The sequence below is a fragment of the Streptomyces sp. NPDC008139 genome (assembly GCF_042957025.1).
Taxonomy (GTDB): Bacteria; Actinomycetota; Actinomycetes; order Streptomycetales; family Streptomycetaceae; genus Actinacidiphila.
On sequence record NZ_JBIBHM010000008.1, the window covers coordinates 57,672 to 113,511 of the forward strand.

At 72.9% G+C, this 55,840-nt stretch carries 50 protein-coding genes and 1 pseudogene (2 of these 51 only partly in view); 26 read left to right on the forward strand and 25 right to left on the reverse strand.

The window, feature by feature from the left end:
- From ACFZBB_RS18130 to ACFZBB_RS18140, 3 genes are all read left to right on the forward strand, one after another.
- Nucleotides 1-836, forward strand: partial view of a glycosyltransferase gene (locus ACFZBB_RS18130; RefSeq protein ID WP_391123371.1) — the 3' portion only. The gene continues 283 nt to the left of window position 1, outside the view; the window shows 836 of its 1,119 coding nt (coding positions 284-1,119); its start codon lies beyond the left edge, outside the window; the stop codon is at nt 834-836.
- Nucleotides 836-2,203 carry a polysialyltransferase family glycosyltransferase gene (locus tag ACFZBB_RS18135; protein WP_391123374.1) on the forward strand — a complete coding sequence of 456 codons (1,368 nt, stop codon included), beginning with the start codon at nt 836-838 and terminating at the stop codon, nt 2,201-2,203. The genes ACFZBB_RS18130 and ACFZBB_RS18135 overlap by 1 nt, the downstream gene beginning before the upstream one ends.
- Before the next feature lie 115 nt (nt 2,204-2,318).
- The gene (locus ACFZBB_RS18140; protein ID WP_355336880.1) at nt 2,319-2,483 is read left to right on the forward strand and encodes an SCO1431 family membrane protein; all 165 of its coding nucleotides are present in this window, start codon (nt 2,319-2,321) and stop codon (nt 2,481-2,483) included.
- 48 nt (nt 2,484-2,531) lie between these two features.
- Here the strand turns inward: ACFZBB_RS18140 and ACFZBB_RS18145 are convergent, their stop codons facing one another.
- On the reverse strand, nt 2,532-4,112 hold the full coding sequence (locus tag ACFZBB_RS18145; protein ID WP_391123376.1) for a methylmalonyl-CoA mutase family protein: 1,581 nt from the start codon (nt 4,110-4,112) through the stop codon (nt 2,532-2,534).
- A 188-nt stretch (nt 4,113-4,300) separates the two neighbouring features.
- Between ACFZBB_RS18145 and ACFZBB_RS18150 the strand changes: the two genes are divergently transcribed.
- On the forward strand, nt 4,301-5,224 hold the full coding sequence (locus ACFZBB_RS18150; RefSeq protein ID WP_391123380.1) for a L,D-transpeptidase family protein: 924 nt from the start codon (nt 4,301-4,303) through the stop codon (nt 5,222-5,224).
- A 272-nt stretch (nt 5,225-5,496) separates the two neighbouring features.
- On the opposite strand, the gene ACFZBB_RS18155 is transcribed toward ACFZBB_RS18150, so the two are convergent.
- Nucleotides 5,497-6,093 carry a sigma-70 family RNA polymerase sigma factor gene (locus tag ACFZBB_RS18155; RefSeq protein ID WP_391123383.1) on the reverse strand — a complete coding sequence of 199 codons (597 nt, stop codon included), beginning with the start codon at nt 6,091-6,093 and terminating at the stop codon, nt 5,497-5,499.
- 209 nt (nt 6,094-6,302) lie between these two features.
- On the opposite strand from ACFZBB_RS18155, the gene ACFZBB_RS18160 reads away from it, so the two are divergent.
- From ACFZBB_RS18160 to ACFZBB_RS18185, 6 genes are all read left to right on the forward strand, one after another.
- Nucleotides 6,303-7,103 carry a DUF4253 domain-containing protein gene (locus ACFZBB_RS18160; RefSeq protein ID WP_391123386.1) on the forward strand — a complete coding sequence of 267 codons (801 nt, stop codon included), beginning with the start codon at nt 6,303-6,305 and terminating at the stop codon, nt 7,101-7,103.
- Nucleotides 7,104-7,286: 183 nt separating this feature from the next.
- Nucleotides 7,287-7,970, forward strand: a complete 684-nt coding sequence (locus ACFZBB_RS18165; protein WP_391123389.1) for a 2-oxo-4-hydroxy-4-carboxy-5-ureidoimidazoline decarboxylase — start codon at nt 7,287-7,289, stop codon at nt 7,968-7,970.
- A gap of 58 nt (nt 7,971-8,028) precedes the next feature.
- Nucleotides 8,029-8,409 carry a succinate dehydrogenase, cytochrome b556 subunit gene (gene sdhC / locus ACFZBB_RS18170; RefSeq protein ID WP_188279402.1) on the forward strand — a complete coding sequence of 127 codons (381 nt, stop codon included), beginning with the start codon at nt 8,029-8,031 and terminating at the stop codon, nt 8,407-8,409.
- A 6-nt stretch (nt 8,410-8,415) separates the two neighbouring features.
- Nucleotides 8,416-8,898 (forward strand): succinate dehydrogenase hydrophobic membrane anchor subunit, encoded by a 483-nt coding sequence (locus ACFZBB_RS18175; RefSeq protein WP_391123392.1) that lies wholly within the window; start codon nt 8,416-8,418, stop codon nt 8,896-8,898.
- Between the two features lie 85 nt (nt 8,899-8,983).
- Nucleotides 8,984-10,738 (forward strand): succinate dehydrogenase flavoprotein subunit, encoded by a 1,755-nt coding sequence (gene sdhA, locus ACFZBB_RS18180; RefSeq protein WP_391123395.1) that lies wholly within the window; start codon nt 8,984-8,986, stop codon nt 10,736-10,738.
- Nucleotides 10,738-11,511: a succinate dehydrogenase iron-sulfur subunit gene (locus ACFZBB_RS18185; protein ID WP_355336872.1), complete on the forward strand. Its 774-nt coding sequence runs from the start codon at nt 10,738-10,740 to the stop codon at nt 11,509-11,511. The genes sdhA and ACFZBB_RS18185 overlap by 1 nt, the downstream gene beginning before the upstream one ends.
- 115 nt (nt 11,512-11,626) lie before the next feature.
- On the opposite strand, the gene ACFZBB_RS18190 is transcribed toward ACFZBB_RS18185, so the two are convergent.
- The 3 genes from ACFZBB_RS18190 to ACFZBB_RS18200 all read right to left on the reverse strand — a co-directional run bounded on the left by ACFZBB_RS18190 (nt 11,627) and on the right by ACFZBB_RS18200 (nt 15,186).
- The gene (locus ACFZBB_RS18190; protein ID WP_391123398.1) at nt 11,627-12,469 is read right to left on the reverse strand and encodes a carboxymuconolactone decarboxylase family protein; all 843 of its coding nucleotides are present in this window, start codon (nt 12,467-12,469) and stop codon (nt 11,627-11,629) included.
- A 378-nt stretch (nt 12,470-12,847) separates the two neighbouring features.
- Entirely contained in the window at nt 12,848-14,455 is a 1,608-nt protein-coding gene (locus tag ACFZBB_RS18195) for an ATP-binding protein (RefSeq protein ID WP_391123401.1), read from the reverse strand.
- Entirely contained in the window at nt 14,452-15,186 is a 735-nt protein-coding gene (locus ACFZBB_RS18200; protein WP_391123404.1) for a response regulator, read from the reverse strand. Before ACFZBB_RS18200 ends, ACFZBB_RS18195 begins: the two co-directional genes overlap by 4 nt.
- Before the next feature lie 254 nt (nt 15,187-15,440).
- On the opposite strand from ACFZBB_RS18200, the gene ACFZBB_RS18205 reads away from it, so the two are divergent.
- The 4 genes from ACFZBB_RS18205 to ACFZBB_RS18220 all read left to right on the forward strand — a co-directional run bounded on the left by ACFZBB_RS18205 (nt 15,441) and on the right by ACFZBB_RS18220 (nt 20,292).
- Nucleotides 15,441-18,119, forward strand: coding sequence for an MMPL family transporter (locus ACFZBB_RS18205; RefSeq protein WP_391123407.1), 2,679 nt, complete (start codon nt 15,441-15,443; stop codon nt 18,117-18,119).
- A gap of 176 nt (nt 18,120-18,295) precedes the next feature.
- Nucleotides 18,296-18,715: a hypothetical protein gene (locus ACFZBB_RS18210; RefSeq protein WP_391123410.1), complete on the forward strand. Its 420-nt coding sequence runs from the start codon at nt 18,296-18,298 to the stop codon at nt 18,713-18,715.
- 1 nt (nt 18,716) lies between these two features.
- Nucleotides 18,717-19,448 (forward strand): DCC1-like thiol-disulfide oxidoreductase family protein, encoded by a 732-nt coding sequence (locus ACFZBB_RS18215; RefSeq protein WP_391123413.1) that lies wholly within the window; start codon nt 18,717-18,719, stop codon nt 19,446-19,448.
- A 10-nt stretch (nt 19,449-19,458) separates the two neighbouring features.
- Entirely contained in the window at nt 19,459-20,292 is an 834-nt protein-coding gene (locus ACFZBB_RS18220; protein ID WP_391123416.1) for a TetR family transcriptional regulator, read from the forward strand.
- Here ACFZBB_RS18220 and ACFZBB_RS18225 read toward each other — a convergent pair.
- Entirely contained in the window at nt 20,243-20,581 is a 339-nt protein-coding gene (locus ACFZBB_RS18225) for an SCO4848 family membrane protein (RefSeq protein WP_391123419.1), read from the reverse strand. The two genes, ACFZBB_RS18220 and ACFZBB_RS18225, sit on opposite strands and share 50 nt — an antisense overlap.
- 146 nt (nt 20,582-20,727) lie before the next feature.
- Between ACFZBB_RS18225 and ACFZBB_RS18230 the strand changes: the two genes are divergently transcribed.
- The gene (locus ACFZBB_RS18230) at nt 20,728-22,116 is read left to right on the forward strand and encodes a D-alanyl-D-alanine carboxypeptidase family protein (protein ID WP_391123946.1); all 1,389 of its coding nucleotides are present in this window, start codon (nt 20,728-20,730) and stop codon (nt 22,114-22,116) included.
- A 211-nt stretch (nt 22,117-22,327) separates the two neighbouring features.
- On the opposite strand, the pseudogene ACFZBB_RS18235 reads toward ACFZBB_RS18230, so the two are convergent.
- The 4 genes and pseudogenes from ACFZBB_RS18235 to ACFZBB_RS18250 form a co-directional block, all read right to left on the reverse strand.
- A pseudogene (locus tag ACFZBB_RS18235) lies at nt 22,328-23,104 on the reverse strand (YihY/virulence factor BrkB family protein); the annotation flags it as partial.
- A gap of 10 nt (nt 23,105-23,114) precedes the next feature.
- Nucleotides 23,115-23,555: a GtrA family protein gene (locus ACFZBB_RS18240; protein ID WP_391123421.1), complete on the reverse strand. Its 441-nt coding sequence runs from the start codon at nt 23,553-23,555 to the stop codon at nt 23,115-23,117.
- Complete coding sequence (locus ACFZBB_RS18245) at nt 23,552-24,625, reverse strand: decaprenyl-phosphate phosphoribosyltransferase (RefSeq protein WP_391123423.1); 1,074 nt, start codon at nt 24,623-24,625, stop codon at nt 23,552-23,554. Before ACFZBB_RS18245 ends, ACFZBB_RS18240 begins: the two co-directional genes overlap by 4 nt.
- Nucleotides 24,622-25,167, reverse strand: a complete 546-nt coding sequence (locus tag ACFZBB_RS18250) for a phosphatase PAP2 family protein (RefSeq protein ID WP_391123425.1) — start codon at nt 25,165-25,167, stop codon at nt 24,622-24,624. The genes ACFZBB_RS18245 and ACFZBB_RS18250 overlap by 4 nt, the downstream gene beginning before the upstream one ends.
- Nucleotides 25,168-25,391: 224 nt before the next feature.
- Here ACFZBB_RS18250 and ACFZBB_RS18255 point away from each other — a divergent pair, with 224 nt between their 5' ends.
- From ACFZBB_RS18255 to ACFZBB_RS18265, 3 genes are all read left to right on the forward strand, one after another.
- Nucleotides 25,392-26,888, forward strand: coding sequence for an FAD-binding protein (locus ACFZBB_RS18255; protein ID WP_391123427.1), 1,497 nt, complete (start codon nt 25,392-25,394; stop codon nt 26,886-26,888).
- A gap of 26 nt (nt 26,889-26,914) precedes the next feature.
- Nucleotides 26,915-27,670 (forward strand): decaprenylphospho-beta-D-erythro-pentofuranosid-2-ulose 2-reductase, encoded by a 756-nt coding sequence (locus tag ACFZBB_RS18260; RefSeq protein WP_391123429.1) that lies wholly within the window; start codon nt 26,915-26,917, stop codon nt 27,668-27,670.
- Nucleotides 27,671-27,763: 93 nt separating this feature from the next.
- Nucleotides 27,764-28,516, forward strand: a complete 753-nt coding sequence (locus tag ACFZBB_RS18265) for a hypothetical protein (RefSeq protein WP_391123431.1) — start codon at nt 27,764-27,766, stop codon at nt 28,514-28,516.
- Nucleotides 28,517-28,532: 16 nt separating this feature from the next.
- Here ACFZBB_RS18265 and ACFZBB_RS18270 read toward each other — a convergent pair whose 3' ends face one another.
- The gene (locus ACFZBB_RS18270; protein ID WP_391123948.1) at nt 28,533-29,417 is read right to left on the reverse strand and encodes a hypothetical protein; all 885 of its coding nucleotides are present in this window, start codon (nt 29,415-29,417) and stop codon (nt 28,533-28,535) included.
- Between the two features lie 378 nt (nt 29,418-29,795).
- The gene (gene rocD / locus ACFZBB_RS18275; protein WP_391123433.1) at nt 29,796-31,040 is read right to left on the reverse strand and encodes an ornithine--oxo-acid transaminase; all 1,245 of its coding nucleotides are present in this window, start codon (nt 31,038-31,040) and stop codon (nt 29,796-29,798) included.
- A 164-nt stretch (nt 31,041-31,204) separates the two neighbouring features.
- Here rocD and trpS point away from each other — a divergent pair, with 164 nt between their 5' ends.
- The 4 genes from trpS (at nt 31,205) to hemC (ending at nt 34,821) form a co-directional block, all read left to right on the forward strand.
- A complete protein-coding gene (gene trpS / locus ACFZBB_RS18280) occupies nt 31,205-32,218 on the forward strand; it encodes a tryptophan--tRNA ligase (protein WP_391123435.1) in 1,014 nt (337 codons plus the stop codon).
- 135 nt (nt 32,219-32,353) lie between these two features.
- Complete coding sequence (locus ACFZBB_RS18285; RefSeq protein ID WP_391123437.1) at nt 32,354-32,935, forward strand: 2'-5' RNA ligase family protein; 582 nt, start codon at nt 32,354-32,356, stop codon at nt 32,933-32,935.
- Nucleotides 32,936-33,106: 171 nt separating this feature from the next.
- Nucleotides 33,107-33,736 (forward strand): LUD domain-containing protein, encoded by a 630-nt coding sequence (locus ACFZBB_RS18290; RefSeq protein WP_391123440.1) that lies wholly within the window; start codon nt 33,107-33,109, stop codon nt 33,734-33,736.
- Nucleotides 33,737-33,882: 146 nt separating this feature from the next.
- Complete coding sequence (gene hemC / locus ACFZBB_RS18295; RefSeq protein ID WP_391123950.1) at nt 33,883-34,821, forward strand: hydroxymethylbilane synthase; 939 nt, start codon at nt 33,883-33,885, stop codon at nt 34,819-34,821.
- Nucleotides 34,822-35,022: 201 nt separating this feature from the next.
- Here the strand turns inward: hemC and ACFZBB_RS18300 are convergent, their stop codons facing one another.
- Nucleotides 35,023-35,505: a carboxymuconolactone decarboxylase family protein gene (locus ACFZBB_RS18300; RefSeq protein WP_391123442.1), complete on the reverse strand. Its 483-nt coding sequence runs from the start codon at nt 35,503-35,505 to the stop codon at nt 35,023-35,025.
- A 49-nt stretch (nt 35,506-35,554) separates the two neighbouring features.
- Between ACFZBB_RS18300 and ACFZBB_RS18305 the strand changes: the two genes are divergently transcribed.
- Nucleotides 35,555-37,021: an aminotransferase class I/II-fold pyridoxal phosphate-dependent enzyme gene (locus ACFZBB_RS18305; protein ID WP_391123444.1), complete on the forward strand. Its 1,467-nt coding sequence runs from the start codon at nt 35,555-35,557 to the stop codon at nt 37,019-37,021.
- A gap of 27 nt (nt 37,022-37,048) precedes the next feature.
- Here ACFZBB_RS18305 and ACFZBB_RS18310 read toward each other — a convergent pair whose 3' ends face one another.
- From ACFZBB_RS18310 to ACFZBB_RS18330, 5 genes are all read right to left on the reverse strand, one after another.
- Nucleotides 37,049-37,528, reverse strand: coding sequence for a GNAT family N-acetyltransferase (locus ACFZBB_RS18310; protein WP_391123446.1), 480 nt, complete (start codon nt 37,526-37,528; stop codon nt 37,049-37,051).
- A 62-nt stretch (nt 37,529-37,590) separates the two neighbouring features.
- Nucleotides 37,591-38,580 carry a malate dehydrogenase gene (locus ACFZBB_RS18315; RefSeq protein ID WP_391123448.1) on the reverse strand — a complete coding sequence of 330 codons (990 nt, stop codon included), beginning with the start codon at nt 38,578-38,580 and terminating at the stop codon, nt 37,591-37,593.
- A 242-nt stretch (nt 38,581-38,822) separates the two neighbouring features.
- Entirely contained in the window at nt 38,823-39,692 is an 870-nt protein-coding gene (locus ACFZBB_RS18320; protein WP_391123450.1) for a helix-turn-helix domain-containing protein, read from the reverse strand.
- A 597-nt stretch (nt 39,693-40,289) separates the two neighbouring features.
- The gene (locus ACFZBB_RS18325; protein WP_391123452.1) at nt 40,290-40,880 is read right to left on the reverse strand and encodes a DUF3017 domain-containing protein; all 591 of its coding nucleotides are present in this window, start codon (nt 40,878-40,880) and stop codon (nt 40,290-40,292) included.
- Nucleotides 40,870-41,733: a bifunctional methylenetetrahydrofolate dehydrogenase/methenyltetrahydrofolate cyclohydrolase gene (locus tag ACFZBB_RS18330; protein ID WP_391123454.1), complete on the reverse strand. Its 864-nt coding sequence runs from the start codon at nt 41,731-41,733 to the stop codon at nt 40,870-40,872. Before ACFZBB_RS18330 ends, ACFZBB_RS18325 begins: the two co-directional genes overlap by 11 nt.
- 356 nt (nt 41,734-42,089) lie before the next feature.
- Here ACFZBB_RS18330 and ACFZBB_RS18335 point away from each other — a divergent pair, with 356 nt between their 5' ends.
- Nucleotides 42,090-42,833 carry an RDD family protein gene (locus ACFZBB_RS18335; RefSeq protein ID WP_391123457.1) on the forward strand — a complete coding sequence of 248 codons (744 nt, stop codon included), beginning with the start codon at nt 42,090-42,092 and terminating at the stop codon, nt 42,831-42,833.
- Nucleotides 42,834-43,015: 182 nt separating this feature from the next.
- On the opposite strand, the gene purH is transcribed toward ACFZBB_RS18335, so the two are convergent.
- Together purH and purN are read right to left on the reverse strand one after the other, a co-directional pair.
- Entirely contained in the window at nt 43,016-44,566 is a 1,551-nt protein-coding gene (purH, locus tag ACFZBB_RS18340; RefSeq protein WP_391123460.1) for a bifunctional phosphoribosylaminoimidazolecarboxamide formyltransferase/IMP cyclohydrolase, read from the reverse strand.
- Nucleotides 44,553-45,194 carry a phosphoribosylglycinamide formyltransferase gene (gene purN / locus ACFZBB_RS18345; protein ID WP_391123463.1) on the reverse strand — a complete coding sequence of 214 codons (642 nt, stop codon included), beginning with the start codon at nt 45,192-45,194 and terminating at the stop codon, nt 44,553-44,555. Before purN ends, purH begins: the two co-directional genes overlap by 14 nt.
- Nucleotides 45,195-45,478: 284 nt before the next feature.
- Between purN and ACFZBB_RS18350 the strand changes: the two genes are divergently transcribed.
- Nucleotides 45,479-46,294: a hypothetical protein gene (locus ACFZBB_RS18350; RefSeq protein ID WP_391123466.1), complete on the forward strand. Its 816-nt coding sequence runs from the start codon at nt 45,479-45,481 to the stop codon at nt 46,292-46,294.
- Nucleotides 46,295-46,539: 245 nt separating this feature from the next.
- On the opposite strand, the gene ACFZBB_RS18355 is transcribed toward ACFZBB_RS18350, so the two are convergent.
- Nucleotides 46,540-48,090, reverse strand: a complete 1,551-nt coding sequence (locus ACFZBB_RS18355; protein WP_391123469.1) for a DUF6350 family protein — start codon at nt 48,088-48,090, stop codon at nt 46,540-46,542.
- A gap of 164 nt (nt 48,091-48,254) precedes the next feature.
- On the opposite strand from ACFZBB_RS18355, the gene ACFZBB_RS18360 reads away from it, so the two are divergent.
- Nucleotides 48,255-49,553 carry a hypothetical protein gene (locus ACFZBB_RS18360; RefSeq protein ID WP_391123472.1) on the forward strand — a complete coding sequence of 433 codons (1,299 nt, stop codon included), beginning with the start codon at nt 48,255-48,257 and terminating at the stop codon, nt 49,551-49,553.
- Nucleotides 49,554-49,708: 155 nt separating this feature from the next.
- Here the strand turns inward: ACFZBB_RS18360 and sucD are convergent, their stop codons facing one another.
- The 4 genes from sucD to ACFZBB_RS18380 form a co-directional block, all read right to left on the reverse strand.
- The gene (gene sucD / locus ACFZBB_RS18365) at nt 49,709-50,593 is read right to left on the reverse strand and encodes a succinate--CoA ligase subunit alpha (RefSeq protein ID WP_355336840.1); all 885 of its coding nucleotides are present in this window, start codon (nt 50,591-50,593) and stop codon (nt 49,709-49,711) included.
- A 21-nt stretch (nt 50,594-50,614) separates the two neighbouring features.
- On the reverse strand, nt 50,615-51,787 hold the full coding sequence (gene sucC / locus ACFZBB_RS18370; protein ID WP_355336839.1) for an ADP-forming succinate--CoA ligase subunit beta: 1,173 nt from the start codon (nt 51,785-51,787) through the stop codon (nt 50,615-50,617).
- Nucleotides 51,788-52,088: 301 nt separating this feature from the next.
- Complete coding sequence (locus tag ACFZBB_RS18375; RefSeq protein ID WP_391123475.1) at nt 52,089-53,237, reverse strand: VWA domain-containing protein; 1,149 nt, start codon at nt 53,235-53,237, stop codon at nt 52,089-52,091.
- On the reverse strand, nt 53,230-55,840 hold the 3' portion of the coding sequence (locus ACFZBB_RS18380) for a DUF5682 family protein (protein WP_391123953.1). It continues 275 nt past the right edge of the window; the window shows 2,611 of its 2,886 coding nt (coding positions 276-2,886); the start codon falls outside the window, past its right edge; it ends in the stop codon at nt 53,230-53,232. The genes ACFZBB_RS18375 and ACFZBB_RS18380 overlap by 8 nt, the downstream gene beginning before the upstream one ends.

The window sequence follows — 55,840 nt, forward strand, 5'->3', positions numbered from 1 at the left end:
CCCCGGGCTATCTGCCGCAACTGGTGCGGGCGATGGAGGAGTTGGACGTCGACTTCATCCGTACCGACCACGTGCAGTGCACCGGCAGCACCCGCAACATCATCCGGGCGCCGTACGGCCGCCGCGGTCAGCGGCTCGACCCGCGCGCGACGATCCTGCCCGCCGACCGCCCGACGCTGGTCGACTACCCGTACTCCTGGGCGGGCGCCTACCACCGGCGGATCGTGGACGAGGGGCTGCTGCACTTCCCCGAGCACCTGCGCACCGCCGAGGACCGGCCGTGGATCTGGCGGCTGCACCGCGAGGCGAAGTCCTGCGCGGTGCTCGGCCTGCTGGGCGTCTACTACCGGCGCGGCGTGGCCAGTTCGCTCACCCAGATCGGTGACATCCGGCAGCTCGACTTCGTCCGCTCCTTCGACCAGGTCATCGCGGAGATCACCGCGGACCGGGACGCGGAGCTGTACCTGCCCAAGGCGGTCCGCACCTACTGCGCGATCATCGCCCACCACCTCGACAACATCGACCGCTTCGAGCCCGTGCTGGCCCGCAAGCTCAAGGCGATCAGCGCCGCCGCGCTGAACCGGCTGCCGCACGACGTGCTCACCGACGCGCTGGACTCGATGGACCTGGAGCGCAGTGTGAAGATCCGCCGCCTGCGCTGGCGGGTGCCGGTAAGGACCGACGGCCTGGACGCCGATCCTTACCCGGAGCTGTCGCCCGCCGCACGGCGCACCGCGGCCTCCGCCTCCCCGGCCGCCGGAGCGGGGGCGGGCGCCGCGAAGCCCGAGGACGACGACGATCCGGACGCCACGGACAACGGATCGGCGGTCGCGTGATGGCACGTACCACTCAGCTCTTCATGGCCTCCACGCTGTACGGCGCCGCCACGCTGGCCGCCGGCCTGGACTCCGGGTCGTTCCCGCCCGCCGACCGCCGCATCCTGGTGGTCAGCAACAACGCGTCGGTGCCCGAGACCAATCCGGGGCTCGACCGGGCCCCCGGCTTCGAGGTGCTGCGCGACCGCTTCGACCGCGTCGTGTCGTGGAACGAGACGATCACCCCGCTGCACCCGGGCGGCTGGGTCCCGCGCCCGGACGACGTGCCGCTGTGGGAGCGGCATCTGCGGATGCTGTGGAGCCTGGGCGACGACGCGGTGGAGCTGATCGTCGAGTCCCTCCAGGTCGCGCCCGCGCTCTCCTTCGTGCAGGTCTTCACCGGCGCCCCGATCAGCGTGTACGCGGACGGCCTGATGTCGTACGGCCCGACCCGCAACAAGCTGGGGCTGCTGGTCGACACCCGGATCGACCGGCTCTACCACCTGGACCTGGTGCCGGGGCTGCGCCCGCTGCTGCTCTCCGAGCACGGCGTGGAGCCGCAGGTGGTCCCGACCGAGGGCTTCACCAAGGTGCTCTCCGAGGTCGCGGAGGCCTCCGCCGACCTCGCCGAGGAGCATCTGGCGGACGTGCCGGAGGGCGCGGCGCTGCTGCTGGGCCAGTACCTGTCGGCGCTCGGCATCCTCTCCGTGGCCGAGGAGGAGGAGCTGCACCTGTCGATGGTGCGCGGCGCCGCCGCCCTCGGGCACCGCGAGATCGTCTTCAAGCCGCACCCCACCGCCCCCGCGCACTGGACGGAGCCGCTGCGCGCCGAGGCCGAGCGGCTGGGCGCGACGCTGACGGTGCTCAACACGCCGGTGCTGGCCGAGGTGGTCTACCAGCGGGCCCGCCCCGCGCTGGTCGTCGGCTGCTTCTCCACCGCGCTGCTGACCGCGTCGGCGCTGTACGGCATCCCGGTGGCCCGTACCGGTACCAAGCTGCTGCTGGAGCGCCTGTCGCCGTACCAGAACAGCAACCGGGTGCCCGTGACGATCGTGCACGCGCTGCTGCCGGACCTGGCGGACGCCTCGGCCGTACGGTCCTGGTCCTCGCCGTCGCCCGAGCGGGTGGCGGCGGAGCTGACGCCGCTGCTGCACGCGGTGGGCTTCTGCATGCAGCCGAAGGCGTACCCGAAGCTGCGGGCCGGGGCCGAGGCGTATCTGACGGGTCATCTGAGCGCGGCGACCTGGCCGTACTTCAAGCGGCGGCGGCTGACCTCGCTCGGGCTGCCGGGCGCGGTACCGGCCCGGCTGGCGTTCGTGCCGCGCAATCGGACGGTCCGCAGGGTGGCCCGCAGGGCGCGCGCCCTGAAGAAGGCGACCATGGGGTGACATCCCTCACGATCGCCGCCGGTGGGGCATTCGCCCCTTTACCGGCGGCGTCGGACGGCGCATCGTGGAGGACTTCCGGGGGCCGCACCGGCCTGAGGGGCCGTACACCCACACGATGAGGACCGACACCGTGAGCGACTTCGCCGCACCCCGCCCGCACACCGAGCCCGGCACCGGCACGGGCGGGCCCAAGGACCGCAAGCACCTCATGGAGCAGGTGCTGGGCTGGACGCTCACCGTGCTGGTGGCGATGCTGATCACGCAGATCCACCTGCTCTGACGGCGTTCCCGGGGCCCGCGTGACGGTGTCAGCGGGCCCGGTCGCGGATCAGAAGGCGTCCGTGGGGACGTACGTGCCCCAGATCTCCCGCAGCGCGTTGCAGACCTCCCCGACGGTGGCGCGGGCCCGCAGCGCCTCCTTCATCGGGTAGAGGACGTTGTCGGTGCCCTGCGCGGCCTTTTGCAGGGCCGCCAGCGCCGCGTCCACGGCGTCCTGGTCGCGGCCCGCGCGCAGGGCGGCCAGCCGGGCGGCCTGCTGGGCCTCGATGGCCGGGTCGACGCGCAGCGGCTCGTACGGCTCCTCCTCGTCGAGCTGGTAGCGGTTCACGCCGACCACCACGCGCTCGCCGGAGTCCGTCTGGAGCGCGATCCGGTACGCGCTGCGCTCGATCTCCGACTTCTGGAAGCCGTTCTCGATCGCCGCGACCGCGCCGCCGAGGTCCTCGACCTTCGCCATCAGCGCCAGCGCGGCGGCCTCGACGTCGTCGGTCAGCTTCTCCACCACGTACGACCCGGCGAAGGGGTCGACGGTCGCGGTCACGTCCGTCTCGTACGCCAGCACCTGCTGGGTGCGCAGCGCGAGCCGGGCGGATTTGTCGGTGGGCAGCGCGATGGCCTCGTCGAAGGAGTTGGTGTGCAGCGACTGGGTGCCGCCGAGCACCGCCGCCAGGCCCTGGACGGCCACCCGTACGAGATTGACCTCGGGCTGCTGCGCGGTGAGCTGCACACCGGCGGTCTGGGTGTGGAAGCGCAGCATCAGCGACTTCGGGTTCTTCGCCCCGAACTCCTCACGCATCACCCGCGCCCAGATGCGCCGCGCGGCCCGGAATTTCGCGACCTCTTCCAGGATCGTGGTGCGGGCGACGAAGAAGAACGACAGGCGCGGTGCGAAATCGTCCACGTCCATCCCGGCGGCGACGGCGGTGCGCACGTACTCGATGCCGTCGGCGAGGGTGAACGCGATCTCCTGCGCGGGCGAGGCACCGGCCTCCGCCATGTGATAGCCGGAGATCGAGATGGTGTTCCACTTCGGGATCTCGGTCCGGCAGTATCCGAAGATGTCCGAGATCAGCCGCAGGGACGGCTTGGGCGGGAAGATGTACGTGCCCCGCGCGATGTACTCCTTCAGCACGTCGTTCTGCACCGTGCCGGTCAGCGCGGACGCCTCGATGCCCTGTTCCTCGGCGACGAGCTGGTACATCAGCAGCAGGAGCGCGGCGGGCGCGTTGATCGTCATCGACGTCGACACGCGGTCCAGCGGGATGCCGTCGAAGAGGACCTTCATGTCCTCGACCGAGTCGATCGCCACGCCGACCTTGCCGACCTCACCGTGCGCGATCACCGCGTCGGAGTCGTGGCCCATCTGGGTGGGCAGGTCGAAGGCGACCGACAGGCCCATCGTGCCGTTGGCGATCAGGCCCTTGTAGCGGGTGTTGGACTCCGCCGCCGTGCCGAAGCCCGCGTACTGCCGCATCGTCCAGGGACGGCCGGTGTACATCGACGGGTACACACCGCGGGTGAACGGGAACTTGCCCGGCTCCCCCAGCTCGGCCGCGGGATCCCAGCCCTCCAACACGCCCGGCCCGTAAACGGGCTCGATCGGCAGTCCCGACTCCGACTCGCGTGTCATCTTCACGCCTCCGTGTGCTGCTGAATGGCTGTGTGGCTGGCGTAACGGACTGTAGCGGCGGCCCTGCGTGCGGTGCACCGCGGCGGCCTGGGACCTTCCTCACAGTCTTCCCCGCGGTTCGCGCAACCGCACGGCCGGGAATCGATGTCTAGGGAAGAACAGGAAGCACGAGCGGGGGGACGCAGGGGATGAGGACGATGACGGGGACGGGCAGCAGGTCGCCGCTGGCGGTGGCCGCGGCGGTCGTGACGGCGGCGCTCTCGACGGCCGTGCTGGTGGGCTGCGGACCGCAGGACACCGGTGCCTCGGGCAAGGACAAGCCGCCGGCCACCTCGGCGGCGCCGTCGCCGACCGCGACGACCGCGCAGCCGTCGTCGGAACCACCGGCCACCACCGCGCCGCCGACGACGTCGGCCGCGCCCACCACGACCGCACCGGCGTCGCCGACGGCTCCGGCCACGACCGCGCCGCCCGTCGTCCCCGCCGTGATCGCCACCGGCTCGACCAGCGCCAAGGTCCGCGAGCTCCAGGCCAGGCTCGCCCAGCTCCACCTCTTCAGCCAGTCCCCCACCGGCTACTACGGCACCGTCACCCAGCACTCGGTGAGCGACTTCCAGGAGCGGCACGGCCTGGCCATCACCGGGCGCGTCACCCAGGACACCTGGACGAAGCTGCGCTCGCTGACCCACGCCCCGACCCACAAGGAGCTGTACCCGGTCGCGCCGCCCAAGCCCGCGGGCAAGCTCGACCCGCGCTGCATGACCGGCCGCGCCATGTGCGTGAGCAAGACCACTCGCACGCTGTCGTGGGTGGTCGACGGCAAGGTCAGGGCCACGATGGACGTCCGCTTCGGGTCGCAGTACACCCCGACCCGCGAGGGGCTCTTCCACGTCACCTTCAAGAGCCGCGACCACGTCTCGACGCTCTACAACACGGCGATGCCGTACGCGATGTTCTTCAGCGGCGGGCAGGCCGTGCACTACTCCTCGGACTTCGCGGCCCGCGGCTACGCGGGTGCCTCGCACGGCTGTGTGAACGTACGGGACAAGGCGGCGGTCTCCGCGCTGTTCGACCAGGTCAAGGTGGGTGACAAGGTCGTCGTGTACTGGTGACGCGGGCGGAGCCGATCCTTGTGGTGACGGGCGCGGCCGGGCAGGGGGAATGCGCCCGGCCGCGCCCTTCGCACGGACCCCGATACGGGGAGAACCGGGGTCCGCAGGGCCGATGACCAGTCGGTCCACTTCCTAAAGCGCACCGGCACGCGGAAGTGTCACCTGGCCGCACCCGCCCCGGCCGTCCCATGATTCGTCGGAGGTGTCGGCGGCCGGGGCCGCGGGTCCCGGAAGCGCCCCGCGAGGTGCCGTACAGGGCCCCGCGGGTCGCGTCACAGGGCCTTGGAGGTCGAGAAGGTCACGCCGACGTGGTCGGCGTCGGCGCGCGGGTCGTCGTCGTGTTCGAGGAGTTCGGCCAGGCGGCGCAGGCCGCGGTGGGTGGCCATCCGGACGGACCCGGCGCGCTTGCCGAGGACGCGGGCGGCGCTGGTGGAGTCCAGGCCCATGACGACGCGGAGCAGGACGGCCTCGGCCTGCTCGCGCGGCAGGGCCGCTATCGCGGCCAGGGCGCGGTCGGTGGCGACGGCGTCCAGGGCCTCGCCCGCGGTGTCGGCCCGGTCGGGGAGCTGGACGAGTTCGTCGACCCCCGCGCCGGAGACGGGCCGCCGGGCGCGGGCACGGATGTGGTCGAGCGCGCGGTTGCGGGCTATTCGCGCGGCCCAGCCGCGTACCGAGTCGCCCGCGCCGCGGAAGTTGGGGAGGTCGCGGGCGATCTGCAGCCAGGTCTCGGAGGCGACGTCCTCGGCGTCCACCGGTCCGACCAGGCTGCGGACGTATTGCAGCAACTGCGGTTGCACAGCGCGGTACACGACGCGGAACGCGGCTTCGTCCCCGCGCTGCGCCCCGGCTACCGCGGTCTCCAGGTCCACCTCTGGCCCCACCCCCTCGAACACTCGCCCCATCCTGCCTCATGTGGGAGCGCTGACACTTTTGAACCATGGGAGCGGTGACACTTTTGAACGGGGATACGCCGTACAAGACGGCGGCCGGGGACGCTCCTGTGGGGGGAGGCGGCCCCCGGCCGTCGTCAACTTCCCCCACGCAGTCCCCTCATGAACGGTCGTTGAGGAGTCCTCCGATGTCATTGGACCGCCTCATCGACGGGCTCCCGGGCGGACTGCCGCCGGGACGGCTGGTCCCCGGCTCCGCGCCGGGACTGTGGCTGAGCGACGAACCCGTGGTCGCACCGGGCCGGTTGTGGGCCCGCTACCAGGCGCAGCAGGAGGAGACCGGCTGGCTGCCGGTGCTGATGGCGTGGCCGTGTGCGAACGGCTTCGGGCACCGCGCGGCCGAGATCGACGCGGTGGACGCGGAGGCGTCGCTGCGCGAGTCGTGGGGGACGTACCAGGAGGCGCGGTCGCTGCTCCCGCCGCACCCGGCGATCGACGAGGTGTGGCCGGACGACGCGGCGGCGCTGCTGGCGGCCGATCCGGGGCCGCCCTTCACCGCCTTTCCCGGGCTCGCCGCCGCCTCGCCGCCGCATCCCGGCCCTTCGCCCGACGCGGTGGCGCGCGCGGCCGTCGGGCAGATGCTGCACTACTTCACGACCCGTTTCATCGCGCACATCGCGCTGGTCCGCGCCGAACGCACCGCCGACATCCCGGCGCTGGCGGGCTGGGAGACCGAGGCGCCCGCGCTGGAGCTGTCGGCGCTGCTGCGTACGTGGGAGGACCGGTTCGGGGCGCGGGTGATCGGCTTCGAGGGCTCGTCGGTGTTCGTGTCGGTGGCCTCGCCGCCGCTGGCCTCCGCGCACGCCGGGCACGTCGCGCTCGAACATGTGCTGACCGGGGCGTCGAATCTGAACGACGGGACGTTTCCGTTCCCCGACTACGCCGAGGCGCTGCGCGGGGAGCGGCTGTGGTCGTTCTGGTGGGACTGACCGGCGCCCGGCCGGGGCGGGCCAACGGGGGTCGCGTCAACGGAGGTCGCGCCGCCTCACGTACGAGTGAAGTTCAAGGTCCCGTCGGACATGTTCGAACCGGCTGCCCCTAAAGTGGGAGCACTCCCCCTGCCGTACCTTCCCGAGCCGAAGCCGTACCGAATCCGCACCTGTCGTACCGCCGTGCCGATTCCGTACCCCCGGTCCACCCGATCCAGGAGCCCAGCGCTGTCCAGCGACACCCCGCCCGAGGGGCTGTATCTGCTCAACCGGGCCCCCTCCCTGGTCGCGGAGGCGGCGCTGCGCACCTGCTGCGGCAGCCACCGCTGGGCCCGCCGGGTGGCCGCGCACCGGCCGTATCCGACGGTCGAGGCGCTGCTCGCCGCGGCCGACGAGGCGGCGTACGACCTGACGTCGGGCGATCTCGCCGAGGCGCTGGCGGGCGAGACCACCACCGCGCTGCCCGACCGCGGCGGCCTGACCGTGCACACCGCGCTGCGGGCCGCGAACGCCGCGTACGAGGCGAAGTTCGGTCACGCCTTCGTGATCGCGCTGACCGATCTGGACGACCCCGACGACCCGGCCGCCGCCCTCGACCTGACGCTGGCGAGCCTGCGCCAGCGCCTGGGGCACGACGAGGACGAGGAGTCGGTGGTGACGGCCGAGCAGCTGCGCCGGATCTGCCGCGCGCGGCTGCTGCGACTCGCGGACACCGGTGGGCATCTGGCCGAGTCCGGCCCGCGAAAGACCCCCGCCGGTTCACCCGACCGTGCGGGATCGATCACACCTGGCCTACCCCGCGGTCCGGAGCCGACATCGCGTCGCTACGATGGCCGGGGCCGGTGGACCGTACCCGGCCGGGCGTGACCGACTAGCTGGAAACGACAGCCGGCACCCCTCGCCCCGCTCCCGGAGGGTTTTTTCCGTGCCGGCTGGAACGCTGTACCGCGGCCGGGAAGGCATGTGGTCCTGGGTGGCTCATCGAGTCACCGGTGTCCTCATCTTCTTCTTCCTGTTCGTCCATGTCCTCGACACCGCCCTGGTGCGGGTCTCCCCCGAGGATTACGACAAGGTCGTCGCGACCTACAAGACCCCCATCGTCAGCCTGCTGGAGTACGGCCTCGTGGCCGCGATCCTCTTCCACGCGCTGAACGGCCTGCGGATCATCGCGGTCGACTACTGGACCAAGGGCCCGCGTTACCAGAAGCAGATGCTGTGGACGGTGCTCGGCCTGTGGGCTCTCCTGATGGTCGGCGCGATCTACCCCGTCCTCGGCCATGCCGCACGAGTCCTGTTCGGGAGCTGACCGCACATGTCCACCGAAATCACTCCCGCGGACGCGGTCGAGCTGACCGGCTCCAGCGTCACGTACAGCCCGGACCACCCGGCCCCGGTCATCGAGCCGCCGCGCGCCCGCACCAAGCGGACCCCGCGCAGCTCCCGCACCAACTTCGAGCTGTACGGCTGGCTGTTCATGCGGCTGTCCGGTGTGGTGCTGGTCGTCCTGGTCCTCGGCCACCTGCTGATCCAGCTCGTGCTCGACGGCGGTGTCACCAAGGTCGGCTTCGCGTTCGTCGCGGGCCGCTGGGCCTCGCCGTTCTGGCAGGGCTGGGACCTGGTGATGCTCTGGCTGGCCATGCTGCACGGCGGCAACGGCCTGCGGACCGTCATCAACGACTACGCCGAGCGGCCGAACACCCGCATCTGGCTGAAGACGCTGCTGTTCACCGCGACGGCGTTCACCATCGTGCTCGGTTCGCTGGTGATCTTCACCTTCGACCCGAACATCCGCTAACGCGGCCGACACGGCCATCACCGCCAAGCCGCGAAGCCGCTGACGCCAAGCGCTGAGCCAGGGCTGGAACAGGGAAGCGACCCCCATGCAGATCCACAAGTACGACACCGTCATCGTCGGCGCGGGCGGCGCCGGCATGCGCGCGGCCATCGAGGCCACCAAGCGCAGCCGCACCGCCGTTCTGACCAAGCTGTACCCGACCCGCTCCCACACCGGCGCCGCCCAGGGCGGCATGGCCGCCGCCCTCGCGAACGTCGAGGAGGACAACTGGGAGTGGCACACCTTCGACACGATCAAGGGCGGCGACTACCTGGTCGACCAGGACGCCGCCGAGATCCTGGCGAAGGAGGCCATCGACGCGGTCCTCGATCTGGAGAAGATGGGCCTGCCGTTCAACCGGACGCCCGAGGGCCGGATCGACCAGCGCCGCTTCGGCGGCCACACCCGTAACCACGGCGAGGCCGCGGTGCGCCGCGCCTGCTACGCCGCGGACCGCACCGGCCACATGATCCTCCAGACGCTGTACCAGAACTGCGTCAAGGAGGGCGTGGAGTTCTTCAACGAGTTCTACGTCCTGGACCAGCTCCTGGTCGAGGTCGACGGCGTCAAGCGCTCCGCGGGCGTGGTCGCGTACGAACTGGCCACCGGCGAGATCCACGTCTTCCAGGCGAAGGCCGTGATCTACGCGTCGGGCGGCACCGGCAAGTTCTTCAAGGTGACGTCGAACGCGCACACCCTGACCGGTGACGGCCAGGCCGCGGTGTACCGGCGCGGGCTGCCGCTGGAGGACATGGAGTTCTTCCAGTTCCACCCGACGGGCATCTGGCGGATGGGCATCCTGCTGACGGAGGGCGCCCGCGGTGAGGGCGGCATCCTCCGCAACAAGGACGGCGAGCGCTTCATGGAGAAGTACGCGCCGGTCATGAAGGACCTCGCCTCGCGTGACGTCGTCTCCCGCGCGATCTACACCGAGATCCGTGAGGGCCGCGGCTGCGGCCCCGAGGGCGACCACGTCTACCTCGACCTCACGCACCTGCCGCCGGAGCAGCTCGACGCGAAGCTGCCGGACATCACCGAGTTCGCGCGGACGTACCTGGGCATCGAGCCGTACACCGACCCGATCCCGATCCAGCCGACCGCGCACTACGCGATGGGCGGTATCCCGACCAACGTGCAGGGCGAGGTGCTGAGCGACAACAGCACCGTCGTGCCGGGCCTCTACGCGGCCGGTGAGGTCGCGTGCGTGTCGGTGCACGGCGCGAACCGGCTGGGCACCAACTCGCTGCTGGACATCAACGTCTTCGGCCGCCGTTCCGGCATCGCCGCCGCCGAGTACGCGCACGCGCACGACTACGCGCCGCTGCCCGACGACCCGGCGTCGCTGGTCGAGGCGCAGGTGGAGCGACTGCGCGCGTCCACCGGCACCGAGCGGGTCTCGGTGATCCGCACGGAGTTGCAGGAGTGCATGGACGCCAACGTGATGGTGTTCCGCACCGAGCAGACCATCAAGACGGCCGTCGAGAAGATCGGCGAGCTGCGCGAGCGCTATCTGAACGTGGCGATCCAGGACAAGGGCAAGCGGTTCAACACCGACCTGCTGGAGGCCGTCGAGCTGGGCAATCTGCTCGACCTGGCCGAGGTCATGGCGGTCTCCGCGCTCGCCCGCAAGGAGTCGCGCGGCGGTCACTACCGCGAGGACTACCCGAACCGCGACGACGTCAACTTCATGCGGCACACGATGGCCTACCGCGAGGTGGACGCGACCGGCGTCGAGTCGATCCGCCTCGACTACAAGCCGGTCGTGCAGACCCGCTACCAGCCGATGGAGCGTAAGTACTGATGAGCACCCCGACGCTCGACAAGCACTCGGCGGCCCTCGACGCCGCCGAGGTGACCGACGCACACCTGATCACGATCACGCTGCGGATCCGCCGGTTCAACCCGGAGGTCGCGGCGGACGCGGAGTGGGTCGACTACCAGTTGGCCATCGACCCGAAGGAGCGCGTCCTGGACGCGCTGCACAAGGTCAAGTGGGAGATCGACGGCTCGCTGACCTTCCGCCGCTCGTGCGCGCACGGCATCTGCGGGTCCGACGCCATGCGGATCAACGGCAAGAACCGGCTGGCGTGCAAGACGCTGATCAAGGACATCAACCCGGACAAGCCGATCACGGTCGAGGCGATCAAGGGCCTGACCGTGCTGAAGGACCTCGTGGTCGACATGGACCCGTTCTTCCAGGCGTACCGCGATGTGATGCCCTTCCTGATCACCAAGGGCAACGAGCCGACCCGTGAGCGCCTTCAGTCCGCCGAGGACCGTGAGCGCTTCGACGACACCACCAAGTGCATCCTGTGCGCCGCGTGCACGTCGTCCTGCCCGGTCTTCTGGAACGACGGCCAGTACTTCGGCCCCGCGGCCATCGTCAACGCCCACCGTTTCATCTTCGACTCCCGCGACGAGGCGGGTGAGCAGCGCCTGGAGATCCTGAACGACAAGGACGGCGTCTGGCGCTGCCGCACCACCTTCAACTGCACCGACGCGTGCCCGCGCGGCATCGAGGTGACGAAGGCGATCCAGGAGGTCAAGCGCGCCCTGATCACCCGCCGCTTCTGACCCCCGCGCCCCCAAGGGCCCGCCCCGACCGGCCACCTCCGGCCACGGGCGGGCCCTTTCGCGTGCCTGGACGCGGTCCCTTTCGCGGACCCCTTCGCGGACCCCTTCGCGTGGTCTAGCCCGCGGTCCCGGCCGCGTCGTGCTCGGTGAAGATCTCGCGGGCTGCCGTGACGCCGTTGAGGGCGGCGGGGAAACCGGCGTAGCCGGCCATTTGGGTGAGGGTTTCGACGACTTCGGTGCGGGTGCCGCCGAGGCGGAGGAAGGCGCGGATGTGGATGCGGAGTTGGGGGGCGGCGGTGCCGAGGGCGGTGCAGATGGCGATGGCGAGGAGTTCGCGGGTGACGAGGTCGAGGCCGGTGCGGCAGTAGATGTCGCCGAAGACGTGCTCGACGATGTAGCGGCCGAGGTCGGGGGCGATGTCGTCGAGGGTGGCCACGACGCGGACGCCGTCGGGGCCGTCGACCGTGCGCAGGGCGTCCAGGCCGCGTTCGTAACGGCCGCCGTCGACCGGTTCCTTGACCACGGGGTCGTCGTCGGCCGGGTGGTCCGCGAAGACCTCGCGGGCGGCGCCGAGGGCGTTGAGCGCGGCGGGGAAACCGGCGTAGACGGTGGTGTGGATGAAGGTCTCGACGATCTCGCGCCGGGTGCAGCCGACGTTGAGCGCTCCGGCGATGTGGAAGCGGAGCTGCGGGGCGGCGTTGCCGAGGGCGGCGAGCGCGGCGACGGTGGCGAGCTGCCGCTGCCGCGGGGTGAGGCCGGGGCGTGACCATATGTCGCCGTAGCCGAACTCGATGGTCATCCGGGCCAGGTCGGGGGCGATCTCCGCGACCGAGTCGAGCAGGGCCGGGCGCTCGTCGCCGGTGACCATGCGGAGGGCGGCCAGTCCGCGCTCGTAACGGTCGTCGGCAGGAGCGGATTCGGCGCGGTCGGTGGGGTCGGAGCCGTCTGCGTGGGTCATGACGACGACGCTAGGGGTTGGAGTCGACTCCAGCGCAAGTCCCACGCCAGCTCAGCCCGTGGAGTCGCAACCGCCGTCCCCGTTCCCCTCGGCCGCCAGCATCACCCGCCGCAGCAGGTCGGAGAGTGTGCGCCGTTCGGCCGGGGTCAACACGCCCAGCAGCCGGCGCTCCTCCTGGCCCTGGAACTCCAGCGCCCCGAGCCACGCCTGCCGCCCCGCCTCGGTGAGTTCGACGTCGACCCGGCGGCGATCGACGGCCGACGGCGTACGTATCCGCGCCGCTGTCTCCCCGTCACCTCAAGTGGTGCTTCGTTGTGGGGAGTTGGACGGCCGATGTCGCACAGGGGTTGTACGGGTTTCCGTTTGTCATAGGTTTGGTCAAGTAGCGGCGGGGACAGTGGACTTCGCACCGGTGACCACCGTCTCCTGGCCCCTCGCCGCGTCCGCCGCCGGGTCCTCGCCGACCGCCGTGCCCGCGCCCACCGTCGGCAGCGTCACGCAGACCGTGAGGCCGCGGCCGGGCGCCGTCTCCAGCGCGACCGTGCCGTGGTGCGCCTGGACGACGGCATGCACGATGGCCATGCCGAGGCCCGCGCCGCCGCTGTCGCGGGCGCGTCCTGCGTCGGCGCGGAAGAACCGGTCGAAGACTCGGGCCGCGTCCCGCTCGCTCATTCCGGGACCCGAATCGGTGATCCGCAAGAGCAGTTTCTCGCCACGCGCGGCGACTTCGACGCCGACCGGGGAGCGGGCCGGGGTGTGCACCCGCACATTGCTCAGCAGATTGCCCACGACCTGCCGCAACGCGGCCTCGTCGCCGAGGACTTCGGGCAGCGGTCCGCCGTCGCCGCGGCAGTCGGGCACCATCAGCGTCAGCGGCCGTTCCGGCTGCTGCGCGGCCAGGTCGGCGGCGGCGTCGCGGACCAGCCGGGACAGGTCGACGGCGCCGTGCGGCAGCGCGGGCCGGTCGTCGAGCCTGGCCAGCGCGAGGAGTTCGTCGACCAGACGGCTCATCCGCAGCGCCTCGGAGCTGACCCGGCTCAGCGCCCGCTCCTTCTCGTCGGCGTCGAGCATGCCCTTCTCGTAGAGCTGGAGATAGCCGCGCACCGACGCCAGCGGGGTGCGCAGTTCGTGCGAGGCGTCGGCCAGAAATCGACGCAACTGTGTGGTGGCGCGCTCGCTTTCGGTCACGGCGGTCTCGATCTGCTGGAGCATCGCGTTGAGCGCGCCGCTGAGCTGTTCGACCTCACTGGAGCCGTGCCGCGCGGTGCCGATCCGCCGCCCGAGGTCGCCCCCGGCGATGGCGGACGCGGTCTCCACCATGTCCTCCAGCGGGCTCAGCCGCCGCCTGGCCGCGGTCAGCGAGCCGGTGGCGAGCAGCGCGAGCAGCACCACGCCGACGACCGATTCGACGATCAGCAGATTGCCGATCGCGTGCTTGACGCCGCTGAGCCGTATGCCCTTGACCACGATGGTGCCGTCGGAGAGCCGGATCGCGACCACCCGGTACTCCATCGAGCCGGTCTTCACGGTCTTCGCGCCGCCGCTGCGGACCAGCCCCGCCGGGTCGGGGATCGCCTCGGCGAGCCGCCGCTGCTCGGAGCTGACCGGAATGGTGCCGTCCTGGCAGACGGCGGCGGGCTCGCCGTGCCGGTCGAGCATGACGAAGAGATCCTGCTGGAACGCCACCGCGATCGCCGAACTCCCCTGCCCGCCGCCCCCGTTCTGCCCACCCTGCCCGCTCTGCAGGAGGTCGGCGAGCTGGCAGAGCCGCCGCACCATGTCCGCGTCGATCGAGGTCTTGGCGAGCGAGGACTGCGAGCCCTTCAGCGAGTCGTCGATCTCGCCGACCAGCACCATGTACGTGGCGGCGATGCTCGCGCAGGCCGCGAGCAGCAGGCCGACCGCGAGAAAGGTCACGTTGGCGATCGTGAAGCGCCCGCGCAGCGAGTGCGGGCGGGGCCACAGGCCGCACTTGTTCACCTTCACACCGCTCCCCCGGCCGCGGCGGCGCCCGGTTCCGCCGCGCGCAGCCCGTATCCGATCCCCCGCCGGGTCTCGATCAGCGGCGGCCCGAGCCGGTCGAGCTTGCGCCGCAGATACGAGATGTACGTCTCGACGACCGTGGACGAGACGGCCGTGTCGTACTGCCAGACGTGCTGGAGCAGTTGCTCCTTGGTGACGATCCGCCCGGCGTTGCGCAGCAGGTGCCGCAGCAGGTTGTACTCGGTGGGCGTCAGCTCGACGGGCTGCCCGCACCTGCGGACGGAGTACGTGGCCTCGTCCATCTCCAGGTCGCCGTGGCGCAGGACGCGCCCGTCGGCGCCCTCGCGGCGCCGGGTGCGGCGCAGCACCGCGTGCACGCGGGCCACCACCTCGTCGACGCCGAACGGCTTGGTGATGTAGTCGTCGCCGCCGAGCGCGAGCCCGGCGACCACGTCGCGCGGGGCGTCCCGCGCGGTGACGAAGATGACGGCGAGGTCGTCGGCGTCGGTCTCGGCGGCGCGTTCCTGGCGCAGCGCGCGGCAGACCTCCCAGCCGCTGCCGTCCGGCAGCATCACGTCGAGCAGTACGAGGTCGGGCCGGTGTTCGCGCGCGGCGGCCAGCGCCTCGCGCCCGGTCGCGGCACTGTGCACCGTGAAGCCGTTGTATTTCAGGGTGATGCGCAGGATGTCCGCGATCCCCGGTTCGTCCTCCACGATGAGCACGGTGGCGTCCATGCCCACCAGTATCCGCACTCCCCCCGCGGCCCTGCCCCGGCCGGAACTTTGGAGTTCCTTGAGAGAAGCCGGATCGGCTTGGCGGTCGGAGCGACAGCCACGGAGGCTGAAGAGGCTCGTTGGTCAGTCCGCGAGTCCCGTCGGTCGGCGCGCGGGGCTCGTTGGTCAACTCGTCGGTCGTGAAACGCTCGTTGATGGGGGATGTGGTCGTGGCCGTTGTGGCTCGATGGTGTTTTCGGCACAAATGGCTGGTGATGTCGTTCTGGCTGGCGGCGCTGCTGTGCGTCGGCGCGGTGGGCAACGCGCTCGGCAGCGGCTACTCCAACGCGTTCTCGCTCAAGGGCACCGAGTCCACCAAGGTCCTGGACCTGATGGACCAGGTGGTGCCCGAGCGGTCCGGCGAGGCCGACACGGTGGTGTGGCACGTCGACTCGGGTACGGTGCGCGACGCTTCGGTACGGGCGCGGCTCGACCCGGCGCTGGCGGAGATCGCCAAGCAGAAGGACGTCGGGCAGGTCGTCAGCCCGTACGACCCGGCGGGCGCGGCGCAGATCAGCAAGGACGGCCGTACGGCGTACGCGACGGTGACGTACACCAAGCTCGGCGGTGACCTCTCCAACGACCAGGCGCAGAAGCTGATCGACACCGCGCACCACGCGGCGGCCAAGGGCCTGAGGGTCGAGGTCGGCGGCAACAAGCCCGCGCAGGCGGAGCAGCCGCTGCCGGGCCTCGCCGAGGGCGTCGGCATCGCGGCGGCGGCCGTGGTGCTGTTCCTGGCGCTGGGTTCGCTGTTCGGGATGCTGCTGCCGATCGTGACGGCGCTGTTCGGCATCGGCATCTCGTCGTCGGCGATCATCATCCTCAGCCACGGCATGGACGTGGCGGACTTCTCGCCGCAGCTCGCGACGCTGGTGGGTCTGGGCGTCGGCATCGACTACGCGCTGTTCATCGTGACCCGGCACCGCAAGGGGATCCTGCGCGGGAAGAGCCCCGAGGACGCGGCGGTCACCGCGCTCAACACCTCGGGCCGGGCCGTGCTGTTCGCGGGCGGCACGGTCTGCATCGCGCTGCTGGGCATGTTCACGCTGCGGCTGACCTTCCTCGACGGTGTGGCCGTCGCGGCGGCGCTGACCGTCGTCATCACGGTCGCCGCCGCGATGACGCTGCTGCCCGCGCTGCTCGGCCTGTTGGGCATGCGGGTGCTCAGCCGCAGGCAGCGCCGCGCGCTGGCGGCCGAGGGACCGCAGCCGGAGGTCGCGACGGGCGCGGCGGCGCGCTGGTCGTCGTTCCTCCAGCGGCACCCGCGCGTGCTCGCGGTGGCGGCGGTGGCCGTGATGGCCACCTTGGCGATCCCGGCGCTCGGCCTGCGCCTGGGCTCCTCCGACCAGGGCAACAACCCGACGACGACCACCACCCGCAAGGCGTACGACATGCTCGCGGACGGCTTCGGCCCCGGTTTCAACGGGCCGTTGACGATCCTCGCCGAGGTGCCGACCGGCGCGGACAGGACCGCGCTGAACGGCCTGGTCACGACGTTGAGGGACACCGACGGCATCGCGTACGCCGCCGCCCTGCCGATGAAACCGGGCGACAAGGTGGCGTTCATCCAGGCGGTGCCGACCACCTCGCCGCAGGACAAGGCGACCTCCGACCTGATCGACCACCTGCGCGACGACGTCGTCCCGGCCGCCGAGCGGGGCAGCACGATGCGGGCGTACGTCGGCGGCCAGACGGCGATCTTCGAGGACTTCGCGACGGTTCTGTTCAACAAGCTGCCGCTGTTCATCGGCGTGATCATCGTCCTGGGCTTCCTGCTCCTGCTGGTCGCCTTCCGCAGCCTGGTGGTGCCGCTGACGGCCGCCGCGATGAACCTGATCGCGGCGGCGGCCTCCTTCGGGGTGCTGGTGGCGTGCTTCCAGTGGGGCTGGGGCGGTTCGCTGGCCGGGCGCGAGGGGCCGATCGACGCCTTCCTGCCGGTCATCATGCTGTCGCTGCTCTTCGGCCTGTCGATGGACTACCAGGTCTTCCTGGTCAGCCGGATGCACGAGGAGTGGGTGCACACCAAGGACAACGCGCGGGCGGTACGGGTCGGGCTCGCCGAGACCAGCCGGGTGATCAACTCGGCGGCGGTCATCATGATCTGCGTCTTCGGCGCCTTCGTGCTCAGCGGCGAGCGGGTGCTGGCGATGTTCGGCATCGGCCTGGCGGGCGCGGTCGCGCTGGACGCGTTCATCCTGCGGACGGTGCTGGTGCCGTCGCTGATGCACATGTTCGGCACCTCCAACTGGTGGCTGCCCGCGTGGCTGGACAAGCGGCTGCCGCACCTGGCGGTGGAGCCGGCCGAGGACGACGCCCCTGCGGGAGGCGCGCCGACGGGCACGCTGATGGCCGCCGGGTCCGGTACGGACATCGTCTCCGGGCCCGCCGTACGCGGCCGGGTCACGGGCGCCGCCGGGCTGCCGGTGCCGCGCTCGGAGCTGACGCTGATCGCGGCGGACGGCCGTCAGGTGGGCCGCGCGGCGGCGGACGACGAGGGCGCCTTCCTGCTTCCGACGCCGCGCGCGGGTTCGTACGTCCTGGTCGCCAGCGCGCCGGGACACCACCCGCAGACGGCGAGCGTGCTGGCCTCCGACCGCCCGGTGGACTGTGATCTCCGCCTCACGGGGACGGGTGCGCTGACCGGTACGGTGCGGCGCGCGGACGGCCAGCCGGTCGAGGACGCGCGGGTCGTGCTGCACGACGCGGACGGCCACGAGGTGGCCGAGACGCGGACCGGCAAGGACGGCTCGTACGCCTTCGGCAATCTCTACTCCGGCCGGTACACCCTGCTGACCATGGGCTATCCACCCTTCCCCGCCACCGTCCGGGTCCCGGACGACGGCGGCGAGGGGGACGGTGACGTCGACCTGGAGCTGAGTTATTCGCAGGACTGACCGCGGCCGGGCGCCGCCGCTTCCCCGGCGGCGCCTGTCGTCAGGGCCCGGTTCCGAACCTTCGGAGCCGGGCCCTTCCGTATGCCCGGAGCACCGACCTTGAACATGTTCAAAACCGGGTCTAGAGTCGTCGCGTCGGTAGGTTTGAACACGTTCAAACAAGGGGTGGACCCGCTATGGACCTGACCGTCCTCGCGTATGTGATCTATCTGGCCGTCAGTATCGGCCTGACCGTCTGGGTGGCCCGCACCCTCAGCAGCAACGGCCGGATCTTCCTCGCCGACGTGCTGCACGGCGACGAGAAGCTCGCCGACGCCGTCAACCACCTCCTGGTGGTCGGCTTCTATCTGGTGAACCTCGGCTTCGTCGCCCTCTACCTGAAGTCGGCCGACGCCGTCGACAACGCGCGCGGCCTGTTCGAGGCGCTGTCGGTCAAGCTCGGCGTCGTGCTGCTGGTGCTCGGCGTGATGCACCTCGGCAACGTCTACGTGCTCAACAAGATCCGGCGGCGCGGGCTGATGGAGCGCGAGCAGTACCCGCCGGTGGACAGCGACGGCTGGACGAAGCCGAGCGGTCCGGCCCCGGCCGGGGTGTGACATGACGCGCCTCACGCAGAGCGCGGTGACCGCGCGGCCCGACCGGCCGACGACGGCGCGGCCCGTGGCGCGGGCGCCCCGCCCGCCCGTACGGCGGCTCACCGTGCTGTACGACCCCGCCTGCCGGCTGTGCGCCTTCGTACGGGACTGGCTCGTCCGGCAGCGGCAGCTCGTCAAGCTCGACATGGTGCCGGTCGGCTCGCCCGAGGCCATGCACCGCTTCCCCGGCCTCGACCACGCGGCGACCGGGCGCGAGATCACCGTCGTGGGCGACGCGGGCCAGCTCTACCGGGGCGACTCCGCCTGGGTGGTGTGCCTGTGGGCGCTCGCCGACCACCGCGCCTTCTCGCACACCCTGGCCACCCCGGCGGGCCGCAGGCTCGCCCGCGCGGCGGTGCTGACCGCGGCCAAGTACCGCGAGAGCAAGCGGCGTTCGGCCGCGGCCCCGACCTGGTTCCCCAAGCGCAACGCGGCGGGGGCGCCCGGCCCCGCGCCGGTCAGGTCCGTACCCGGCTGGACCTACGACAAGGCGACCGGCTGGACGCAGAGCGAATCCTTCCGGCACGAGCGGGAGGCCGGACCCGGCTGGTCGTACGACGGGAACGGCGGCTGGACGCAGAGCGGCCCGGGCACTCCGGCCGAGCCGCCGTCCGTACCGCCGGCCGCACCGTCGGCCGACCCGCCGCGCGGCCGGGGCGAGGACTGCGCCGACGGCTGTGCGGGCGACGGATAGGCTCACCCGGGTGGAGCACGTGACAGACCAGCCGGAGCCCGCGGCCACGGGTCCGGCGGCGGAGCCGGGCCCCGGCCTGGGCGAGGAACTGCCCGGCGGCCGGGCCCGGCCCAAGACCGGCAAGAGCGAGCAGACCCGCGCGGTGATCCTGGAGACCGCGATGCGGCTGTTCCGCGAGCGCGGCTACGACAAGACCACGATGCGCGCCATCGCCCAGGAGGCGGGGGTCTCGGTCGGGAACGCCTACTACTACTTCCAGTCCAAGGAATTCCTGATCCAGGGGTTCTACGACCGGATGACGCACGACCACGCGGCCGACGCCCGGGTGCGCATGCGCGGGGTGACGGACTTCGCGGAGCGCCTGGAGATCACGCTCGCGTCCTGGCTGGACACCGCGGCCGAATACCACGAATTCGCCGCCCAGTTCTTCCGCACGGCCGCCGACCCGGACAGCTCGCTCAGCCCGTTCTCGAACGAGTCGCACCCGGCCCGCGCCACCGCCGTCGAACTCTTCCGCGACGTGCTGTCCGGCTCCGACCTCGCCCCCAAGCTCGACACCGAACTCGCCGAGCTGCTCCCCGAACTGCTCTGGCTGCACCTCATGGTCGTCGTCCTCTACTGGGTCTTCGACCGCACCCCCGGCACCGCGCGGACCCGCGAGTTCGTGCATCGCTCCACACCCGTGGCGGCCCGCGTCATCGGCCTGTCCCGCTACCGGGTCTTCCGCCCCGTCGTCCGCGACGCCAAGTCCCTCATCCAGGACTTCATCCTCCCGACGATCGGGCGCACCGCGGTCACACCCTCGAGTCGGCCGACTCCTGATCAGCCGGGGCAGCCGGGCTAGTCGGGGCGGGCTCTTGCGCCGGGTCGGCCGGACCGGCCTCCGCCGCCTCGCGGCGCAGCGCCCGCAGGCTCCGCGCGCCGAGGGCCGCGATGGCGGTGCCGAGGAGGAAGGAGACGATCGCGAGCGTGAGGTGGATCCAGAAGTAGGCGGTGGGCGATCCGTGGTCGCCGTCGTGGAAGGCCAGACCGCTGGTGTCCTTCCACAAATTCTTGACAAAGGTGACCCAGACGATCCACGACCACACACCGAAAGCGACCAGGAACCAGGACACGCGCCGACTGAGCTTCATGCGTCCCAGTATGTGCGGGTCCCCCGGTAGGAGGGCCGACGGGGGTGGCCGGTTCCCTGCGCGGGACGTGCGGATCGTCACGGCGGACGGCCCGCACCCGGGGGCGCGGCGGCCAGGACAGGACATGTACGTTTCCTCGGGTGCCCATGCCTACGACCGCCGCGCGCCGCACCGCGCCGCACCGTTCCGCCCTGGCCGTTCTCGCCGTGTCCGCCGTCGCCGCGCTGCTCAGCGGCACCGTACTGACGGGGGCCGCGAGCGCGGCTCCGGCCGCCGACACCAAGCCCGCGCCGAGACCGCCCGAGCACATGTCCACGGTGGGCGGCGACCGGCTGGGCGTGCCGGGCACACAGGTGGACCTCGCGCCGGGCGCGCCCGCGCTGCCCGCGAGGCTGACGGCGAAGTCCTGGATCGTGGCGGACGCCAAGACCGGCGAGATCTACGCCGCGCACAACGCGCACTGGCGGCTCCCCCCGGCCAGCACCCTGAAGATGCTGTTCGCGGACACGGTGCTGCCGAAGTTCCCGAAGAACACCGTGCGCAAGGTGCTGCCGAGCGACCTCCAGGGCATGGGCGAGGGCAGCAGCCTCGTCGGCATCAAGGAGAATCTGGCCTACACCGTCCACGACCTGTGGCTCGGTGTCTTCCTGCGCTCGGGCAACGACGCGGTGCACGTGCTGTCCGCCATGAACGGCGGCGTCGCCAAGACCGTCGCCGACATGAACGCGCAGGCCAAGGAGTTGCAGGCGGCCGACACGCATGTGGTCACGCCCGACGGCTACGACGAGCGCGGGCAGGTCAGCAGCGCGTACGACCTCACGCTCTTCGCCCGCTCGGGGCTCCGGAACGCCGACTTCCGCGAGTACTGCTCGACGGTGAGCGCGCAGTTCCCCGGCGAGTGGAAGGTCGACAAGGACAAGAAGACCGGCAAGACGACCAAGAAGCGCGAGTCGTTCGGCATCCAGAACACCAACCGGCTGCTCAGCGGCGACTACGGCCTGTCCCGTTACCCCGGCATCGCGGGCGTCAAGAACGGCAACACCACCAACGCGGGCGCCACCTTCACCGGGGTCGCGCAGCGTGACGGCCGTACGCTGCTGGTCACCGTCATGACGCCGAAGGCCGAGCACGACCTGGTCTACCGCGAGGCCGCCTCGCTGCTGGACTGGGGCTTCAAGGCCGCCCCTACGGCCAAGCCGGTGGGCACGCTGGTCCCGCCGCTGAGCGAACTGCCGCCGCCGACCGCCACGACGAAGGCGCCCGAGGGCGACAAGGGACCGGCCACCGCCTCCGCCACGGCCGGTTCCTCCCACGACGGCCTGTGGACGGCGCTGGGCGTCGCCGCCGGTTCCCTGCTCGTCCTGGCCGTGGCGTTCATCGTGGTACGGAAGCTCCGCCCGCTGCCGTCCCCGGCCGGTGGGGGTCCTGACCATGGTCCTGAGCCTGATCGGGCTTCGGGTCCTGGCCCTGACTCCGGTCAGGCGTCCGGTCCGGCTTCCGGTCCCGACCGCCGCTCCCGGCGCCGGAAGGGCTGACCGACTCCGGGGCCCGCGTGGCCCCGTGGACCTCGATCACCTCGACGACCTCCACGGTCTCGACGGCTTCCACCGGTTCCTCGGCGGCGTCGCCGTCCCCACCGTCCTCGCCGTCCCCACCGTCCTTCTCGGGCGGCGGCGCGTGCCTGGGCGTCGCCGTCCACGCGGCGCAGTACAGCAGCAGCTTCGCCATGAAGTTGATCCAGAGCAGCAGGGCGACCGGCGTACCGAAGGCGCCGTACACGCTCTTGCCCGCGACGCCCTGGAGGTAGCCGCTGAGCAGCACCTTCAGCAGCTCGAAGCCGACCGCGCCGATGAACGCCGCCTGGACCACGGCGCGGCGCGGCGGTTCGACGCCCGGCAGCAGCGTCAGCAGGTAGGTCAGGATCAGGAAGTCGGCCAGGACGGCGATGCAGAAGCCGAGGACGGTCAGCAGCGCGCGGCCGGGGCCGTGGTCGGCGAGCCCGGCCTTGTGGACGGTCCAGTCGACGGCCGCGGTCGCGAAGCCGGAGGCGGCGAGCGAGAGCAGGGCCGCCGCGCCGAGGCCGAGCAGGATGCCGCCGTCGACCAGTTTGGCGACGACGGGGTTGCGCTCCTCGTCGTCCTTGTCCCAGACCGCGCGCAGGCAGTCGCGCAGCGAGCCGACCCAGCCGATACCGGTGAAGAGCAGCGCGGCACCGGCGATCCCGCCGATGGTCCCGGCGTTGGCGACCAGGCCGTTGATGTCGAGCTGGTCGGCGATGCCGGGGATCTGGTCGGAGATCTTGTGCTGGAGGGTGTCGAGCTGATGCTGTGACAGCAGCGCGGCGCCGATCGCCGCGACGACCGCGAGCAGCGGGAAGAGCGAGAGGAAGCTGGTGAAGGTCATCGCGGCGGCCAGCCGCGTCCAGTGGACGGTCTGGAGGTGCGCGAAGGCGCGCCAGCCGTGTGTCCGCATCGCCGCGGCGATGCGCGGGCCGATCCAGGGCAACCTTGTCAACCAGTCCATAACGCAGGGCCTACCCTCCCCGGGCCCGCGCAGTCCCGCGGAACACGAGGGTGCGGGTCCCCCAGAAGCGCAGCGCGGTCGCGAGAGCCATGCCGACTCCCGCGCCCGACACGACGTCGGCGCGCGCGCTGGCCAGCCCGAGCACGTAGTGCGATACGCCCAGACAGCCCAACTGCACAAGCGCTCCCGCCACGTTCACCGCGAAGAAGACCCCGTACTGCCGCGCCCTGCCGACCGCGGGGGTCCGGCCCCGGTAGGTCCCCAGCGCGTTCCCGAGATACGCCACCGTGCACCCGGCGAGGAACGACAGCGCCTTCGCCCCGATCGGCCCGAACCCGCCGGGGCCGCGCAGCCAGACGAACAGCCCGAGGTCGGCGGCGTACGCGGCGCCGCCCGCGAGGGCGAAGCCGAGGACTTCCGAGCTGAGGCCCCGAGGGAAGCGCGCCCTCACCGGTTGACCGCCGCCAGGACGTAGAGGACGACCCAGGCCAGGGCGATGACGACCAGGGCGCGGTCGCGCAGGACGACGTCCTCGGGGGCGCCGGCGGAGCCCGCGTCGGCGAAGACGGCGTAGCGGAGGACGGAGAGGATGAAGGGGATCATCGAGAGCTGCCGCCAGGGGAGCCAGCCGTTGGGCGAGGCGCCGGTCTCCATCGACCACAGGCAGTAGGCGAGTACGGCGCCGCCCGCCGCGAGCTGCCAGACGAAGCGCAGGTAGCCGGTGGTGTACGCGCCGAGGAGGGCGCGGGAGGCGCCGACCTCGGAGCTCTCCGAGTCCTCGGGCGGCACGGGGGCCGCCGCGGCGGTGGCGTCCGGCTGGGGTCCGACCGTCGGGGCCGCGGGGGCCGCCGCCGTGGCCCGTTCGGCGAGCCGCGACATCAGGACGAGTTCGGAGTAGCGCTTGGCGGCGACCATGAACAGCGCGCCGAAGCCCGAGGTGATCAGGAACCAGCGGGACAGGTCGATGCCGAGGGCGAGGCCGCCCGCCATGGCGCGCATCAGGAAGCCGGTGGTGACGATGACGAGGTCGACGACCAGCATGTGCTTGAGCCACACGCAGTAGGCGAGCTGCATGACCACGTATCCGGCGAGCAGCCCGGCCGTGTCCGGGTTGCAGAGCACCCCGGCCGCCGCGGGCGCGAGGACCGCGAGGGCGCCGCCCGCGGCGTACGCGACCGGCACCGGGACCTGTCCGCAGGCCACCGGGCGGCGGCACTTGACGGGGTGGGCGCGGTCGGCGTCGGCGTCGCGGGCGTCGTTGATCAGATAGACGGCGGCGGAGCAGCCGGTGAAGAGCACGAAGACGACGGCGAGCTGGAGTACGGCGTGCGCGGACAGCAGGTGCCCGGCGGCCAGCGGCGCGGCCAGCACGAGGACGTTCTTGACCCACTGCCGGGGCCGGGCGGTCCGCACCAGACCGGCGGGCAGGCCCCGTACGGAGACCGGGGGCGAGAAGCGTCCGGCCGAGGGGACGGCGGTCGCCGGTACGTCGTCGATGAGCGCGGCGGCGCGTTCCGTCATGACGGCCGCCCTCCGCGCAGGGCCCAGTTCCGGCCGAGCCGGGCGGTGACGGCGCCGAGCAGCGCGCCGCAGGCCACGTCGCTCGGGTAGTGGACGCCGACGACCATCCGGGACACGCACATGGCGGCGGCGAGCGGCGGGAGCGGCGCGGCGAACGGCGTGCGGGGCATCAGTGCCCCGAAGGCGACGACGGCCGCGGCGGCCGAGGCGGCGTGCGAGCTGGGGAAGCTGTGCCGTCCGGCGGTGCGGACCAGCGGTTCGGCGTCCGGCAGCACCGGCCGCGGGCGGCGGACGACCCGTTTGACGCCCATGCTCGCCGCGTGGGCCGCGCCGACCAGCGTGGTGGCGCGCAGCCAGGCGCCGCGGCGGTCGGGGTCGACGCAGGCGCCGGCGAGACCGGCGGCCAGCCAGACCGCGCCGTGCTCGCCCGCCCAGGACAGCGCGCGGGCCGCGCCCGCGACGCGGGGGTCGGTGCCGCGGCGGCGCAGCGCGGCCAGCAGGTGGTGGTCCGCGCGTTCCGCGGCGGAGTCGGGGTAGCGCACTGGTCGGTACTCCCTCGCAGCGACGGCTCGTGACCCTCGGCCGCCACTGCTGGGCGACCGGCCGCCCCACCTGGGCGAATTGTCGGGTCATCACACTTAGACCCCGAGTACTTACCGTGCGCGACGGCTCCTCACGCACCACCACTCACCCTTTTCAGTGAGAAAAGCCGCATAACGCACTATTCGTGATCTTTCGCACCACTCAGGGCGCTACGGTCACGGGCATGCCTGTACCCTCCGCGACGACCGTCCCCGTCACCGGCGAGGGCCGCACCGCCGCCGACTCCTCGGCCGACCCCGCCGACTCCTCGGCCGACCCCACCGCCGCCCCCCTCGATCGCGGCTCCGAACCCGCCGACCTCCCCAGCCGCGTCGGCCCGGTCACCGGCTGGGGCCGCACCGCCCCCACCACCGCCCGCGTCCTGCGCCCCCTGACGTACGAGGCGGCCGTCGCGGCGGTCACCGGCAGCGACGGCCGCGGCGCCATCGCGCGGGGCCTGGGCCGGGCCTACGGGGACGCGGCGCAGAACGCGGGCGGCGCCGTCCTGGACATGACCGGACTCGACCGCGTCCACGAGATCGACGCCGTCAACGGCCTGGTCGTGTGCGACGCGGGCGTCTCGCTGCACCGCCTGATGGAGGTGCTGCTGCCGCTCGGCTGGTTCGTCCCCGTCACGCCCGGCACCCGCTACGTGACGGTCGGCGGCGCGATCGGCGCGGACATCCACGGCAAGAACCACCACGGCTCCGGGTCCTTCTCCCGCCATGTGCGCGCCATCGAACTGCTCACCGGCGACGGCGAGACCCGGCTGGTCACGCCCGAGGACGAGCCGGGCCTGTTCTGGGCGACGGCCGGCGGGATGGGCCTGACCGGCGTCATCCTGGCCGCGACCCTCCAGCTCCTGCCGGTCCAGACGTCGTTGATGACCGTGGACACCGAACGCGCCACCGACCTGGACGACCTGATGGCGCGGCTGACCGCGACCGACGACACGTACCGCTACTCGGTGGCCTGGATCGACCTGCTCGCGCGCGGCGCGAAGACCGGCCGCGCCGTGCTCACCCGCGGCGACCACGCCCCGCTCGACGCGCTGCCCGCCACGTCCCGCGCCCGCCGCGACCCGCTCGCCTTCCGCCCCGGACGGCTGCCCGCCGCCCCGCGCTTCGTCCCCGAGGGCCTGCTCGGCCGTACCAGCGTCGGCCTGTTCAACGAGTTCTGGTACCGCAGGGCCCCGCGCGAGCGGCGCGGCGAACTCCAGCGCCTGTCCACCTTCTTCCACCCGCTGGACGGCCTGCCGCACTGGAACCGGATCTACGGCCGCAGCGGCTTCGTCCAGTACCAGTTCGTCGTCGGCCACGGCCAGGAGGAGGCGCTGCGACGCATCGTCGGACGGATCGGCGCCCGCGGCTGCCCGTCCTTCCTCGCCGTGCTCAAGCGCTTCGGCGAGGGCGACCCCGGCTGGCTCTCCTTCCCGATGGCGGGCTGGACCCTCGCCCTCGACATCCCCGCCGCGCTCCCCGGCCTCGGCGCGTTCCTCGACGAGCTGGACGAGGAGGTCGCGGAGGCGGGCGGCCGGGTCTACCTCGCCAAGGACGCGCGGCTGCGGCCCGAGCTCCTGGCCCGGATGTACCCGCGCCTCGACGACTTCCGCACCCTGCGCGCCACGTACGACCCGCGCGGCGTGATCACGTCCGACCTCGCCCGCCGCCTGGCCCTCTAAGGGCCACAGCCTCGAAGGAGCTTCCCGTGAAGGACGCGTTCGGCGCCCCCCAGTCCCTGCTGATCCTCGGCGGCACCTCCGAGATCGCGCTGGCCACCGCCCGCCGCCTCATCGCCCGCCGCACCCGTACCGTCTATCTCGCGGGCCGCCCCTCCGACGCGCTGGACGCCGCCGCGACGCAGTTGCGCGCGCTCGGCGCCGACGTCCACGCGGTCGGCTTCGACGCCCTCGACCCGGCCTCGCACGAGGAGGTCCTCGGCAAGCTCTTCACCGAGGGCGACATCGACATGGTGCTGCTCGCCTTCGGCGTCCTCGGCGACCAGGCCCGCGACGAGCAGGAACCGCTCTCGGCCGTCCACGTCGCCCAGGTCAACTACACCGGCGCCGTCTCCGCCTCCCTCGTCTGCGCGGGCGCCCTCCAGTCGCAGGGCCATGGCTCGCTGGTCGTGCTGTCCTCCGTGGCCGGCGAGCGCGCCCGCCGCGCCAACTTCATCTACGGCAGCAGCAAGGCCGGGCTCGACGCCTTCGCCCAGGGCCTCGGCGACGCCCTGCACGGGGCCGGCGTGCACGTCATGATCGTCCGTCCCGGCTTCGTCCGCACCAAGATGACCGCGGGTCGCGAAGAGGCCCCGCTGGCCACCACCCCCGAGGCCGTCGCGGTCGCCATCGAGACCGGGCTGCGCCGCCGCAGCGAAACGGTCTGGGTGCCCGGCACCCTGCGCGTCGTCATGTCGGCCCTGCGGCACGTCCCGAGGCCGCTCTTCCGCCGCCTGCCGGTCTGACCCGGTACCGGCTCCGGGGCGCGCGCCGTCGGCGGCGGGCGGCCGTGTCGTACGCTCCACAGACGGTGACACAGCGTTCCGGAGGAGGGGGCCATGGGGGCGACTCCCGCTGACGGGAGAGGACTTCGGGGTCGGCGGCTGCGGTGGCTGACCCCGCCGGTCGTGGCCTTCGCGCTCGTCGTCAGCTCCGTCTTCGTCGTCGCGGGGCTGTCCGGTACCGGCGCCAGGTCGGCCGTGCAGAGCGCGGCCCCGCCCAGGCCCGTGCTCCCCCGGGTCGGCGCGTGGACGGCGGCGCTGGCGGGCGGCGGCCAGCGCGTCCACCACCGCACGGTGCGCATGGTCGTGCACCCGACGATCGGCGGGACGGGCGTACGGGTGCGGCTGTCGAACCGGTACGGGACCGGGCCGCTGCCGGTCGGGGCCGTGGACGTGGCCGTCCAGGCGCACGGCGGCGACGCCGTACCCGGCACGCATCACACCGCGACGTTCTCCGGGGCGGGCGCCACGACGATCCCGGCCGGGCGGGACGCGGCGACCGACCCCCTCGCGATGACCGTCAACGCGGACGAGAATCTGCTGGTCAGCGTCTACTTCCCCGGTGACGCGGGCGCGTCGGGGCGGCACTGGCTGGCCGCCGAGACCACGTACTACTCGGCGCCCGGCGACTTCGCCGCCGTCTTCGACCTGTCCACCGCGCTGCGCGACCCCGCCCGGCCGCACCGCCTGTCCCCCGCCTACGACAGCGGCGACCACCTGCATCCCGACGACGCCGGTTACCGCGCGATGGCGAACGCGATCGACCTCCGTACGCTGACGGATCCGCTGACTCCGCGCGCGGCGGGCTGAGCGTCCGTACGCCCGCTCACAGGCGGCTGGGGGTCGCCTCGTCCGTCTTCTTCTCGGCGTCCTCCCCGGGCGGGGCGACCTCGCCGAAGCGGGCCAGGGCCAGGGCACCGACGACCGCGAGGGCGAAGCCCGCGACCGCGACCGGGGCCCAGCCGTGGCGGGTCCGGTCGCCGAGGGCGAGGACGCCGACGAGCGCAGGGCCGACGGTCTCGCCGATGACCATCCCCGCGGTGGCGGCCGTCACCGAGCCGCGCTGGAGGGCGGAGGTCAGCAGCAGGAAGGCGGCTCCGCCGCCGACGAGGAGGCCGTACACGGCCGGGTTGGTGAGCAGCGCCACCGGGGTCATGCCGTCGATGACGCGGACGGCGACCTCGACCACGCCGAAGCCGAGGCCCGCGCCGAGGCCCAGCGCCGCCGCGCGGGAGCGTTCGGGGAGACGGCCGGCCGCCGTGCCCGCGGCGAGGACGGCGAGCGCCGTGGCCAGCGTGCCCCAGCGCAGCGCCGTACCGCCGTGGTCCGCGCCGGCCCCCTCGCTGCCCGAGGCCATGCCCAGCAGCGCCAGGCCGCCGCACACCGCCGCGACCGCGCCCCACTCGCGCGGCGACAGCCGCGTGTCCAGCAGCCGCGCCGCCGCGACCGCCGTGACCGCCAGGCTCGCCGCCAGGGCCGCGCCCACCGCGTAGATCGGCAGCGACCTCAGCGCGACCAGTTCCAGCGCGAAGCCCACGCCGTCGAGGCCCAGGCCCGCCACGTAGCGCCACTCGCGCAGGGCCCTGCCCAGCAGCCGCGCGTCGACCGCCGAGCGCGCGCCTCCGCCCGGCTCCGCCGCCGCCCGCGCCGCCACCGCTTGCAGCACCGACGCCACCCCGAAACACACGGCCGCGCCCAGCGCACACACCATTCCCAGAAGCACGCCCCTGACTCTAGGGCGTCCAGCCCCCCGGGCCCCGCCCCGAACGCTTCCTCCGCCGCAGACGGCGAGCCGATCTTTCCCACCGGCCGGTGGCCGGAAGACAACCAAACTGCCCCTCTGGGGCGCGTGACCGAGCGCGCCCACGCGGCGCCAGCCGCACATCAGACACAGCCCCGCGCCCCTAAAAAAACCGGCCCACCCCCGGACGAAAGACGGCCCGCCCCGCCAGAAGCACCTCCCGGGCGAAGGTTGGGGGGAGGAACCACGCGAGCAACCCACCACCGGCGGGCGGTCCGGAGACGAAGGGACAGCCCGCCGGTGGGTGGTCCGGGGACAGGGGGACCGCCCCGCCGGGAGGGGGGAAGGTCAGGCGGAGAGGACTGTGCGGAGTTGGGTGAGGCCCCAGTCGAGGTCGTCCTTGGAGATGGTGAGCGGCGGCGCCAGCCGAATGGTGCTGCCGTGGGTGTCCTTGGCGAGAACCCCGAGCGCCATGAGCCGCTCGGAGATCTCGCGGCCGGTCCCCACGGCGGGGTCGATGTCGACCCCGGCCCACAACCCGCGCCCGCGCACCTCGGTGACCTTGCCGGAGCCGGTGAGGAGGGAGAGCTCGCGGTGCAGGTGGTCACCGAGTTCGGCGGCACGCTCCTGGTACTCCCCGGTGCGCAGCATGGCGAGGACTTCGAGCCCGACGGCGCAGGCCAGCGGGTTCCCGCCGAAGGTGGACCCGTGTTCGCCGGGCCGGTAGACGCCGAGGACGTCGCGGGAGGAGACCACGGCCGAGACGGGCACGACGCCGCCGCCGAGCGCCTTGCCGAGGACGTACATGTCGGGGACGACGTCCTCGTGCTCGCAGGCGAAGGTGCGGCCGGTCCTGCCGAGACCGGACTGGATCTCGTCGGCGATGAAGAGCGCCCCGCGCTCGGCGGTGACCCGGCGCACCCCGGCGAGATAGCCGGGCGGCGGCACGAGGACGCCCGCCTCGCCCTGGATCGGCTCCAGCAGCACGGCGACGGTCTCGTCGTCCACGGCCGCTTCGAGCGCGGCGAGGTCGCCGTAGGGGACGGTCACGAAGCCGGGGGTGTACGGGCCGAAGTCCGCGCGCGCCTCGGGGTCGGTGGAGAAGCTGACGATCGTGGTGGTGCGGCCGTGGAAGTTGCCGGCCGCGACGACGATCTTGGCCCGGCCGTCCGGTACGCCCTTGACCCGGTAGCCCCACTTGCGCGCCGTTTTGACGGCGGTCTCCACCGCTTCGGCGCCGGTGTTCATCGGCAGCACCATCTCCATGCCGCACAGCTCGGCGAGCCGCGTACAAAAGTCCGCGAAGCGGTCGTGGTGGAAGGCGCGGGAGGTCAGCGTGACCCGGTCGAGCTGCGCCTTGGCCGCCGCGATCAGCCGGGGGTTGGCGTGGCCGAAGTTCAGCGCCGAGTAGCCCGCGAGCATGTCGAGATAACGGCGGCCCTCGACGTCGGTCATCCACGCGCCTTCGGCCGTGGCGACCACGACGGGGAGCGGGTGGTAATTGTGCGCGCTGTGCGCCTCGGCGGCGGCGATCCGCGCACCGGTGGTGCCGGTGGTACCTGCGGTGCCGGAAGGACCTGCGGTGGTGGTCACGTGCGTTCTCCGTTCGTTGTACGTCGGAGGCCAGGGCGAAGGGGCGGGGTGACGCCCCTTTTCTATCGTCGCTCGCCGCGATCACGGCGAAACCTCACCGACGGCGGCCAGTGGTGTCCACCAGGGGTATGGGAGCGGGGTCACCACCTGAGAGAATGATGGACATGGCAACAGATCGCCCGCGCGCGCTTTCCGGTATCCAGCCCACCGCCGGTTCGTTCCACCTGGGGAACTACCTGGGGGCGATCCGCCAGTACGTGGCGCTCCAGGAGACGCACGACGCCTTCTACATGGTGGTCGACCTGCACGCGATCACCGTGCCGCAGGACCCGGCCGAGCTGCGGGCGAACACGCGGCTGGCCGCCGCCCAGCTCCTGGCCGCCGGACTCGACCCGGACCGCTGCACGCTGTTCATCCAGAGCCATGTGCCCGAGCACGCCCAGCTCGGCTGGGTGATGAACTGCCTGACCGGCTTCGGTGAGGCGTCCCGGATGACGCAGTTCAAGGACAAGTCGGCCAAGCAGGGCGCGGACCGCTCGACGGTCGGCCTGTTCACGTATCCGATCCTCCAGGTCGCGGACATCCTGCTGTACCAGGCGGACGCGGTGCCGGTCGGCGAGGACCAGCGGCAGCACATCGAGCTGACCCGGGACCTGGCGGAGCGGTTCAACACGCGCTTCGGCCCGACCTTCACCGTCCCGGCGCCGCACATCGTGCGGGAGGTCGCGAAGATCTACGACCTCCAGGACCCGACGGCCAAGATGAGCAAGTCGGCGGCGTCGCCGAAGGGCCTGGTCAATCTGCTGGACGAGCCGAAGACGTCGGCGAAGAAGTTCCGCAGCGCGGTGACGGACACCGGCACGGTCGTCAAATATGACGAAAAAGACAAGCCGGGCATCAGCAACCTGCTCACGATTCACTCCGCGCTCACCGGTACCGGAATTCCGGAACTCGAGGAGCGGTACGAGGGCAAGGGCTACGGTGCGCTGAAGACCGACCTCGCGGAGATCTTCGTGGAGTGGGTCACACCGTTCCGTGAGCGTACGCAGGAGTATTTGGGGGACCCGGAGACGTTGGACGCGGTGCTGGCGAAAGGTGCCGAGAAGGCGCGCGCCGTGGCGGCGGAGACGCTGGCCGGGGCGTACGACCGGGTCGGGTTCCTGCCCGCCAAGCACTGAGTACGGTACGGGGCGGTACCGAGGACGATTTTTCTGCTCTCGCATGATTGTCCCGCATGATGGCTGTATGACCATGCGGGGTCATCGCGCGGGGGTGACCACGCGGCCGGCTGAACGGGGAAAGGGGTGAGCGCAGTGGGAACCTCCACGACCACCACGATCGGCGTGTCCATCGCGGTCCCGGAGCCGTACGGGCGCCTGCTCCAGGAGCGGCGCGCCGGTTTCGGCGATCCGGCGGCGTACGCGATCCCCACCCACGTCACGCTGCTGCCGCCCACCGAGGTCGACTGCGACACGCTTCCTGCGCTGCGCCGCCACCTCGCGCAGGTCGCCGCCGACGGCCGCCCCTTCCTGATGCGGCTGCACGGCACGGACACCTTCCGGCCGCTCTCCCCCGTGGTCTACGTCCGCCTCGCCGACGGCGGCGACGCCTGCGCCCAGCTCCAGGAGCAGGTCCGCTCGGGACCCGTCTCCCGTGAGCTCCAGTTCCCGTACCACCCGCACGTCACGGTCGCCCACGGCATCCCCGACACCGCCATGGACCTGGCCCAGTCCGAGCTCGCCACCTTCTCCGCCGCCTGGACCGCGATCAGCTTCGCCCTCTACGAGCAGGGCGAGGACGGCGTCTGGCGCAAGATGCGCGAGTACCCCTTCGGCCGCGAGGGCCTCTCGGCCGTCCCCCACCAGCAGTCCGCCAAGGCCGCGACGCGGCTGTAACGGCGCTGCGGGGTCGACTCGGCCGCGACTCCTGCCGTGCTTCGGCCGCGAGCCGGCCGCGAGCCGGCCCCATCGGTCACATTCGGCCGCTTCCGTGCGACACATCAGCGCACCGCCCACCCACGGACGGTGCGCTGATTCGTCGGGTCGGGCAGAAAGCCGGGAGTGATCATGGGTACGCGGACATCGGCCGTCACGTTCACGGAAGCGGTGGCGGCGGAGCGGCTGGAGCGGGCGGCGGAGGCTCTGGTGCTGCACGGCTTCGACGCGGAGATCCTCGATGACGTGGCCGCCGCGCGGGTCCGGGTGGGCGAGCTGATCCCGCCGGGCGCGAGCGTGTTCACCGGGGCCAGCGAGACGCTGCGGCTGTCCGGGATCGAGGAGGACATCAACGGGAGCGGGCGGTACGAGGCGGTCAAGCCGCGCGTGCTGGCCATGGACCGGGCGAGCGAGGCGGACGCGATCCGGCGGGCGCTGGCCGGTCCGGACGTCAGCGTCGGGAGCGTCGCCGCCGTCACCGAGACGGGGTCGCTGGTGATCGCGTCGGGCAGCGGGAGCCAGTTGCCCGGGTACGCGGGCGGGGCGGGGCGCGCGATCTGGGTGGTGGGCGCGCAGAAGGTCGTGCCGGACCTGGAGACGGCGCTGCGCCGGGTGGAGGAGCACTGCCTGCCGCTGGAGAACGCCAGGACCATGGAGGTGCACGGCTGGCCGAGCACCGTGAACCGCCTCCTGGTCCTCAACGCGGAGTACGTGCCGGGGCGCGGCACCGTACTGCTGCTCCGCGAGCCCATCGGCTTCTGAGGCACGGCCGGTTCACTGCCGGTCCACTGCCGGTCCACGGTCGGCCCACTGCCGCGCGGTATTGCCGACATCGTGTTTGCAAAAGGAGGTGGCGGCCGGGTTTAGGGTGAAGCGGAAACGCTTGGAGGCATGGGCAATTGGCGAATGTGAAGCAGGGCCGTTGCATTGTCGGATCACGCGGGAGCGACCTCGCCAGGGCGCAAGTGCGTGAATATCTGGCGCCGTTGAGGGAGTGGTTTCCCGAGGTGACCTTCACGCATCGGGTGATCGTCGAGGGCGGCGACCGCGACCGGCGCTCACCGCTGGCCGACGTGTCGGCGGTGAGCGGCGGCTCGGCGTTCAGCACGGAGCAGGAGGCCGCGCTGGCGCGCGGTGACGTGGACGTGGTCGTCCACTCCCTCAAGGACCTGCCGACGTCGAATCCGCCGGGCCTGACGCTGTTGCCGCCGCCGGGGCGGGAGGACGTGGCCGACGCGCTGTGCGGGGCGACGCTCGCCGGGCTGCCGGAGGGGGCCAGGGTCGGTACGGGGGCGGCCCGCCGGACCGGCCAGCTCCTCGCCGTACGCCCTGACGTGCGGATCGTGCCGATTCGCGGCAACGTACCGCCGCGCCTGGAGAAGCTGGCGACCGAGGGGCTGGACGCGGTCGTGCTGGCCCTGGCGGGCCTGCGCCGGCTCGGTCTCGACGGCGCCGTGAGCGAGGTGCTGCCGCTCGACCTCTTCCCGCCGAGTCCGGGCCAGGGCGCCCTCGGCATCCAGATCCGCGCGGACGACACCGCCGTACGCGACCTGCTCGCCTGCGCCGGTGACGCCTCCGTCGACGCGCGGGTCCGCGCCGAACGCGCGTTCCTCGCCGAATTGCACGGCGGGTGCAGCGTTCCGGTCGGGGGTTACGCCGAATTGGACCCGGCCGGAAATCTGCGGCTGTTCGGACAGGTCACGTCTCTCGACGGCAGGACGCAGATTTCCGCCGCCGTCAGCGGTCCGGCGCAGCAGCCGGAAAGGCTCGGAAAGGAATTGGCCGCGGAACTCGTCGCGCGGGGCGCGAATTCCCTGCTCGACGCGGCGCGCCACCCGGACGCGTGACCTGACCGGCAGCCGTACCGCCGCCCGGCGCGTGACCTGACCGGCAGCCGTACCGCCGCCCGGCGCGTGACCTGACCGGCAGCCGTACCGCCACCCGGACGCGTGACCTGACCGGCAGCCGTACCGCCACCCGGACGCGTGACCTGACCGGCAGCCGCACCGCCACCCGGCGCGTGACCTGACCGGCAGCCGTACCGCGGCTTACGCGCGGACCGCCGGGGACATCCGGCAGGAGACGCCGATCCGGTTCCAGGCGTTCATGGTGACGCACATGGCCAGGAGGCGGGGGAACTCGTCGGCGTCGAAGAGCCGGGCGGCCTCGTCGAAGGTGGCGTCGGGGACGCCGTGGTCACCGAGGTGGGTGACGGCCTCGGCCAGGGCGAGGGCGGCGCGCTCGCGGGCGGTGAAGAAGGGCGTCTCGCGCCAGACGGTGACGCCGTACAGCTTCTGCTCGGTGATGCCGAGGGCGCGGGCGTCGGCGCTGTGCTTGTCGACGCAGTAGGCGCAGCCGTTGAGCTGGGAGACGCGGACCCGGACGAGTTCGCGGACTGCGGGGTCGAGGCCGCGGGCGGCGGCCTTGTCGAGGGCGGCCATGGCCGCGTAGAAGTCGGGGGCCTTGTCGTTGAGGTCGATCCGGCGCGCGGGCGCGGGAACGGTAGCGGTGTCGTCGGTCGTCGTCGTCATGCCTCCACCGTAGGAGGAAAGTGGCTCCGTACCGTGGTCCACTTGGAGCATGAACGACTGGGCCACTCGCGGTGAGCGCGCCGCCGACTACGACCTGCTGCTCGACCTCCCCGCCGCGCGGACCGCGGCGGGCGGCGGCGCGCGGGCCGGTCTTGAGCGGGCCCTGCGCGAGGCCGTGCGCGACGGCCGCCTCTCCCCCGGTACCCGCCTGCCGTCCAGCCGGGTGCTGGCCGGGGATCTGGGCCTCGCGCGCAATACGGTCGCGGACGCGTACGCGCAGCTCGTCGCCGAGGGCTGGCTGACCGCGCGGCAGGGCTCGGGCACGACGGTGGCGCCGCGCCCGGCCGCGATCCCCGGCCGGGCGCAGAGCGCCCCCGTACGCCGTACGCCCGTCACCCCGGCCGAGCTGGTGCCGGACAACGCGACCGGCCTCCCGTACAGCCTGTGGCCCGGCTCGCCCGACCTGTCGTCCTTTCCGCGCGCCGCGTGGTCGGCGGCGGCGCGGCGGGCGCTGGCGGCGGCGCCGAACGAGGCGTTCGGGTACACCGACCCGCGCGGGCGGCCGGAGTTGCGGGCGGCGCTGAGCACGTATCTCGCGCGGGTGCGCGGGGTGCGGACCGACCCGGAGCACCTGATGATCTGCACGGGGTACGTGCAGGGCGTCGGTCTGCTGGCCCGCGCGCTGTACGGCCGGGGCGCCCGCCGGATCGCCGTCGAGGCGCTGGGCTTCCCCGACACGCGAACGCTGCTGCGCACGGCGGGACTTGAGACGGTGCCGCTGGACGTGGACGGCGACGGGGCGCGGGTGGACCGCCTGGACGGCTCGGCGCAGGCGGTGCTGCTGACCCCCGCGCACCAGTTCCCGACCGGTGTGCCGCTGTCCCCCGGACGCCGGACGGCCGTCACGGGGTGGGCGCGGAGCACTGGCGCGGTGATCCTGGAGGACGACTACGACGGGGAGTTCCGCTACGACCGGCAGCCCGTCGGCGCCCTCCAGGGACTCGCGCCCGGACACGTCGTGTACGCGGGCACGGCGAGCAAGAGCCTCGCGCCGGGCCTGCGGCTGGCGTGGCTCGCGCTGCCCCCGCATCTGCTGGACGCGGTCGTGCGCGAGAAGCGGATGGCCGACCACCACTCGCCGGTGCTCGACCAGTTGACCCTCGCCGAGTTCATCGGATCGGGCGCGTACGACCGCCACGTACGCCGCATGCGCCTGCACTACCGCGCCCGCCGCGACCGCCTGGTGGCGGCCCTGGCCGAACACGCCCCCCACGTCCGCGTCTCCGGCATCGCCGCGGGCCTGCACGCCGTACTCGAACTCCCGCCGGAGACCGGCCCGTTGCAAGCCCTCGTGGACCGCGCCCACGCCCTCGGCCTGGCCCTCAGCGGCCTCCCCGTCTACGGCGCCCCCACCGCCCACGCCCCCACTTCCCTCGTCATCGGCTACGCCACACCCCCCGACCACGCCTTCTCCGGAGCCCTCTCCCGCCTCTGCGAGGTCCTGGCGCCCGGGTAAGGGAGCAGGCGGCGGCGGAAGTCGAGGTCAGGCGGGGAGGGTGAGGAGGATTTCGTCGATGTCCTCGCCGCGGGCGTTCGCGAAGCCGCGGTCGGTGCCGGTGGGGAGGAAGCCGCATTTCCGCAGGACGCGGATTGAGCCGGGGTTGTCGGCGGCGGCGCGGGCGTGCAGGGGGCGTTCGGGGGCGACGGCGAGGAGTTGGCGGAGGGCGGCGGTGGCGGCGCCGCGGCCCCAGAACTCGCGGCCGATCCAGTACGTGACCTCGCGCTCCTCGGGCGGCCCGTAGACGGCGGCGTGGCCGACGACCGTACCGTCGGAGGCGGCGACGACCGTGCGGTTGACGACGCCGGGAGTGGCGCGGACGCGGGCCCAGTGGGCGTGGAAGCGGGCGCTGTCCGTCGGGTCCTCGGCGGTGAAGGCGGCCATCCGTACCGCCTCGGGGTCCTGCATCTGAACGAAGAAGACGGGCAGGTCCGAGTCGCGTACCTCGCGCAGGATGACGTCCATGGGGCAAACGTAAGGGGCCCCGCACCAGGGCGGGACCCCTTACCGGCAGAAAAGAACGGAACTCAGATGAGGCCCAGCTCGCGCACGGCGGCGCGCTCCTCTTCCAGCTCCTTCACGGACGCGTCGATGCGCGCGCGCGAGAACTCGTTGATCTCCAGGCCCTGGACGATCTCGAAGGCGCCGTCCTTCGTGGTGACCGGGAAGGACGAGATGAGACCGGCCGGGACGCCGTAGGAGCCGTCGGAGACGATGCCCATGGAGGTCCAGTTGCCCTCCGCGGTGCCGTTGACCCAGGTGTGGACGTGGTCGAGGGCGGCCGACGCGGCGGAGGCGGCGGAGGACGCGCCACGCGCCTCGATGATCGCGGCGCCGCGCTTGGCGACGGTCGGGATGAAGGTGTCGGCCAGCCACTGCTCGTCGTTGACGACCTCGGCGGCGTTCTTGCCCGCGACCTCGGCGTGGAAGATGTCGGGGTACTGGGTCGCCGAGTGGTTGCCCCAGATGGTGAGCCGCTTGATCTCCGAGACCGGCACGCCGGTCTTCTTCGCGAGCTGCGCGACCGCGCGGTTGTGGTCCAGGCGGGTCATCGCGGTGAAGCGCTCGGCCGGTACGTCGGGGGCGGCGGACTGCGCGATGAGCGCGTTGGTGTTCGCCGGGTTGCCGACGACCAGGACCTTGATGTCGTCGGCCGCGTGGTCGTTGATGGCCTTGCCCTGCGGCTTGAAGATGCCGCCGTTGGCCTCCAGCAGGTCGCCGCGCTCCATGCCCTTGGTGCGCGGGCGGGCGCCGACCAGCAGCGCGACGTTGGCGCCGTCGAAGGCCACGTTCGGGTCGTCGGTGATGTCGATGCCCTGGAGCAGCGGGAAGGCGGCGTCGTCCAGCTCCATCGCGGTCCCCTCCGCGGCCTTCAGTCCCTGGGGGATCTCCAGCAGACGGAGCCTCACCGGCACGTCCGCGCCGAGCAGGTGGCCCGAGGCGATGCGGAAGAGGAGGGCGTAGCCGATCTGGCCTGCCGCTCCGGTGACGGTGACGTTGACGGGAGTGCGAGTCATTGCCTTCTCCTGGCCTTTTCCTGCGGGTACCTGGCATTGCCGCCCCGGCAGTGGCCCGAGCGGCCCCGGAACGTGACTCTCTCGTCGTCAAGAGAGCCGCCTGTCAGGCTATCGCGCGGCGGCGCCGACGGTGACGCGAGGGCGTGTGGCCCCGGTCACCGGGAAGGCCCCCGGGTGACGTTCCCGTGCCGCGCTGGGCCCGCGTCCGCGCCTTCGCGCGGGGCGCCGCGGGTCCGCGCGCCTCAGCCCTGGCCGCCCAGACAGAGGTTGACGACGAGCAGGCCGAGGCACAGGCCGCCGCGGCCGGTGGCGGTCGCGGTCGGGGACGCGGGACCGGTGGGCGTATCCGTAGGAGAAACGGTTCCTCCGGAGACGGGCGCCGAAGGGGACCCGGAATCGGTCGGTACGGTGCCGGGGGCGCCGCCGCTCGGCGCGCTGCCGGGGCCCGCGCCGTGGGTGGCCGTCGCACCGGGTGCTCCCGGCGGACCGGCGGACGGGGAGCCGTCGCCCGTCATCACCGTCATCGAGGGCTCGGCCGTGGGGGCGGTTCTTCCCGGCGCGCCGCCCGTGCCCGGCGACGTACGGGGCGCCGCGCCCTTCGCTCCCGGTGTCAGCGGCGCGCCCGCCCGGTCGGTCGCCGTCGGCGCCGCCTCGGGCGCCGGGGCCCGCCCGGTGCTTGGGCCCGCCGCGAGCAGCACCGTCACCGCCGCGCCGATCGCCAGCACCCCCGCCGTACCGAACAGCAGCGCCCTGCGGCGGCGGTTGCCCGGCAGCCCTTCCTCCGCTCCCAGCGGGTCCAGCGGATCGGGATGCGGTACGGGTTTGCCCCGGCCCCTGTCGCCGGTGCCGGTCGCGGCCTTCTCCGCCAGCTTCCACAGCGCGCCGACCCGGTCGTAGTCCGCGCCGCTCGCCTGCGCCAGCACCTCCACCGCGTCCAGCGGCGGCAGTTGCCTGCCGTTGAGGTACTTCTCCCACGCCTGCGCCGACTGCGCCGTGCGCGCCGCCAGCGCCGGGACCGTCAGGCCGCCGCGGTCCTTCATCCGGCGTAACTGCACGGCCAGCCGCCGCACATCCACCGGAATCCGCTCCGCCAACGGCTCCCACTGCCCCATCGTGCCCCCTGTCTCAACGAGTCCCCCGCCGGGGGCAACGCTAGAACGGGTGTCCCCTTGTCGGGGGGACTTTCCGGACAGCCTCCCCGAACTCGTCCGGACCTGCTATTGCCGGGCCCCGGCCGCCTCTGAGGCCAGTTCTTCGTCCGCGCCCCCGCTGTCGCGGCCCAGCGCCCGCCCAGGGGGATGCGCCCCGTAGGGGCGCGGGGAGCCGCGCGAGCAACCCCCACCGGCCGGGGGCCGGGAAACAACCGGGGTGCCCCGCCGGGGCCGGTGGCGACCTGCGGGAGCGCCGTGGCTGGCCGCGCAGTTCCCCGCGCCCCTGAAAAGACCGGCCCGCCGCCCACGGCGAAGGTCGCCCGCTGGGCCCTTGGCACCTCACGCAGGAGCTGACACGCCCCGTCAGGGGCGCGGGGAACCGCGCGAGCAACCCCCACCGGGCCGCCAGCCCGAACACCACAGCGACTGCCCCACTGGGGCGGGATTTTCGGCCGCGCCACTGTCAGTGGCTGGTCGCGCAGGAGCCCGCGCCCCCAAAGGACATGGCCCTGCGGCACCCCACCGCGTCAGCCCACCGTTCCGGGCCACCGCGACGGGCTACCGCACCGAGAAGTGGATGATGTCCTCCAGGAACGGAATCCTGATCAGCGGATCCGGCTGCGCCATCAGCGCCAGCAGCACGATCGCGAGACCGAACAGCCCGTACGTGATCACGTCGGTGAACCGGCTGCGGACCGCGAGCATGCCGACCGCCGTCACGCCCCAGCGCAGCGCGGCGCCGACCAGCAGCGACGCCCCGATCACGATCGTGCCCGCGCGGAAGGCGCCGGTCGCCGTGACGATCAGCCCGATGACCGCGCCGCAGATGACCAGCAGGATCGGCCACTGCCGGGCGGGTGCGGGGGCGTCCTTGCCCGCCGCCCGGCCGCCGCCCTCGGGGCGCGCGGTGGTCCTGCCGGGCCCGGCCTCGTGCCTGCCGTGCTCCCCGGCGAATCCGGCCGCCTGTCCGAGGGAATGCCCGGAGGAGTGCCCGGCCGGGTGTCCGGCGGACGAGGGCGCGGGCACCGGCGCCGACGCCGACGCAGGGCCCGATCCGTTCTCACGGCCCTCCCCCGGCGTCCGGCCGATCCCCGGCTCCCCGGCGCCGAAGTCCGCGGCCCCTGCCGCGGGACCCGGATCAGCCGACATCGCCCGCGGCCCGCTCGGACGCCTCCACCACGTTCTGGAGGAGCAGCGCCCGCGTCATCGGGCCGACGCCACCGGGGTTCGGCGAGATCCAGGCGGCCACCTCGGCCACGCCCGGATGCACGTCGCCGACGATCTTGCCGTTCTCGTCGCGGCTCACGCCGACGTCCAGGACGGCCGCGCCCGGCTTCACGTCCTCCGGCTTGATGATGTGCGGCACACCTGCGGCGGCCACGACGATGTCGGCCTGCCGCAGATGCGCGGAGAGGTCACGGGTGCCGGTGTGGCACAAGGTGACCGTCGCGTTCTCCGACTTACGGGTCAGCAGCAGGCCGATCGAGCGGCCCACGGTGATGCCGCGGCCGACCACGACCACGTCGGCGCCGTTGATCTCCACGCCGTGGCGGCGCAGCAGTTCGACGATGCCGTTGGGGGTGCAGGGCAGCGGCCCGGTCTCGTTGAGCACCAGGCGGCCGAGGCTCATCGGGTGCAGCCCGTCCGCGTCCTTGGCCGGGTCCATCAGCTCCAGCACCCGGTTGGTGTCGATGCCCTTGGGGAGCGGGAGCTGCACGATGTAGCCGGTGCAGGCCGGGTCCGCGTTCAGCTCGCGGACGACCGCCTCGATCTCCTCCTGCGTGGCGGTGTCCGGGAGTTCACGCTGGATGGAGCCGATGCCCACCTGCGCGCAGTCGCGGTGCTTGCCCGCGACGTACCACTTGCTGCCCGGGTCGTCGCCGACCAGCAGCGTGCCGAGGCCGGGGGTGATCCCGCGGGCCTTCAGCGCCTGGACGCGTTCGGCGAGTTCGGACTTGATCGCGGCGGCGGTGGCCTTGCCATCGAGAATCTGGGCGGTCATGCCCGCCATTCTCGCGGATCGGACCCGCGCCGGACCAATCCGCCCCCGGCGCGAACCCCGCCTGGGTGTCACCTGAGCGCCGCCTGTGCCGTGCCCGGCCCTCGCCGACGCTCGCCGACGCCCGGACGGGTGCCTCGACCGGTGCCCCGACCGCTGCCAGGACCGCCGCACGGTGGAGCCACCGTCCCGACCTGTGTCCGACACCTCTGGTCCCTTGCGCGCCGGGGCACGGGGGCCCCACGATGTGGCCTCGTCCCCCGATTGGGTCAGTACGACGGATATACGACGGATGCGGTCCGGCCGCCGCCGTCCCGACCGGCCCTGTCGTCCCAGCCGCGCGCGTAAGGAAGCAGCACGTGAGCCAACCCCCCGGCCCTCCCGGCCCCGGAAACCCGTACGGCGGACCGTCCCAGCCGCCTCAGCAGCCGCCCTACGCGCAGAACCCGTACGGCCAGGGCGTCCCGCAGCAGCCGGGGCCGTACCAGCAGCAGCCCGGCGGCTACCCCGGATACCCGCAGCAACAGCAGCAGCCCGGCGGCTACGGCTACCCCGGCGGCGGCTACCCGGGCCAGGCGCCGTACGGCTACCCGCAGGGCAACCTGCCGCCCGGCATGCCCCCGCTGGCCGGTTGGGGCGCCCGGCTCGGTGCCACGCTGCTCGACGCGCTGATGTTCAACCTCGTACCGGGCGGCCTGCTCATCGCGGGCTACACCCAGATGTCCGTCAAGCTCGCCGACCGCTGGCAGGACTGCGACGACGCGGGCATCCCCCGCGACGCGTGCCCCAACCCGCATGTCTCCGGCGGTTCCGTCGCGCTGATCCTCATCGGCGGCCTGCTCAGCCTCGTCGCCATGCTCTTCCTCTGCTACCGCGAGGGCAGCACCGGGCAGACCCCCGGCAAGAAGATCGTCGGCATCCGCCTCCTGCGCGAACACGACGGCTCCACCCTCGGCTTCGGCCTCGCCTTCGGCCGCCGCCTGCTCCACGTCCTGGACGGCCTGCCGTGCTACCTCGGGTTCCTCTGGCCGCTGTGGGACGCCAAGAAGCAGACCTTCGCCGACAAGATGGTCCACACCGTGGTCATCAAGGACCAGTCCTGACGCAGGGGCGTGCCTTCAGGGGCGCGAGGAACTGCGCGGCCGGCCGCGACGTGCGTGCACGTCACCACCGGCCCCAGCGAGGCAAATCGGTGGTTTCCCGACCACCGGCCGGTGGGGGCCGGTCGCGCAGTTCCCCGCGCCCCTTCGGGGCCCAGCCTCCTGCGTGGAGGAGCTCCCAAGGCTCAGTGGAAGAAGTGCCGCGTCCCCGTCAGGTACATCGTGACTCCCGCCTTGGCCGCCGCCTCGATGACGGCTTCGTCGCGGATGGACCCGCCCGGCTGGACGACCGCGGCGACCCCGGCGGCGGTGAGGACCTCCAGCCCGTCGGGGAACGGGAAGAAGGCGTCGGAGGCGGCGTAGGAGCCGGCGGCGCGCTCGGCCCCGGCGCGCTCGACGGCGAGCCTGGCGGAGTCGACGCGGTTGACCTGCCCCATGCCGACGCCGACCGTGGCGCCGCCCTTCGCGAGAAGAATGGCGTTGGACTTGACGGCCCGGCAGGCGCGCCAGGCGAAGGCCAGTTCGGCGAGCTGGGCCGCCGTCAGCGCGTCCCCGGTGGCGAGGGTCCAGGTCTCGGGGTCGTCGCCCTCGGCCTGGAAACGGTCCTTGGCCTGGACGAGCAGACCGCCCTCGATGGGCTTGTACTCGGTGACGGTGCCGGGCCCGTCGGCGCAGCGCAGGACGCGGATGTTCTTCTTGCGCGCGAGGATCTCGACGGCGCCGTCCTCGTACCCGGGAGCCACGATCACCTCGGTGAAGATCTCGGCGACCTGCTCGGCCATGGCCACCGACACGGGCCGGTTGACGGCGATGACGCCGCCGTACGCGGAGACCGGGTCGCAGGCGTGCGCCTTGCGGTGGGCGTCGGCGACGTCCGTGCCGACCGCGATCCCGCACGGGTTGGCGTGCTTGATGATCGCGACGCAGACGCCCTCGTGGTCGTACGCGGCGCGGCGGGCGGCGTCGGTGTCGACGTAGTTGTTGTACGACATCTCCTTGCCGTGCAACTGCTCCGCCCCGGCCAGCCCCTTTCCGCTGCCGTCGCTGTAGAGCGCGGCGCCCTGGTGCGGGTTCTCGCCGTAGCGCAGGGTCTGCTGGAGGTCGTACGTCTGCCCGCTGAACTCGGGGAACTCCTCGTTGGACGCATAGCCCTCCAGGAACCAGGAGGCGACGGCCACGTCGTACGCGGCGGTGTGCTGGAACGCCTCGGCGGCGAGCCGCTTGCGGGCGGCGAGGTCGAAGCCGCCGTCGCGGACGGCGGCCAGGACGTCGGCGTACCGGCCCGGGCTGACGACGACGGCCACCGACGGGTGGTTCTTGGCGGCGGCGCGGACCATCGAGGGGCCGCCGATGTCGATCTGCTCGACGCACTCGTCGGGGCTCGCGCCCGAGGCGACGGTCTCCTTGAACGGGTAGAGGTTGACGACGACCAACTCGAACGGCTCGACGCCGAGTTCGGCGAGCTGCCGCTGGTGGTCGGGCAGACGCAGATCGGCGAGGATGCCCGCGTGGACGCGCGGGTGCAGCGTCTTGACCCGGCCGTCCAGGCACTCGGGGAAGCCGGTCAGCTCCTCGACCTTGGTGACGGGGACGCCCGCGGCGGCGATCTTCGCGGCGGTCGACCCGGTCGACACCAGTTCCACCCCCGCCTCGTGCAGACCGCGGGCCAGGTCTTCGAGACCCGTCTTGTCGTAGACACTGATCAGCGCGCGACGGATGGGCTTATTCACCGACATGAACCTTTCGTCCCTCAATGCGGTAGCCGTGGCGCGCCAGGCGCCCCACGGTCTCGACGAGCAGTCGTCGCTCGACTTCCTTGATGCGCTCGTGGAGCGCGTCCTCCGTGTCGTCCGGCCGGACCTCGACCACGCCCTGGGCGATGACCGGGCCGGTGTCGACGCCGTCGTCGACGAAGTGGACGGTGCACCCGGTCACCTTGGCGCCGTACGCGAGCGCGTCGCGTACGGCGTGGGCGCCGGGGAAACTCGGCAGCAGCGCGGGGTGGGTGTTGATGATCCGGCCGCCGAACCTGGCCAGGAACTCCTTGCCGACGATCTTCATGAAGCCCGCGGAGACGACGAGGTCGGGCGCGTACCGCGCCGTGGCCTCGGCGAGCGCGAGGTCCCAGGCGGCGCGGTCCTCGTGGTCCTTGACGCGGACGACGAAGGTGGGCAGGCCCGCGCGGACGGCGCGGTCCAGGCCCGCGATGCCGTCGCGGTCGGCGCCGACGGCGACCACACGGGCCCCGGCCCCGTACGACGGATCGGCCTCGATGGTGTCGAGCAGCGCCTGGAGATTGGTCCCGGAACCGGAGACGAGGACGACGAGACGGGCGGGGGTGGAGGCGTGTGCGGGCGCGGCCACTGGCGGTGCTCTCTCGTTTAGAGGATCGTACGAGTCGGAGGCGGATCGGATGATGGGGAACCCTACGAGGCCGCCGACCGTCAGCAACGATACCGGCACTCCCGGCGGCCCCCACGGGACGGGGGAGCGCGCGGACGGTAGCGTCTGCCGGGAGAGCGGCACTTCGCGCGCCCCGCACGCGGGCGTAAGTGACGCATCTGACAGGGATGGCACATCGTCGTACGGTCGTTGCAAGACGTCAGTACACGTCGGTACAAGCCGAAGAAGGAGTCGAGCCCAAGGGGATGGCGCATCACATCATGAGCAGCGGCCGTATTCGTCTCGCGCTGCGCGCGCCCGAGGGCGATCAGCAGGACAATCCCTTCGCGCCGCCGCCGGAGGGCGCGCCCGACCGTCCGTGGCAGCCGCGACAGCAGCCCTCGGACGGTTCTTCGAAGGAGGGCTCGTCCGAGGGCTCGTCGGAAGGCTCGTCGGAAGGCGGCTCCGGGGACAAGCCGGAGGGTCCGCCCCCGCCACCGCACGGCGCACCCACCGCGTGGGGCCACGGGTGGAGCAACCAGCAGCCCCAGGGCGGACGCCCTGACCCGTTCGGACGCAGGCCGGAGCAGGGCGGCGGTCCCACCGGGCCCGCGGGCAGCGGCCCGCGCTTCGACCCCACCGACCCCGCCCAGCGGCGGTCGCGCTATTCGCTGGTCTGCGGCGGCTGGGGACTGATCTTCGCCCTCCTGGGCTGGACCCCGGTCGGGCTCCTGCTCGGCGCGCTCGCCCTCTACTGGGGGATCTCCGCGCTCCGCATGAGCCCGCAGGACCGGGCCAAGGCCCGCGCCGAGGCGGCCTCCGCCCTGGCCGACGCCACCCAGACGCCCCGGCCCGCCCCGCCCGCGCCCGGGCCCGACGCCCAGCGCTCCTTCGTCACCGCGGCCTGGAGCGGCATCATCACCAGCGCGGTGACGCTCGCGCTGGTCGTCACCACGTACTCCTTGCAGTACGCCTACCGCGATTACTTCACCTGCAAGAGCGACGCCCTCACCACGCCCGCGTCGCACTCCTGCCAGAATCTCCTCCCCAGCCCCCTCCGCGACTTCCCCGGCCTCCGCTGACCCCCTCCGGGGGGGCGGCGCGTGACCCCCGGTCACGTATCCGCCGAGCGTCCGCCCGGTGGGGGCTGGTCGCGCAGTTCGCCGGGCCCCTAAAAACAGGCCCTTCGTCTGCGCCCGGCGGAAGAGGTCGAGCCCCGTAGGGGCGCGGGGAACCGCGCGGCGAGCCCCCGCCGGGGGCGCGGGGGAGAACCGGCCCCGGCGGGGCAGACGCTGTGGGTTCTCGGGCTGAAAACCCGGCGGGGGGCCTACTCGGGCCCGGGATCCGGTTCGGGCCGGGGGACGACGGGGTCCGGGCCCGCGACCGGAGCAGGCGGCAGCGTCGGCATGGGAGGAACGGCCGGAGGAGGCGGCTCCGCAGGAAGAGGCGGTGGAACCGCAGGTACCGGGACCTCGGCGGACGCCGAACCGGCGCGGGTCGGCCGCAAGGCGGCGACATGGCGCCGCACCGCGGGGCCGCCCCACCCCCAGAGCCCGCGCGCAGCGCGCGCGGTGGCGGCAGGCCAGCCGAGGGGCCGCAGCGCCCGGACCCGACCGGCCCAGGCCCGGGGACGGAAGGCCGCGGCTCCGTCCCGGTGCCAGCGCAGCGCCACGGCCCCGGGCGCACCGAGCAGCAGCGTCCAGGCGAGCGCGGCGAGGCCGGTGGCCCACCAGGAGGGGCCGAAGGCGGCGAGGGTGACGGTGCCGAGGGGCCCGCCCGAAACGGCGGCCAGGAGCGCGAAGGCGACCCCGGTGGCGAGGGCCGCCGCAGAGGCCACCGAGGCCGTACGCCGCAGGCTCCACGCGTCGGCGGCGCGCCCCACGGACCAGGCGACGAGGACCCCCGCGCAAAACGGCACGACGAGGGTGGCCCACCCGACGAACCCCCCGCTCCCCTCGTCCGGCAACGCGGCGAGCAGCGGAAATCCGGGCAGCAGCGGATAGCCGGAAGCCCCGGCGGGAGCGACCGCGCTGCCGACGCCGACGGCGAACCCCGGCCCGAGCACGTACGAGGCCCCCCAGACGGCGAGGTTGGGGACGAGCGCGACCGCGACGAGCAGGACGGCGAGCTGTCCGGCCGGCGGCGCGCTGAGCTGCCCGAAGGTCCGCCCGGCGGCCCCGGCGTGCCACGCCAGGGCGGCGGCGCCGATGAGCGCGCCGCCGCCGATGACGACGCCCACCGCCATCCCGGCGGCCCGCAGCGCCACGACGGCCTCCCGGCCGTACGGCCCGACCCGCGCGAGTGACGGCCGCCCGCACCCCGACCACGCCCCGGCGGCGGTCACGGCGGTCGCGAAGAGCGGGACGTAGAGCAGCGCGGCGAGGACGTCGACGTGGAAGGACCCGCCCGCGGCGTACGCGACGGCGCCGGACGCGGCGGCCAGGTATCCGCCGAGCAGCCAGCCCGCGGTGGCGGCCACCGTACGGACGTCGACCGCGGACCGCGGGCCGTCCTCGCCCCCGGCCGCCGTGCGGGCCGCGGAGGCCGCGGCGCGGAAGAGCAGCCAGCCCGGCAGGGCGGTGAGCAGCAGCGGGGTCACACCGACGGGCGCGGCGGCACCGGCGAGCGTCTCCGTACGGACCAGGTCGGCGCCCTGGGCCAGCAGCCACAGGGCTGCGCCGACGTGCAGGGCGCCGCCGAGGCCGCTGTCGGGAAAGGGCGAGGCGATCCAGAGCAGGAGGACGACGGCGCCCAGGACGCCGAGGCCGAGCCCGGCGGCGACCGCTCCCCCGGCGAACGCGGTGGCGCGTGCCGCCGCGACCCGCCGGGCAGCGGCCTCGGCGGACAGTGCCGCGATGCGATCGGTCGTATGGGTCACGGCGACCCATGGTGCCAACAACACCCGTTTCGCCCCGGCAGCGGGCGAAAGGTCGTCGTGTCGCACATGATGGGCGCTATGTGTCCTTTTTTCACACTGTCACATGTACGGGTATCCGTATCCGTACGAGCGCGGGTACGGCGTGACGGCTCGGGGTCGCCGCGGTGAGCGCCCGCAGGCGCACCGGCGGGACACAGTCACCGCCCAAGCCCGTACCGGCCAAGCAGAAGCCGACGTCGCGGCAGCGGCAGAAACCGCCGTCGTCCGGCGCGCCCGCACCTGCCGCGGACCCGGCTCCGCCCGAGCACCCCGCGCCCACGGGTCCCGCGCCCAAGAGCCCGGCGCCCGAGGGGTCAGCCGCGAAGAGCCCTCCGTCCAAGGGGCCCACTGCGAAGACCCCTCCGCCCACGGCTCCGGCGCGCAAGAAGCCCCCGCGCTCCCCCGCGCCCGCCCGTGAGCCGGTCGGCCTGGGCCGCCTGGCGGTCGTCGCCGTGCCCGTCGTGGCACAGGCCCCGCCGGTGCTCCCTGGCCCGAGCCCCGAGGCCGCCTTCGACGCGCTGTACGCGCACTGCGCGGACCCGCTCGTACGCCAGGTCCTGGTCCTGACCGGCAATCCGCGGCTCGCCGACGACGCCGTGGCCCGCGCCTTCGACCAGGCGTGGCAGCGGTGGCCGGAGGTGGCGCGGGACGCCGATCCGGTCGGCTGGCTCCGCGCGAACGCCTACGCGTACGCCCTCGCGCCCTGGCAGCGCTGGGTCCCGGCCCACCGCCGCGAACCCGCCGCCCCGGCCGCCCCCGTCCCCTTGCGGGCGGCCCTGCTACGGCTGCCGCCCGAGCACCGCCGCGCCCTGCTCCTCTATGACGGCCTCGGCCTCGATCTGCCCGGCACCGCCGCCGAGACCGAGTCCAGTACGCCCATCACCGCGGCACGCATCACCCACGCGCGGGCCGCCCTGACCACGGCGCTGCCGGAACTCTCCGAGGACGGCCGGCCCCTGTCCGTGGAACTCGGCGCGCTGCTCGCCGACGAGCAGGACGACGCCGAGCCCGCGCGTACCCGGAAACCGGCCGCCGTACGGGACGCGAGCGAGCGCGGTGTACGGCGGCGTACGGTCGCGGCCTTCGCCCTGACCGCCCTGATCGTGACGGCCACCGTCGTGACCATGGCGGTCGCGCCCGACCACAGCAGGCCGGTGCCGCCCCGGCACGCCCGCGAGGCGGGCCAGAACCGCGCCGACACCCCCGGCGCCCCGGGCAACGCCCCCTCCGACGACCCGGCACGCGCGGCAACGGACGCACGCACCGACGTACCCCCGCCCGTCCCGCCCCACGTCCCCCCGACCGCACACCGGAACCCCCGCTCCGGCCTACGGGACGAGCACAGGGCACGACCCCGCACCGGCCTCCGGGACGAGCACAGGGCACGACTGCGCCCGGACACCGGCAAACCGCCGTCGCCCTGAGGACTTGGCCGCAGGCGCGGTCCTGGCGGGGACGGGCAGCGGCGAACCGCCGCTGTGCCAAGCTCCGTCCGCGCGGCGCGGAAACGGCGCGGGTCCGGCCCCTTCCTCGGAAGGGGCCGGACCCGCGCCGTGTTGCGTGCCGAGCCGACCGCAGGTCAGCCGGCCAGGATGGACCGCGCGAGGCGCGCCGTCTCGGACGGCGTCTTGCCGACCTTGACGCCCGCGGCCTCCAGGGCCTCCTTCTTGGCCTGCGCCGTGCCGGAGGAGCCGGAGACGATGGCGCCCGCGTGGCCCATCGTCTTGCCCTCGGGCGCGGTGAAACCGGCGACGTAGCCGACGACCGGCTTCGTCACGTTCTTCTCGATGAAGGCCGCGGCCCGCTCCTCGGCGTCGCCGCCGATCTCGCCAATCATGACGATCAGGTCGGTGTCGGGGTCGGCCTCGAACGCGGCGAGCGCGTCGATGTGCGTGGTGCCGATGATCGGGTCACCGCCGATGCCGACGGCGGACGAGAAGCCGATGTCGCGCAGCTCGTACATCATCTGGTACGTCAGGGTGCCGGACTTGGAGACCAGGCCGATGCGGCCGGGCTTGGTGATGTCGCCCGGGATGATGCCCGCGTTGGACTGGCCGGGGGTGATCAGGCCGGGGCAGTTCGGGCCGATGATCCGGGTCTTGTTGCCCTTGGCCTGGGCGAGCGCCCAGAACGCGGCGGAGTCGTGCACCGCGACGCCCTCGGTGATCACCACGGCGAGCGGGATCTCGGCCTCGATGGCCTCGACCACGGCGTCCTTGGTGAACTTCTCCGGGACGAAGATGACCGTCACGTCCGCGCCGGTGGCCTCGATGGCCTCCTTGACGGAGCCGAAGACCGGGACCTCGCCCTGGTCGAAGGAGACGGTGGTGCCCGCCTTGCGCGGGTTGACGCCGCCGACGATGTTCGTGCCGTCGGCGAGCATGAGCGTGGTGTGCTTCATGCCGGTGGCGCCGGTCATGCCCTGGACGATGACCTTGCTGTCCTTGGTCAGGAAGATAGCCATGGTTGTCGGTGTCCTCGTCCCTTACTTCGCAGCCAGCTCGGCGGCCTTGTCGGCCGCTCCGTCCATGGTGTCCACGCGCTGTACCAGCGGGTGGTTCGCGTCGGACAGGATCTTGCGACCCAGCTCCGCGTTGTTGCCGTCCAGGCGTACGACCAGCGGCTTCGTGACGTTCTCACCCTTGGACTTGAGCAGCTCCAGGGCCTGCACGATGCCGTTGGCGACCTCGTCGCAGGCGGTGATGCCGCCGAAGACGTTGACGAAGACGGACTTGACGTCCGGGTCGCCGAGGATGATCTCCAGGCCGTTGGCCATCACCTCGGCGGACGCGCCGCCGCCGATGTCCAGGAAGTTGGCGGGCTTCACGCCGCCGTGCGCCTCACCGGCGTAGGCGACGACGTCGAGGGTGCTCATGACGAGCCCCGCGCCGTTGCCGATGATGCCGACCTCGCCTTCCAGCTTCACGTAGTTGAGGCCCTTGGCCTTGGCCTTCGCCTCCAGCGGGTTGGCGGCGGCCTTGTCCTCGAGCGCCTCGTGCTCCGGCTGCCGGAACGCGGCGTTCTCGTCGAGCGAGACCTTGCCGTCGAGCGCGACGATCTTGCCCTCGCCGGTCTTGACCAGCGGGTTGACCTCGACCAGCAGGGCGTCTTCCTTGACGAAGACGGTCCAGAGCTGCTGGAGGACGGAGGCGACCTGGTCGGCGATGTCGGCCGGGAACTTCGCGGCGGCGACGATCTCGGCGGCCTTCTCCGGGGTCACACCCTCCAGGGCGTCGACCGGGACCTTGGCCAGCGCGTCCGGGTTCTCCTCGGCGACGACCTCGATCTCGACACCGCCCTCGACGGAGGCCATGGCGAGGAAGGTGCGGTTGGTGCGGTCCAGCAGGAAGGAGACGTAGTACTCCTCCTTGATGTCCGCGGTCTCGGCGAGCATCACCTTGTGGACCGTGTGGCCCTTGATGTCCATGCCCAGGATCGCGTCGGCCTTGGCCACCGCGTCGGCCGGGTCGGCGGCCAGCTTCACGCCACCGGCCTTGCCGCGGCCGCCCACCTTGACCTGAGCCTTGACGACCGCACGGCCGCCCAGTCGCTCCGCCACCTCGCGCGCCGCCTCAGGCGTGTCGATGACTTCACCGGCCAGCACCGGTACACCGTGCTTGGCGAAGAGGTCCCTCGCCTGGTACTCGAACAGGTCCACGCGCGTCCGTCTCCCTTTTCCCTGGTTTCCAGGGTTCCTGGTTTCCCTGGAATTCAGCATTTCGCAAGCTGCTGCCGCCTGATGTGTGCGGCGCTGCGTGCGTTTCTGCCTGATCTGCCTGGGCGTGCCGCTACGGGCAGGGCGACTGCACTGTCACAAGGGAAGCGCACACGGTGACCGAGTACGCGGCATGTCCGTCTCGCAGGTTATCGCCGAGGGCGGTGACGGGCTAAATCGCAGATCACATGTGGGCGGTGAGAACGGTCACAGATCACCGTCCGGGTCCGTTCCCGATCGCCGTTCACGCCTCCGGTATCGGAATCGGGCGTTTCTCGATCGCCGCTGCCATCACATCGGGAAAGAGGTCGGGGGTGCAGGCGAACGCGGGAGCGCCGAGGGCGGCGAGCGCGGCGGCGTGGTCGTGGTCGTAGGCGGGCGCGCCCTCGTCGGACAGCGCGAGCAGTGCCACGAACTGGACGCCGGCCGCCTTCATGGCCGCGACCCGCTTCAGCATCTCGTCGCGGATACCGCCCTCGTAGAGATCGCTGATCAGTACGACGACAGTTTCGGCCGGACGGGTGATCAGGCCCTGGCAGTACGCGAGCGCCCGGTTGATGTCGGTGCCGCCGCCGAGCTGGGTGCCGAACAGCACGTCCACCGGGTCGTCCAGCTCGTCGGTGAGGTCGACCACGGCGGTGTCGAAGACGACGAGTTTGGTGGCGATCGAGCGCATCGAGGCCAGGACGGCGCCGAAGACGGACGCGTAGACGACGGAGGCGGCCATCGAACCCGACTGGTCGATGCAGAGGACGACGTCCTTCTTCACCGCCTGGTCGGCGCGGCCGTAACCGATCAGTCGCTCGGGCACGACGGTGCCGTGCTCGGGCAGGTAGTTCTTGAGGTTGGCGCGGATCGTGCGGTTCCAGTCGATGTCCCGGTGGCGGGGGCGGTTGACCCGCGCGGAGCGGTCGAGCGCGCCGGTGAGGGTGGCGCGGGTCCGGGTGGCGAGCCGCTTCTCCAGGTCGTCCACGACCTTGCGGACCACCATCCGCGCCGTCTCCTTGGTGGTGTCGGGCATCGCCTTGTTCAGCGACAGCAGCGTGCCGACCAGATGCACGTCGGCCTCCACCGCCTCCAGCATCTCCGGCTCCAGCAGCAGCGCCGACAGCCCGAGCCGGTCGATCGCGTCCCGCTGCATCACCTGGACGACGGAGCTGGGGAAGTACGTACGGATGTCGCCGAGCCAGCGGGCCACTTGCGGCGCGGAGCCGCCGAGGCCCGCCGAACGGTCAGCCCCGCGCCCCGAGGCGCTGCCCGTGCCGCCGTACAGCGCGCCGAGGGTACGGTCCATCGCCGCGTCCCTGCCGGTCAGTTCGCACCCGGTGCCGTCGGCACCCCCGCCGCCGAGCACGAGCCGCCAGCGGCGCAGCCGCTCATCGGTGTCAGTCATCTGCCTGGTCCCCCTCGTTGGTCAGCCTGGCGGCGAGATCGGTCGTGGTGGTCGTGCCCAGCAGCAGCCGGACGGTGTGCAGAACGGCGTCGGCGCGGGCCGCGTCGAGGCCGGTGCCGAAGCCGGGCAGGCCGGGGTCCGCCGCGGTGGCCGGACGGCGCGCCGCCGAGGGGCCGCGCCGCACCAACTCCCCCACGCTGCGCCGCACTCCGGTCTCGAAGTCCGCGAAGGTCCGCCGCAGCAGGGGCAGCACGTCGTTGAACGCCGTCGCCGGTACGGCCGCCAGCCAGCCGTCGACCAGCGCCAGCAGCCGCTCGTCGTGCACCAGGAGCATCCCGCCGCCGGACAGGAACCCCTCGATCCACGCGGCCCCCTCCGCGGGCCCCGTCCCCGGCGACAGCGCCAGCCCCATCAGCCGCGCCGCGTCCTCCGCCTCGATCCGCCCGTCGTCCATGAGCAGCCGCGTCGCGGCACCCCGCAGCAGCCCGGGTATCGCCCCGTCCCGCTCGGCCAATCCCCGCAGCGTCCCCGCCCACCGCTCCCGAAGTTCCCCCTGCGGGGTGGCCCCGGAGACCGGTGCGGGGCCGGAGACCGGTGCGGGCTCGGCTCCGGTCGCGGTCGCGTCCGGCGACGCCGAGCCGACCGCAGGTGCGGGTCCGGCGCCGGAGGCCGAGGCCGGGTCGGGGCCGGCGGCAGGCACGGCCGCCGGGCCTGGGCCGACCGCAGGTCCCGCGGCGGCGGGCTCGGAGTCGGGGGCGGGTGCGGGTGCGTCCATCGGCGCCCGGCCAACCGCCGGTTCTGGGCCGACCGCAGGTCGCGGGGCGACGGCGGGGTCGGGGGCCGGGTCGGGTGGGCTTACGTACGCGTCCGGCGAGCCGACCGCAGGGCGCGCGGCCGGGGACGGGAGGAGGCCGATCGCGCGGTGGACCTCATCCATGTGGGTGCGCAGCGCCGCCGCGCCGTCGGCGTCGAGGCCGACGCAGGCCGGGGGGAAGCCGACGCAGATGCGGGAGGCCAGGCCCTCCGCGACCTCACCGAGGGCGGCGGAGTCGGTGCCGCGGACGTCGCCGTAGCGGACGGCACGGACCAGCGCGGGCAGCGCGGCGGCGAGGTGGGAGACGTCCGCGTCGAGCGCGGCGCGGTCGGCGAGGACGCGCATGACGACGGGGAGCGCGTCGGACAGCCCGGCGAGCAGGCACTGTTCGGCGACCGAGGTGACGGCGGCCAGCGCGTCGCTGTGCACGGCGGCGTCCTCGGCCTTGGCGGTGGCGGCCGACCCGACGGTGGTGCCCCAGATCCCGGCTTCGGCGATCCGTACCGCCAGCTCCGGCTCCCAGCGCAGCCGCCACGTCTCACGGAAGGTGCCCTTGCCGTGCCGGGCGACGGCCGGTTCGCCCCAGCCGATGCCGAGCATCGTCAGCCGGTGCAGCAGACGGCTGCGGCCCGCGTCGATCTCCTTGCGCAGGTCCAGCTCCAGCTCCTTCTCCAGCGCCTCGGGCTTGAGGCGGAGCCTGCGCTGCTCGCGTGCGAGGTCACGGGCGAGCGGCACCGCGGGCGCGTCCGGCGGGACTTCGCCGAGCACGTCGCCGACGACCAGCCGGTCCTGGATCAGCGCGAGCGGCACGTCGGAGCCGTCGCACATCACCGCGCGGACCGCGTCGGTGGTCTCGCCGAGACCGGCCAGCGGGCGGCCCCGCATCGCGGCGAGCGTGTCGGCCAGCCGTACCGCCTCGATGACGTGGGCCGAGGAGACCGGCAGGTCCTCCTCCCTGAGCAGCCCCGCCACCTTCGTCATCCAGCGGGTCACCGGGCGGTCCCGCGCGGTGAACAGGTGCCGGTACCAGCCCGGCGAGTCGATGCCCGCGCCGTATCCGCTGGCCCTGGCCAGCCGCCGGTGGGTCCACGGCACCCAGGTCGTCTCGACCTTCGCCTTGGGCAGGCCCTTGAGGAGCTGCCGGTCGGCGGTGGCCGTCGTCCGCTCGGTGAGCGCGGGGACGTGCCAGGCGCCGCAGACCACCGCCGTCCGCTCGTACGCCTTGCGCGCCTCGCGGAGCCGCAGCCGCATGTGGGCCTCGCGCAGCGGGTCCTGGGCGTGGCCGCCGTCGCCGTAGGTCTCGCGGATCGCCGCCATGGCCTCGGCGAGCGCCGCGAAGGGGACGAGCGGGTCGCCGTCGCCGTCCGCCGTGCCGCCGCGGTGCTCGACCGCGTCCTCCCACCAGCGCTCCGGGTCGTCGTACCCGGCGGCCCTGGCGAGGACGGCCAGCGGGTCGATCCGCGCGGCAGCCGCCGCCCCGCCGTCGTCCGTATCCCCTCCGGCCGCCTCCCCCTCGGCGGGCTGCTCCCCTTCCTCTCCTTCTCGCACCGGCCCCCGTACCGGCCCTTCCGCGTCCGGGCCGCCGGCCGCGGCCTCCTCTTCCTCGGTGGCGGCGCGCAGCGCGAGGGTGTGCGCGGCCGGGAGGTCGATGAAGCGGACGTCGGCGCCCGCCTGCGCGGCCCACCGGATCGCCACCCACTCGGGCGAGAATTCGGCGAAGGGCCAGAACCCGGCCCGCGCCGGGTCGTCCACCACGTGCGCCAGCAGCGCGACGGGCGGGCGCATCGCG

What these genes read in the sequence shown, in the direction of transcription:
- sdhA (WP_391123395.1), top strand. Translation starts at nt 8,984, where the DNA reads ATGCAGATCCACAAGTACGACACCGTCATCGTCGGCGCGGGCGGCGCC.
- ACFZBB_RS18225 (WP_391123419.1), bottom strand. Translation starts at nt 20,581, where the DNA reads ATGAAGCTCAGTCGGCGCGTGTCCTGGTTCCTGGTCGCTTTCGGTGTG.
- ACFZBB_RS18140 (WP_355336880.1), top strand. Translation starts at nt 2,319, where the DNA reads ATGAGGACCGACACCGTGAGCGACTTCGCCGCACCCCGCCCGCACACC.
- ACFZBB_RS18300 (WP_391123442.1), bottom strand. Translation starts at nt 35,505, where the DNA reads ATGACGACGACGACCGACGACACCGCTACCGTTCCCGCGCCCGCGCGC.
- ACFZBB_RS18325 (WP_391123452.1), bottom strand. Translation starts at nt 40,880, where the DNA reads ATGTCGGCTGATCCGGGTCCCGCGGCAGGGGCCGCGGACTTCGGCGCC.
- ACFZBB_RS18205 (WP_391123407.1), top strand. Translation starts at nt 15,441, where the DNA reads ATGTCGTTCTGGCTGGCGGCGCTGCTGTGCGTCGGCGCGGTGGGCAAC.
- sucD (WP_355336840.1), bottom strand. Translation starts at nt 50,593, where the DNA reads ATGGCTATCTTCCTGACCAAGGACAGCAAGGTCATCGTCCAGGGCATG.
- ACFZBB_RS18375 (WP_391123475.1), bottom strand. Translation starts at nt 53,237, where the DNA reads ATGACTGACACCGATGAGCGGCTGCGCCGCTGGCGGCTCGTGCTCGGC.
- ACFZBB_RS18210 (WP_391123410.1), top strand. Translation starts at nt 18,296, where the DNA reads ATGGACCTGACCGTCCTCGCGTATGTGATCTATCTGGCCGTCAGTATC.
- ACFZBB_RS18200 (WP_391123404.1), bottom strand. Translation starts at nt 15,186, where the DNA reads ATGGACGCCACCGTGCTCATCGTGGAGGACGAACCGGGGATCGCGGAC.
- ACFZBB_RS18255 (WP_391123427.1), top strand. Translation starts at nt 25,392, where the DNA reads ATGCCTGTACCCTCCGCGACGACCGTCCCCGTCACCGGCGAGGGCCGC.
- ACFZBB_RS18185 (WP_355336872.1), top strand. Translation starts at nt 10,738, where the DNA reads ATGAGCACCCCGACGCTCGACAAGCACTCGGCGGCCCTCGACGCCGCC.
- ACFZBB_RS18175 (WP_391123392.1), top strand. Translation starts at nt 8,416, where the DNA reads ATGTCCACCGAAATCACTCCCGCGGACGCGGTCGAGCTGACCGGCTCC.
- trpS (WP_391123435.1), top strand. Translation starts at nt 31,205, where the DNA reads ATGGCAACAGATCGCCCGCGCGCGCTTTCCGGTATCCAGCCCACCGCC.
- ACFZBB_RS18315 (WP_391123448.1), bottom strand. Translation starts at nt 38,580, where the DNA reads ATGACTCGCACTCCCGTCAACGTCACCGTCACCGGAGCGGCAGGCCAG.
- ACFZBB_RS18265 (WP_391123431.1), top strand. Translation starts at nt 27,764, where the DNA reads ATGGGGGCGACTCCCGCTGACGGGAGAGGACTTCGGGGTCGGCGGCTG.
- ACFZBB_RS18230 (WP_391123946.1), top strand. Translation starts at nt 20,728, where the DNA reads ATGCCTACGACCGCCGCGCGCCGCACCGCGCCGCACCGTTCCGCCCTG.
- purH (WP_391123460.1), bottom strand. Translation starts at nt 44,566, where the DNA reads ATGTCGGTGAATAAGCCCATCCGTCGCGCGCTGATCAGTGTCTACGAC.
- ACFZBB_RS18320 (WP_391123450.1), bottom strand. Translation starts at nt 39,692, where the DNA reads ATGGGGCAGTGGGAGCCGTTGGCGGAGCGGATTCCGGTGGATGTGCGG.
- ACFZBB_RS18190 (WP_391123398.1), bottom strand. Translation starts at nt 12,469, where the DNA reads ATGACCCACGCAGACGGCTCCGACCCCACCGACCGCGCCGAATCCGCT.
- ACFZBB_RS18270 (WP_391123948.1), bottom strand. Translation starts at nt 29,417, where the DNA reads ATGGTGTGTGCGCTGGGCGCGGCCGTGTGTTTCGGGGTGGCGTCGGTG.
- ACFZBB_RS18350 (WP_391123466.1), top strand. Translation starts at nt 45,479, where the DNA reads ATGGCGCATCACATCATGAGCAGCGGCCGTATTCGTCTCGCGCTGCGC.
- ACFZBB_RS18160 (WP_391123386.1), top strand. Translation starts at nt 6,303, where the DNA reads ATGTCATTGGACCGCCTCATCGACGGGCTCCCGGGCGGACTGCCGCCG.
- ACFZBB_RS18310 (WP_391123446.1), bottom strand. Translation starts at nt 37,528, where the DNA reads ATGGACGTCATCCTGCGCGAGGTACGCGACTCGGACCTGCCCGTCTTC.
- ACFZBB_RS18215 (WP_391123413.1), top strand. Translation starts at nt 18,717, where the DNA reads ATGACGCGCCTCACGCAGAGCGCGGTGACCGCGCGGCCCGACCGGCCG.
- ACFZBB_RS18145 (WP_391123376.1), bottom strand. Translation starts at nt 4,112, where the DNA reads ATGACACGCGAGTCGGAGTCGGGACTGCCGATCGAGCCCGTTTACGGG.
- ACFZBB_RS18135 (WP_391123374.1), top strand. Translation starts at nt 836, where the DNA reads ATGGCACGTACCACTCAGCTCTTCATGGCCTCCACGCTGTACGGCGCC.
- ACFZBB_RS18330 (WP_391123454.1), bottom strand. Translation starts at nt 41,733, where the DNA reads ATGACCGCCCAGATTCTCGATGGCAAGGCCACCGCCGCCGCGATCAAG.
- ACFZBB_RS18150 (WP_391123380.1), top strand. Translation starts at nt 4,301, where the DNA reads ATGAGGACGATGACGGGGACGGGCAGCAGGTCGCCGCTGGCGGTGGCC.
- ACFZBB_RS18245 (WP_391123423.1), bottom strand. Translation starts at nt 24,625, where the DNA reads ATGACGGAACGCGCCGCCGCGCTCATCGACGACGTACCGGCGACCGCC.
- ACFZBB_RS18305 (WP_391123444.1), top strand. Translation starts at nt 35,555, where the DNA reads ATGAACGACTGGGCCACTCGCGGTGAGCGCGCCGCCGACTACGACCTG.
- ACFZBB_RS18290 (WP_391123440.1), top strand. Translation starts at nt 33,107, where the DNA reads ATGGGTACGCGGACATCGGCCGTCACGTTCACGGAAGCGGTGGCGGCG.